The sequence below is a fragment of the Halobacillus trueperi genome (genome assembly GCF_003386945.1).
In the GTDB taxonomy this organism is placed as follows: Bacteria; Bacillota; Bacilli; order Bacillales; family Halobacillaceae; genus Halobacillus; species Halobacillus aidingensis.
On record NZ_QUAE01000004.1, the window covers coordinates 1 to 57,671 of the forward strand.

The 57,671-nt window shown below is 44.0% G+C and carries 56 protein-coding genes, 2 tRNA genes, 1 rRNA gene, 1 other RNA gene, 1 riboswitch and 1 other annotated feature (1 of these 62 running past the window's edge); of the genes, 20 read left to right on the forward strand and 40 right to left on the reverse strand.

Annotated elements, in window-relative coordinates:
* The 8 genes from DYE48_RS06530 to tadA form a co-directional block, all read right to left on the reverse strand.
* A 16S ribosomal RNA gene (locus tag DYE48_RS06530) occupies positions 1 to 78 on the reverse strand; the annotation flags it as partial.
* Between the two features lie 444 nt (positions 79 to 522).
* The gene (locus DYE48_RS06535; protein WP_089650776.1) at positions 523 to 786 is read right to left on the reverse strand and encodes a pro-sigmaK processing inhibitor BofA family protein; all 264 of its coding nucleotides are present in this window, start codon (positions 784 to 786) and stop codon (positions 523 to 525) included.
* A 71-nt stretch (positions 787 to 857) separates the two neighbouring features.
* On the reverse strand, positions 858 to 1,073 hold the full coding sequence (locus tag DYE48_RS06540) for a YaaL family protein (protein WP_089650775.1): 216 nt from the start codon (positions 1,071 to 1,073) through the stop codon (positions 858 to 860).
* Between the two features lie 15 nt (positions 1,074 to 1,088).
* Positions 1,089 to 1,685, reverse strand: a complete 597-nt coding sequence (gene recR / locus DYE48_RS06545; protein ID WP_089650774.1) for a recombination mediator RecR — start codon at positions 1,683 to 1,685, stop codon at positions 1,089 to 1,091.
* An 11-nt stretch (positions 1,686 to 1,696) separates the two neighbouring features.
* Positions 1,697 to 2,014, reverse strand: a complete 318-nt coding sequence (locus DYE48_RS06550; RefSeq protein WP_089650773.1) for a YbaB/EbfC family nucleoid-associated protein — start codon at positions 2,012 to 2,014, stop codon at positions 1,697 to 1,699.
* Positions 2,015 to 2,039: 25 nt separating this feature from the next.
* Positions 2,040 to 3,767, reverse strand: coding sequence for a DNA polymerase III subunit gamma/tau (gene dnaX, locus DYE48_RS06555; RefSeq protein ID WP_115822953.1), 1,728 nt, complete (start codon positions 3,765 to 3,767; stop codon positions 2,040 to 2,042).
* A 135-nt stretch (positions 3,768 to 3,902) separates the two neighbouring features.
* Positions 3,903 to 4,168, reverse strand: an RNA gene (gene ffs / locus DYE48_RS06560) — signal recognition particle sRNA large type.
* Between the two features lie 50 nt (positions 4,169 to 4,218).
* Positions 4,219 to 4,701 carry a tRNA adenosine(34) deaminase TadA gene (gene tadA, locus DYE48_RS06565; protein ID WP_089650771.1) on the reverse strand — a complete coding sequence of 161 codons (483 nt, stop codon included), beginning with the start codon at positions 4,699 to 4,701 and terminating at the stop codon, positions 4,219 to 4,221.
* 81 nt (positions 4,702 to 4,782) lie between these two features.
* Between tadA and DYE48_RS06570 the strand changes: the two genes are divergently transcribed.
* On the forward strand, positions 4,783 to 6,069 hold the full coding sequence (locus DYE48_RS06570; RefSeq protein WP_115822954.1) for a glycoside hydrolase family 18 protein: 1,287 nt from the start codon (positions 4,783 to 4,785) through the stop codon (positions 6,067 to 6,069).
* Between the two features lie 72 nt (positions 6,070 to 6,141).
* On the opposite strand, the gene DYE48_RS06575 is transcribed toward DYE48_RS06570, so the two are convergent.
* From DYE48_RS06575 to acsA, 5 genes are all read right to left on the reverse strand, one after another.
* Complete coding sequence (locus DYE48_RS06575; RefSeq protein WP_089650769.1) at positions 6,142 to 6,909, reverse strand: DUF3891 family protein; 768 nt, start codon at positions 6,907 to 6,909, stop codon at positions 6,142 to 6,144.
* Between the two features lie 686 nt (positions 6,910 to 7,595).
* Complete coding sequence (locus DYE48_RS06580) at positions 7,596 to 8,108, reverse strand: type 1 glutamine amidotransferase domain-containing protein (RefSeq protein WP_089650799.1); 513 nt, start codon at positions 8,106 to 8,108, stop codon at positions 7,596 to 7,598.
* Between the two features lie 94 nt (positions 8,109 to 8,202).
* On the reverse strand, positions 8,203 to 9,522 hold the full coding sequence (locus DYE48_RS06585; protein WP_115822955.1) for a lysine N(6)-hydroxylase/L-ornithine N(5)-oxygenase family protein: 1,320 nt from the start codon (positions 9,520 to 9,522) through the stop codon (positions 8,203 to 8,205).
* Between the two features lie 30 nt (positions 9,523 to 9,552).
* A complete protein-coding gene (locus DYE48_RS06590) occupies positions 9,553 to 10,860 on the reverse strand; it encodes a purine/pyrimidine permease (protein ID WP_115822956.1) in 1,308 nt (435 codons plus the stop codon).
* A gap of 158 nt (positions 10,861 to 11,018) precedes the next feature.
* Entirely contained in the window at positions 11,019 to 12,728 is a 1,710-nt protein-coding gene (acsA, locus tag DYE48_RS06595) for an acetate--CoA ligase (RefSeq protein ID WP_115822957.1), read from the reverse strand.
* A 245-nt stretch (positions 12,729 to 12,973) separates the two neighbouring features.
* Positions 12,974 to 13,020, forward strand: a riboswitch (PreQ1 riboswitch).
* Between the two features lie 76 nt (positions 13,021 to 13,096).
* Here acsA and queF point away from each other — a divergent pair.
* On the forward strand, positions 13,097 to 13,591 hold the full coding sequence (queF, locus tag DYE48_RS06600) for a preQ(1) synthase (RefSeq protein ID WP_089650765.1): 495 nt from the start codon (positions 13,097 to 13,099) through the stop codon (positions 13,589 to 13,591).
* Between the two features lie 38 nt (positions 13,592 to 13,629).
* On the opposite strand, the gene aldA is transcribed toward queF, so the two are convergent.
* The 4 genes from aldA to DYE48_RS06625 all read right to left on the reverse strand — a co-directional run bounded on the left by aldA (position 13,630) and on the right by DYE48_RS06625 (position 16,966).
* A complete protein-coding gene (aldA, locus tag DYE48_RS06605; RefSeq protein ID WP_115822958.1) occupies positions 13,630 to 15,081 on the reverse strand; it encodes an aldehyde dehydrogenase in 1,452 nt (483 codons plus the stop codon).
* A gap of 653 nt (positions 15,082 to 15,734) precedes the next feature.
* The gene (locus DYE48_RS06615) at positions 15,735 to 15,986 is read right to left on the reverse strand and encodes a hypothetical protein (RefSeq protein WP_115822960.1); all 252 of its coding nucleotides are present in this window, start codon (positions 15,984 to 15,986) and stop codon (positions 15,735 to 15,737) included.
* A gap of 108 nt (positions 15,987 to 16,094) precedes the next feature.
* Entirely contained in the window at positions 16,095 to 16,205 is a 111-nt protein-coding gene (locus tag DYE48_RS06620; protein WP_089650761.1) for a YjcZ family sporulation protein, read from the reverse strand.
* Positions 16,206 to 16,309: 104 nt separating this feature from the next.
* Positions 16,310 to 16,966, reverse strand: coding sequence for a M50 family metallopeptidase (locus DYE48_RS06625; protein ID WP_115822961.1), 657 nt, complete (start codon positions 16,964 to 16,966; stop codon positions 16,310 to 16,312).
* A 95-nt stretch (positions 16,967 to 17,061) separates the two neighbouring features.
* Between DYE48_RS06625 and modA the strand changes: the two genes are divergently transcribed.
* Both modA and modB read left to right on the forward strand, forming a co-directional pair.
* Entirely contained in the window at positions 17,062 to 17,847 is a 786-nt protein-coding gene (gene modA, locus DYE48_RS06630; protein ID WP_115822962.1) for a molybdate ABC transporter substrate-binding protein, read from the forward strand.
* On the forward strand, positions 17,844 to 18,518 hold the full coding sequence (gene modB, locus DYE48_RS06635; protein ID WP_115822963.1) for a molybdate ABC transporter permease subunit: 675 nt from the start codon (positions 17,844 to 17,846) through the stop codon (positions 18,516 to 18,518). Before modA ends, modB begins: the two co-directional genes overlap by 4 nt.
* A 31-nt stretch (positions 18,519 to 18,549) precedes the next feature.
* Here the strand turns inward: modB and DYE48_RS06640 are convergent.
* A tRNA-Arg gene (locus tag DYE48_RS06640) sits at positions 18,550 to 18,622 on the reverse strand.
* Positions 18,623 to 18,818: 196 nt separating this feature from the next.
* Between DYE48_RS06640 and DYE48_RS06645 the strand changes: the two genes are divergently transcribed.
* Both DYE48_RS06645 and DYE48_RS06650 read left to right on the forward strand, forming a co-directional pair.
* Positions 18,819 to 19,460, forward strand: a complete 642-nt coding sequence (locus DYE48_RS06645) for a deoxynucleoside kinase (RefSeq protein WP_115822964.1) — start codon at positions 18,819 to 18,821, stop codon at positions 19,458 to 19,460.
* Positions 19,457 to 20,140 carry a deoxynucleoside kinase gene (locus tag DYE48_RS06650; RefSeq protein WP_089650756.1) on the forward strand — a complete coding sequence of 228 codons (684 nt, stop codon included), beginning with the start codon at positions 19,457 to 19,459 and terminating at the stop codon, positions 20,138 to 20,140. Before DYE48_RS06645 ends, DYE48_RS06650 begins: the two co-directional genes overlap by 4 nt.
* A 27-nt stretch (positions 20,141 to 20,167) precedes the next feature.
* Here DYE48_RS06650 and DYE48_RS06655 read toward each other — a convergent pair whose 3' ends face one another.
* Entirely contained in the window at positions 20,168 to 20,632 is a 465-nt protein-coding gene (locus tag DYE48_RS06655) for an NUDIX hydrolase (protein ID WP_089650755.1), read from the reverse strand.
* 76 nt (positions 20,633 to 20,708) lie between these two features.
* The gene (locus DYE48_RS06660) at positions 20,709 to 21,917 is read right to left on the reverse strand and encodes an MFS transporter (protein WP_115822965.1); all 1,209 of its coding nucleotides are present in this window, start codon (positions 21,915 to 21,917) and stop codon (positions 20,709 to 20,711) included.
* Positions 21,918 to 22,190: 273 nt separating this feature from the next.
* Between DYE48_RS06660 and DYE48_RS06665 the strand changes: the two genes are divergently transcribed.
* A complete protein-coding gene (locus DYE48_RS06665; RefSeq protein WP_089650753.1) occupies positions 22,191 to 22,535 on the forward strand; it encodes a winged helix-turn-helix transcriptional regulator in 345 nt (114 codons plus the stop codon).
* Between the two features lie 162 nt (positions 22,536 to 22,697).
* On the opposite strand, the gene DYE48_RS06670 is transcribed toward DYE48_RS06665, so the two are convergent.
* From DYE48_RS06670 to guaB, 6 genes are all read right to left on the reverse strand, one after another.
* Positions 22,698 to 22,790 (reverse strand) — tRNA-Ser (locus DYE48_RS06670).
* 243 nt (positions 22,791 to 23,033) lie between these two features.
* A complete protein-coding gene (serS, locus tag DYE48_RS06675; protein WP_115822966.1) occupies positions 23,034 to 24,308 on the reverse strand; it encodes a serine--tRNA ligase in 1,275 nt (424 codons plus the stop codon).
* 67 nt (positions 24,309 to 24,375) lie between these two features.
* Positions 24,376 to 24,597: a binding site (T-box leader), on the reverse strand.
* A 37-nt stretch (positions 24,598 to 24,634) separates the two neighbouring features.
* Complete coding sequence (gene pdxT, locus DYE48_RS06680; RefSeq protein WP_089650751.1) at positions 24,635 to 25,225, reverse strand: pyridoxal 5'-phosphate synthase glutaminase subunit PdxT; 591 nt, start codon at positions 25,223 to 25,225, stop codon at positions 24,635 to 24,637.
* Between the two features lie 17 nt (positions 25,226 to 25,242).
* Positions 25,243 to 26,127 (reverse strand): pyridoxal 5'-phosphate synthase lyase subunit PdxS, encoded by an 885-nt coding sequence (gene pdxS, locus DYE48_RS06685; RefSeq protein ID WP_089650750.1) that lies wholly within the window; start codon positions 26,125 to 26,127, stop codon positions 25,243 to 25,245.
* Between the two features lie 119 nt (positions 26,128 to 26,246).
* Positions 26,247 to 27,578 (reverse strand): serine hydrolase, encoded by a 1,332-nt coding sequence (locus DYE48_RS06690; RefSeq protein WP_425269293.1) that lies wholly within the window; start codon positions 27,576 to 27,578, stop codon positions 26,247 to 26,249.
* Between the two features lie 104 nt (positions 27,579 to 27,682).
* Entirely contained in the window at positions 27,683 to 29,152 is a 1,470-nt protein-coding gene (gene guaB, locus DYE48_RS06695; protein WP_089650749.1) for an IMP dehydrogenase, read from the reverse strand.
* Between the two features lie 173 nt (positions 29,153 to 29,325).
* Here guaB and DYE48_RS06700 point away from each other — a divergent pair, with 173 nt between their 5' ends.
* Entirely contained in the window at positions 29,326 to 30,042 is a 717-nt protein-coding gene (locus tag DYE48_RS06700; RefSeq protein WP_089650748.1) for a YaaC family protein, read from the forward strand.
* A 17-nt stretch (positions 30,043 to 30,059) separates the two neighbouring features.
* On the opposite strand, the gene DYE48_RS06705 is transcribed toward DYE48_RS06700, so the two are convergent.
* From DYE48_RS06705 to dnaA, 8 genes are all read right to left on the reverse strand, one after another.
* Positions 30,060 to 31,157 carry an HD-GYP domain-containing protein gene (locus tag DYE48_RS06705; protein ID WP_115822967.1) on the reverse strand — a complete coding sequence of 366 codons (1,098 nt, stop codon included), beginning with the start codon at positions 31,155 to 31,157 and terminating at the stop codon, positions 30,060 to 30,062.
* 209 nt (positions 31,158 to 31,366) lie between these two features.
* On the reverse strand, positions 31,367 to 33,922 hold the full coding sequence (gene gyrA, locus DYE48_RS06710) for a DNA gyrase subunit A (RefSeq protein ID WP_089650746.1): 2,556 nt from the start codon (positions 33,920 to 33,922) through the stop codon (positions 31,367 to 31,369).
* A gap of 80 nt (positions 33,923 to 34,002) precedes the next feature.
* Positions 34,003 to 35,925 carry a DNA topoisomerase (ATP-hydrolyzing) subunit B gene (gene gyrB / locus DYE48_RS06715; protein WP_115822968.1) on the reverse strand — a complete coding sequence of 641 codons (1,923 nt, stop codon included), beginning with the start codon at positions 35,923 to 35,925 and terminating at the stop codon, positions 34,003 to 34,005.
* Positions 35,926 to 35,990: 65 nt separating this feature from the next.
* Positions 35,991 to 36,275, reverse strand: a complete 285-nt coding sequence (gene remB / locus DYE48_RS06720; protein ID WP_115822969.1) for an extracellular matrix regulator RemB — start codon at positions 36,273 to 36,275, stop codon at positions 35,991 to 35,993.
* Between the two features lie 9 nt (positions 36,276 to 36,284).
* A complete protein-coding gene (gene recF / locus DYE48_RS06725; RefSeq protein ID WP_115822970.1) occupies positions 36,285 to 37,403 on the reverse strand; it encodes a DNA replication/repair protein RecF in 1,119 nt (372 codons plus the stop codon).
* A 15-nt stretch (positions 37,404 to 37,418) separates the two neighbouring features.
* Positions 37,419 to 37,640, reverse strand: coding sequence for a S4 domain-containing protein YaaA (gene yaaA / locus DYE48_RS06730; protein ID WP_115822971.1), 222 nt, complete (start codon positions 37,638 to 37,640; stop codon positions 37,419 to 37,421).
* 354 nt (positions 37,641 to 37,994) lie between these two features.
* The gene (gene dnaN, locus DYE48_RS06735; protein ID WP_089650741.1) at positions 37,995 to 39,134 is read right to left on the reverse strand and encodes a DNA polymerase III subunit beta; all 1,140 of its coding nucleotides are present in this window, start codon (positions 39,132 to 39,134) and stop codon (positions 37,995 to 37,997) included.
* A gap of 174 nt (positions 39,135 to 39,308) precedes the next feature.
* On the reverse strand, positions 39,309 to 40,664 hold the full coding sequence (gene dnaA / locus DYE48_RS06740; protein ID WP_089650740.1) for a chromosomal replication initiator protein DnaA: 1,356 nt from the start codon (positions 40,662 to 40,664) through the stop codon (positions 39,309 to 39,311).
* A gap of 672 nt (positions 40,665 to 41,336) precedes the next feature.
* Here dnaA and rpmH point away from each other — a divergent pair.
* The 9 genes from rpmH (at position 41,337) to DYE48_RS06785 (ending at position 49,913) form a co-directional block, all read left to right on the forward strand.
* Positions 41,337 to 41,474: a 50S ribosomal protein L34 gene (gene rpmH, locus DYE48_RS06745; RefSeq protein WP_089650739.1), complete on the forward strand. Its 138-nt coding sequence runs from the start codon at positions 41,337 to 41,339 to the stop codon at positions 41,472 to 41,474.
* A 260-nt stretch (positions 41,475 to 41,734) separates the two neighbouring features.
* Positions 41,735 to 42,088, forward strand: a complete 354-nt coding sequence (gene rnpA / locus DYE48_RS06750; RefSeq protein ID WP_115822972.1) for a ribonuclease P protein component — start codon at positions 41,735 to 41,737, stop codon at positions 42,086 to 42,088.
* Positions 42,089 to 42,201: 113 nt separating this feature from the next.
* A complete protein-coding gene (gene spoIIIJ, locus DYE48_RS06755; protein WP_115822973.1) occupies positions 42,202 to 42,960 on the forward strand; it encodes a YidC family membrane integrase SpoIIIJ in 759 nt (252 codons plus the stop codon).
* Positions 42,960 to 43,574 (forward strand): RNA-binding cell elongation regulator Jag/EloR, encoded by a 615-nt coding sequence (gene jag / locus DYE48_RS06760; protein ID WP_115822974.1) that lies wholly within the window; start codon positions 42,960 to 42,962, stop codon positions 43,572 to 43,574. Before spoIIIJ ends, jag begins: the two co-directional genes overlap by 1 nt.
* A 752-nt stretch (positions 43,575 to 44,326) precedes the next feature.
* Positions 44,327 to 45,703, forward strand: a complete 1,377-nt coding sequence (gene mnmE, locus DYE48_RS06765) for a tRNA uridine-5-carboxymethylaminomethyl(34) synthesis GTPase MnmE (RefSeq protein ID WP_115822975.1) — start codon at positions 44,327 to 44,329, stop codon at positions 45,701 to 45,703.
* 51 nt (positions 45,704 to 45,754) lie between these two features.
* Positions 45,755 to 47,644 (forward strand): tRNA uridine-5-carboxymethylaminomethyl(34) synthesis enzyme MnmG, encoded by a 1,890-nt coding sequence (gene mnmG / locus DYE48_RS06770; RefSeq protein WP_089650734.1) that lies wholly within the window; start codon positions 45,755 to 45,757, stop codon positions 47,642 to 47,644.
* Positions 47,645 to 47,661: 17 nt separating this feature from the next.
* A complete protein-coding gene (gene rsmG / locus DYE48_RS06775) occupies positions 47,662 to 48,378 on the forward strand; it encodes a 16S rRNA (guanine(527)-N(7))-methyltransferase RsmG (RefSeq protein WP_115822976.1) in 717 nt (238 codons plus the stop codon).
* Positions 48,379 to 48,545: 167 nt separating this feature from the next.
* Positions 48,546 to 49,037 (forward strand): metallophosphoesterase family protein, encoded by a 492-nt coding sequence (locus DYE48_RS06780; RefSeq protein WP_115822977.1) that lies wholly within the window; start codon positions 48,546 to 48,548, stop codon positions 49,035 to 49,037.
* Positions 49,038 to 49,151: 114 nt separating this feature from the next.
* Complete coding sequence (locus DYE48_RS06785; protein ID WP_115822978.1) at positions 49,152 to 49,913, forward strand: SDR family oxidoreductase; 762 nt, start codon at positions 49,152 to 49,154, stop codon at positions 49,911 to 49,913.
* A 16-nt stretch (positions 49,914 to 49,929) separates the two neighbouring features.
* Here DYE48_RS06785 and nei read toward each other — a convergent pair whose 3' ends face one another.
* The 5 genes from nei to DYE48_RS06810 all read right to left on the reverse strand — a co-directional run bounded on the left by nei (position 49,930) and on the right by DYE48_RS06810 (position 53,425).
* Positions 49,930 to 50,763 (reverse strand): endonuclease VIII, encoded by an 834-nt coding sequence (nei, locus tag DYE48_RS06790; RefSeq protein ID WP_115822979.1) that lies wholly within the window; start codon positions 50,761 to 50,763, stop codon positions 49,930 to 49,932.
* A gap of 18 nt (positions 50,764 to 50,781) precedes the next feature.
* Positions 50,782 to 51,651, reverse strand: coding sequence for an SDR family oxidoreductase (locus DYE48_RS06795; protein WP_115822980.1), 870 nt, complete (start codon positions 51,649 to 51,651; stop codon positions 50,782 to 50,784).
* 94 nt (positions 51,652 to 51,745) lie between these two features.
* Positions 51,746 to 52,213 carry a hypothetical protein gene (locus DYE48_RS06800; protein ID WP_115822981.1) on the reverse strand — a complete coding sequence of 156 codons (468 nt, stop codon included), beginning with the start codon at positions 52,211 to 52,213 and terminating at the stop codon, positions 51,746 to 51,748.
* Positions 52,214 to 52,236: 23 nt separating this feature from the next.
* Entirely contained in the window at positions 52,237 to 53,223 is a 987-nt protein-coding gene (locus DYE48_RS06805; protein ID WP_115822982.1) for a DUF3231 family protein, read from the reverse strand.
* Complete coding sequence (locus DYE48_RS06810; RefSeq protein ID WP_089650726.1) at positions 53,195 to 53,425, reverse strand: hypothetical protein; 231 nt, start codon at positions 53,423 to 53,425, stop codon at positions 53,195 to 53,197. Before DYE48_RS06810 ends, DYE48_RS06805 begins: the two co-directional genes overlap by 29 nt.
* Positions 53,426 to 53,530: 105 nt before the next feature.
* Between DYE48_RS06810 and DYE48_RS06815 the strand changes: the two genes are divergently transcribed.
* The 3 genes from DYE48_RS06815 to DYE48_RS06825 are packed head-to-tail and all read left to right on the forward strand — an operon-like array spanning position 53,531 to position 57,223.
* Positions 53,531 to 55,042, forward strand: coding sequence for a spore germination protein (locus DYE48_RS06815; RefSeq protein WP_115822983.1), 1,512 nt, complete (start codon positions 53,531 to 53,533; stop codon positions 55,040 to 55,042).
* Positions 55,035 to 56,144 carry a GerAB/ArcD/ProY family transporter gene (locus DYE48_RS06820; protein ID WP_115822984.1) on the forward strand — a complete coding sequence of 370 codons (1,110 nt, stop codon included), beginning with the start codon at positions 55,035 to 55,037 and terminating at the stop codon, positions 56,142 to 56,144. Before DYE48_RS06815 ends, DYE48_RS06820 begins: the two co-directional genes overlap by 8 nt.
* Positions 56,141 to 57,223: a Ger(x)C family spore germination protein gene (locus tag DYE48_RS06825; RefSeq protein WP_115822985.1), complete on the forward strand. Its 1,083-nt coding sequence runs from the start codon at positions 56,141 to 56,143 to the stop codon at positions 57,221 to 57,223. Before DYE48_RS06820 ends, DYE48_RS06825 begins: the two co-directional genes overlap by 4 nt.
* Before the next feature lie 123 nt (positions 57,224 to 57,346).
* Here the strand turns inward: DYE48_RS06825 and DYE48_RS06830 are convergent, their stop codons facing one another.
* A protein-coding gene (locus DYE48_RS06830; RefSeq protein WP_244199388.1) for a hypothetical protein crosses the window boundary here: on the reverse strand, positions 57,347 to 57,671 show its 3' portion. 179 nt of this gene lie beyond the right edge of the window; only the last 325 of its 504 coding nucleotides appear in the window; its start codon lies off the right edge, out of view; it ends in the stop codon at positions 57,347 to 57,349.

Below are 57,671 nucleotides of genomic sequence, written 5' to 3' on the forward strand. Positions count from 1 at the left end.
TCGCTTCCCGCGCTCGACTTGCATGTATTAGGCACGCCGCCAGCGTTCGTCCTGAGCCAGGATCAAACTCTCCATAAAAGTTAAGTTTGACTTGCTCATTTGCACACCGAATGTGCTTGTTTCAAATTTCTTCTATAAAGAAGAAATGTTTTGACGTACTGGTTGGTTCGTTCAGTTTTCAAAGATCAAATGTTTTGTGTGCCGCTTCAAAACAGCGACTTAATCAATATATCATGTGTAGTTGTTTTCGTCAACAACTTTTTATGATTTATTTTGTTAAGCCGTTTACGGCTGGCCGCTCTGTTAACGCGACAAGTAATAATATATCATGGCATTTCGAATGACGCAATAGATTTATTAAAAAAATATACATATTTTCAAAGAATGTTTCTTCTATAGAAGTTGTTCCATTCATAGAGGTTCTCCTTAAGCTCCAAAAAGGTAAATTATACAATAAGGAAAGTTCTAATCAAAAGGGCTTTTTCCGCAAAATAAAAAGGCGAAGCATAAAACTTCCCCCTTTTAAATAATCCAAAAATGAATAGCTGTTAAAGATAATACTCCAGGAACCCCCAGGATAGCTGATACGATTGCCGTAAAGCCATTGATCGGAACATGTAACCCAAATTGGGCACCGAACAGGTTTACAAAAAACAACAGAATGACAGCTACAATCAGCCTGGTCATGACCTGACCCACCACCTTCAACGGTTTGGTCGGCATGCCTATAATGAGTAATAATGGGATAGCTAGTCCTAGTAAGAGAATGACGAGTACCGGATCCATAAAAAACCCCCCTTGTCCAAGAACTGTTCTATCAACAGCTTATGCTCGTAAACAAGAGGGTAGTACATCGATTAAGACAAAGCATTGATTCCTCTGAATCTCGCTTCTCTTAATAAGTAGAAATATTTCGCTTTGACGACCGCTAAATCATTCAAACCGTCTTCGCTCGGTTCGATGCTCTGTTCAATGATCGTGTTTAAATTTTCCCACTCCCGCTTCAATTCTTTAATGTGAATGAGGAGTTCTCGATCCATTTCTTTTTTCACTGTTTTTTTCCTGCCAAACAAATCTTCTCCCCCCTCCTAAAGTTCTCTTCGTCCTTCAAGAGCTTTGGAAAGGGTCACTTCGTCTGCATATTCAAGGTCGCCCCCAACCGGCAGACCATGAGCAATCCTCGTCATGCGAATACCAGAAGGCTTCACGAGACGGGAAATGTACATCGCTGTCGCTTCCCCTTCAATGTTCGGGTTCGTTGCGAGAATCAATTCTTCAATTCCCTCATCTTTCAACCGGTTGATCAGGCTTTCTACATTGATATCTTCCGGGCCGATGCCATCCATAGGCGAAATCGCTCCGTGAAGCACGTGATACTTCCCACTGAATTCTTTCATTTTTTCCATTGCAATGACATCTTTTGGATCCTGAACGACACAAATCAATGTTTGGTCTCTCGTTTCATCCTGACAGATGGAGCAAGGGTCCTGGTCTGTTATGTGCCCACAAACGGAACAATGGGTAAGTTCCCTTTTCGCATTTACAAGTGATTTGGCAAAATCGAGGACATCATCCTCTTCCATTTCTAAAACGAAAAAAGCCAGGCGAACAGCCGTCTTCGGTCCGATTCCTGGCAGTTTCGTAAAACTGTCGATCAGTTTTGATATAGGTTCCGGGTAATACATGAAAATTCCTCCTAGAACATTCCACCAGGCATACCTTTCGTGAATTCTCCCATAGTGTCGTTCGTCTTATCGTCTACTTGCTTCAGTACATCGTTTGTTGCTGTAATGATTAAATCCTGAAGCATTTCTACATCATCAGGGTCTACAACCTCTTCATCAATTGCAACGTCCGTAATCTCTTTCTTCCCGTTAGCTGTTACTTTCACCATACCGCCACCAGCAGAAGATTCGAAGGTCATTTCATAAAGCTCTTCTTGAGCCTTCATCATTTTCTTCTGCATTTTTTGCATTTGTTTCATCATGTTATTCATGTTTCCTCCACCACGCATGGAGCATTCCTCCTTTAAATAGCTGTTAATCTTGGACTTCTATTAAATCATCTCCGACTAGTTTACGGGCTTCTGAAACTAAGGGGTCCTCTTCACCCGCTTGGGATGGAGACGTTTCACTTTCTTCCCCATCTACTCCAGGCTCTTCGTCAGATGATTGTTTCTGTTTCCGGACGTATTCTTCCCTGATTTCCTGCCAGTTCTGTTCAGGAATCGGAATGATCGTCATCGGTTTCCCAATGAATTCCGTCAGCAATGGCTCAATTGTCTTCTGGTGTTCCGATGCCAATGAACAATGGATATCGTACCGGAAGGCAAGCACAAGCGCCTTCGAAGAGGCAGCTCTCGGCTTACTGTTCAAAAGCGTTGCATGAGCCGGAGCGTTCGTCCGCTTCAAAGCTTCCATAAAGTCCGCCCAGCGTCCCTGAACGTTCTTGATGTCTTCTTTAGACGCTTCGTTCAGCACTTGACGAATACGTTCATAAGGAACATTATACCCTTTTTTCCCGGATTTTGCAGGGGCCCGCTTTTTCGCCGGTGTCTGTGGCTGTGTTGCTGCACTGACCCCTTTTTCTTTCAGACTTGCCAGCTCCTTTTCAAGGCCTTCAATCTTTCTTGCCAGCTGATCTACAGCTTCTGATTGGACCGGTTGTCCTTGGGGAGGTCCCACCTGGACTTCCACCATATTCAGCATAGCGATTTCTATGAAAACTTTCGGGCTCGTCGTCCATTTCATTTCCTGTTGGCAGCGATTCAGCTCACGAATGGCTTGCTGAATCCAAACCGGAGACAATTCGCCTGCTAAGCTTTTGAAAGCTTCATCAGGAATCGCTCTTTCCAAATTATGCTCAAGGTCTGGTGCACTTTGGAATAATAGCAGATCCCTTAAGTAATAAATCAGATCGAAAACAAAGCGGCCAGGGTCTTTTCCTTGTTGAATCAAGTCATCCACCGCTTCAAGAGCTGCTCTTGCATCCTGGTTGTGAAGCGACTGCAAAACCGCTGTTAACTTACTTTGAGAAACGGAACCTGTCACTGCAAGAACGTCTTCAATCGTCACTTCATCATCACTGTAGGAAATCGCCTGATCGAGAAGACTCAAGGCATCACGCATTCCACCTTCTGCTGTGAGCGCTACAATCTCCAGCGCTTCTCTTGCAATAGCGATTCCTTCAATCGATGTGATTTTTTCCATCCGTTCAACCATCGCTTTTTGCGAAATCCGCTTGAAATCGAATCGTTGACATCTGGATATAATCGTTAATGGAATTTTATGAGGCTCCGTTGTTGCAAGTATGAATATGACGTGCTTCGGAGGTTCTTCTAATGTTTTTAATAAGGCGTTAAAAGCCCCCATGGAAAGCATATGAACCTCATCGATGATGTACACTTTGTAAGGCACCGCACTAGGAGCATATTTCACCTTGTCCCGGATTTCCCTGATTTGCTCAACACCATTGTTTGAAGCGGCATCAATTTCTATGACATCTGAAATCGATCCATCCTGAATACCAAGGCAAGCATCACACTCGTTACATGGTTCCTTCACAGGGGAACGCTCGCAGTTGACGGCTTTGGCGAAAATTTTGGCAGCACTCGTTTTCCCTGTCCCCCTCGGTCCAGAGAATAGATACGCATGCGAAAATTTATTCTGCTCAATCGCATTCTGCAGTGTCCGTGTAATATGCGTTTGTCCGACGACTCCTTCAAAATTTCGCGGGCGCCATACGCGATATAAAGCCTGATAGCTCATAAAACCGTTCTCCCTTAATAGTCTCTTCCTCATTATACCTGATTCAAGGTTGTGATGTGAACCTTGGAAAATAGGTATAAAAAAAGAGCTGCTATGAACGGATCATAACAGCTCCTTGTGTTTGCATATGTAATGCCGTGCACCCATCTTCGATGATGTGGCCCCAAGCGTTACTTATGGTTGTGGCTCGACCCAGGCACTCCCACGGCACACGGGAGAGACAGCTTACTGCTGCTTCCTTCCGGACCTGACAGGATTCACTGGTTCCCGTTGCGCAGGACCTGGGTGTCAACACCACTCACATAAGGCAGACCTTGAGGCCGCACCACCTCGGATGGGGATTCGGCCTCGCTATAGCGGATTGCGAGTACAGGGCACCGCTACCTCCCCGCTTAGCACGGCATTAACAAGTATAGCGAGTTTTCGAGAAAAATGCAATGATAAAACACTGTTAATTATTAGTCGATGGCTTATTTTTCTTACGATCACGCAGGTTGCGGAAGAAATCCGTCAGTATTTTTCCGCATGTTTCTTCCATAACTCCCGGTAGAACTTCTGATTTATGATTGAAGCGATCGTCGTTTAATAGATTAAGAAGCGTACCTGCACAACCTGCTTTCGGATCCTTGGCACCATAAACAACCCTTGGAATTCTCGATTGCAAGATTGCACCCGCACACATTGGACAAGGCTCTAAAGTGACAAACAACGTACATTCTTCAAGCCTCCAGCTTCCTACTTGCTGGTTAGCCCTTTCAATCGCAATGAATTCAGCGTGGGACGAGGCCAATTGGGATGTTTCCCTCTGATTGTACCCTGTCGCAATCACTTTTCCATCTTTTACGATGACAGCACCAATCGGAACTTCTCCATCCACCTCTGCTTTTTCTGCTTCTTCTAAAGCAAGTTTCATATAATATTCATCGTCAAGCATGATGTTCCTCCTGTGATTTTCAAGAATAATTCCGTTTTCCTCTTTCATACATTATTAAAGATGAGAAAGGAGCGAATCCATATGCAAATCCACGTCGTTCAAGAAGGAGATTCGGTATTCTCCATTGCTGGTCTCTACGATAGTACGCCAAATGCCATTATCGAAGCAAATGAATTGGAGACCCCGGGGGACCTTGTCATCGGTCAGGCTCTTGTCATACCGATTGTCGGTCAATTTTATTTTGTCCAGCAAGGGGACAGCTTATATTCCATTGCTCAAAAGTTCAACACCACGGCTGAAAAACTTGCTCAAGTCAATGGCCTTCAAGTCGGGGGCCCTCTTCCTGTCGGTTTACGTCTCTACATTCCAGATGAGCCACCAAGACCGATTACGGCCAATGCTTATATAGAGCCCTATGGTGGGGAAGTCTCCGACACGCTTCGTGCTTCTGCTGAAAACAGGGCGGGGTCACTGACCTACCTGGCTCCGTTCAGTTATGAAATTCAGGAAGATGCTTCGTTAAAAGCACCGCCGCTTGATAATTTCAAAGAGATTGCTCAACAAAACGATACGGCTCTTATGATGGTCGTCACAAACCTGGCGGAAGATGGATTCAATGCTGAATTAGGCAGGAAAATTCTTTCCGATGAAGCCCTGCAGGATAAACTGCTCGACAACATCATTCAAACCACCAAGCAAGTAGGTTTTAAGGACGTCCACTTTGATATGGAGTTTCTCCCTCCTGAAATGAAAGAGAACTATAACCAGTTTCTGAGAAAAGCAAAGCAGCGATTATCGGCTGAAGGCTTACTCATTTTCACCGCCCTTGCTCCTAAAACGAGTGCCGATCAAAAAGGAGCTTGGTACGAAGCCCATGACTACAAAGCGCACGGAGAAATTGTAGACTTCGTCGTTTTAATGACGTATGAATGGGGATACAGCGGCGGCCCTCCACGTGCCGTATCTCCTATTGGTCCGGTCACAGAAGTAGTCGATTATGCGTTGTCAGAAATGCCGGCAGAAAAAATTCTACTCGGCCAAAATTTATATGGATATGACTGGACCCTTCCATACGAGCCAGGTGGAGAGTTTGCAAAGGCGATCAGTCCACAGCAGGCCATTCAAATTGCGAGAGAGAACAATGTGCCGATTTCCTATGATCAGGAAGAGCAGGCCCCTTACTTCACTTATACAGATAACGCCGGAAAAAAACACGAAGTATGGTTTGAAGATGCACGCTCGATTCAAAAGAAATTTGACTTAATCAAAAATCGCGGCCTTCTCGGAATCAGCTATTGGAAACTGGGACTTTCCTTTCCCCAAAACTGGGTGTTGCTCGATGGACAATTCAGTATTGATAAGAAATAAAGAGATACTTTTGCCGGAGAAATATCAGGCAGAACATAAAACAGTCGCTTACACCATTGGAAATGTAAGTGACTATTCTTTTTTCACAAAAGTAATGACGTGCTTTTGAACCTCTGTATCGTGAAACGCTTGAGACAGACCTTTTTCATCAATCTCCTTTTTTGAAACAGGACGGTAAGGAACCTCTATGCTGAATGGCTTTTCAAATGGAAAAGGGTAAACGGAAACTTTCTTTTTATCTTCCCAATGGGCGATCATGCCAGCCGGGGCGAAATCAAAGGACTGTCTGAAGCCGTTTTTGAACCAAGGAACTTCTTTTTCCTTCGGTATTCCAGGCTCCTGCATACATACATAAAGGGAGAGATCATCACAAAATTGCAACCGACGAAAATGAAGGTCATAGATATCATAGGGAATGTCCATTTCCATCGATTCGAACAGATCCTGCTGCCGTGTTTTTTCTTCAGCTAAAAACGTCTGTACAACCGGATCCTTGTCATCCTTAGAAAAGAATGACGCATAGTGCATACTGCAGAGCATACCGGCATACAAGGAGCGGTCAGCTACCTCTTTAATCCCGCGTTGATAGGCCTGCAATTTTTTCTCTAAAGGATAATCAACGAACGTATAAGGGCGCTGCTTTTCTTCATTCCATTCAGGATAATCATCCAGTGGGATCCAGGCTCTGTCGTGCTGCTGAATCGCCCAATCCGCTTCTTCTCTCAATTTTGAGCGCAATAAAAAATTGTTCTTCCAATGGGCGACGATTTGTGCTGATATTTTGGCGTGCTCATGCTGAGGAATCATGTGAAAATGGTGTTCTTTTTCAATGACAATCATCGTTTGGTCCTCCTCCTTCTATACGTATGCATGTATGTAATATAGAACGATCTATGGTCTTCCTTTCATTATATAGGAAGTTTCTTCTCCTCTCTACAATAGCAGGTTACAAAATTGGTACTGTTATGGTAATCTTTCTTCAACAATATGGCAGGATTGTGTAAGACCAGATTTCGAGACTTTTGTGAGAGTTTAGGGGCTCCGGGAAAAGGTTCGCTTTGCCATAGGAGTGTCTCGAAACCATTGATCGAATAAACATCTTTTATGCTTAAGGAAAGTGGAGGAATGTAAACCCTCCAAAGCAAGCATTCCCATTATGAGATCCTGATGTATAGCGCTTTATACTTATAACAAAAGCGACAGTGGAAGACATTCCTTCTAGGCCAAGTAAAGGGTTCGTTTCTCTCCTATATGGAATGGGGTGGTTGAGAAGCTGGGAGACTCCCGCGGGAATGGATTGGCCGGAGAGATCCCGCAGTGCGCAGCACGAGGAGGCTCTCCGTCATCCCCGCAGGAAAGCGAACTGCTTCCCAACCACCCCTGACTCTCAATATGGCAAACGAACCCCGGGGTTACCTCAAAACCGAGTCTTCCACAATCGGGAGCTTATGTGACACAAGGCAGTTGATTTATTGAGACGATGAAAAAGGCCATGAGGGAGAATTCCCTCATGGCCTTTCTGTTTATTATTTCAAGAGTTTTAGAGCCTCACGGTTGAAGGCTGGAATATCATCGGGCTGGCGGCTTGTGACCAGCTGGTCCTGACAAACGACAACTTCTTTATCCTGATAGTTGACGCCTGCATATTCCATATCGACGGAAATGGATTTGAACCCGGTTGCTGTGCGGCCTTCGAGAGTTTTAGCCGTGATCAATAGCTGGGGACCATGGCAGATCGCGAAGACTGGTTTCTTTTCATCCATAAAATGTTTCGCGAAGGAAACGAATTTGTCATCTCCGCGCAGAATATCAGGTGAAAAACCACCAGGGATGAACAACGCATCAAAGTCTTCAGGTTTCACATCATCGATGGATGTATCAATTTTAACGGAAGCTTCTCCCTGTTTTCCTTCCACTTCTTTGCCAGCTTCCCATTCAATGGTCGTTACTTCATGACCTTCGTTTGAGAACGCTTCTGCTGGTTGTGTATATTCTACATCTTCAAACATGGACGTCATGACACAAGCAATCTTACTCATATCTAAATCATCTCCTTGAATGTATGGGTTGTATTTGAACACATAGCATATCTTCCCCTATGAAATGATTTTAAACCTATTTTCCACTTAATGGTTATTGGAACTCTTTCATGGAAAACTGCTGGAAGGTTGTATCCGATTGGTTCCGGTACACTTCTCTTCCTGCAATCGTATTGATGATATGCACATTCCGGTGTACGGATAATCCTAAATTCGTAGCTCCTGCTCCGTGTGAGTGGACGAGGTTGGTCAACGTAAAGAAGTGATGGTCACGATGATCGTTGAAGAGAAGCTGATAATCGCGCGATACTTTATACATCCCTTCCTCTTCCCATTCGATTTTTTCTTTGAAACGGTTCATGAACCAGCCAGGAAAATGAGGTTTATATCCTGTGGCCAGCACAACTTTTTCCGTAGGATACGTGTACTCGACTTCTTCCTGCCACTGTTTACATTGAAGGTGATACCCGTCTTCGTTCGCTTCAATCCCTGTAATTTCAGTCATCGGTTGAATAAGAACACGACTATCCTTCATGCCGGCTGTTCGATGATATAGCTTCGTGTACAGTCGTGTGAGTGTATCAGGATCGATCCCTTTCCGAAGCGGGCCGAGAGTATCCAGTGCATCTTTCCGTTGATGGAGACTCAAGGCATGAAAATAATCGACGAATTCCGGTGTAAACATTTCTTGAGCAAACTTAGCCGTATCCAATTGAAAAAGCCCCCCGGATCTCGTAAAGAGGCTCAATTTCATATCCGACTGTCTGTCTTGCTCTTCTAGTAAATCAAGGAAAACCTCTAAAGCGCTCTGACCCGAGCCGACGATAGTCACATGTTTTGCTTTCAGTAAATGATCTTTTTCAAAAAGGTAGCGACTCGTATGCATCACGTCTTCGTTAGGTAGCCGATCCATACCATCCAAAATCAACGGTTCGCTGCCAGTCCCCATGACAATGTGCTTGGCTTGGTAATATTTTTCCTCACCCGTCGCTGTTTCTTTGACCACCACTTCATAATGGGGGGCATCGGCGTCTTTATGGTCCATCACGTCAACGACAGTATGGCCGAAAAACAGACCACCCAGCTGCTTGACCACCCACTGCATGTAATGATTGTATTCCTGACGCGGGATTTCAAAATGACGATGGAAGAAGAAAGGGAACATCCGGTCATGCTCGTGCAAATAATTCATAAAGGTATAAGGGCTTTTAGGGTCCGCGAACGAGACCAGGTCCGCCAAAAAAGGGACCTGTAGATCCATCGTTTCAATAAGCATGCCTGGATGCCAGACAAACTCAGGGCTCTTGTCAAAAAAGACAGCATCCAAATCTTCGGTCTGATCAAGCAATGCGGCCATTCCTAAATTATAAGGACCAATTCCGATCCCGATGACATCATATATTTTATTTTCCATTCCATCACTTCCTTGTACCATCAATTTTCCCTATGATGACGTGTTTGATTCTTTCCAGATCCGGTCCAAAACAATGACGAGTACTGTCCCGACCAGCAATCCATTACTCAGTAAGTTTTGTAAAATCGCCGGAACACCACTGAAAGCTTCTGGCGGGAGGAACATGAGTCCAATACCCAGTAAGAAAGACAGTCCTAATATGGTGAGTCTCCGTTCATCCAGCGTTTCACTCGTCATGTTAGATAATCCAAGTCCCATTAATTGGACAAAAGTTGCGAGCAAAGCTGCGTTAGCTACCGGTGCGGGAATGCCAGAAATAAACGCCACCACCGGGGGGAAGAACGAAAACAACACCAATAATAAAGTAGCATATAAAAAAGGACGTTTCTTTTTTTGCCCAGTCAATTGCATGAAACCCGAAGATGATGCAAGCGAAACGTTAGCCACTGCAGAAAAAATGGCTGTAATTCCATGGTTAATCCCTAGAAAACTGCTTCCTTTGTTGACCTGATCATATGTATACTGTGGTTTTCCATAGACGGTATGGCTGACCGCAATAATGGATGCCACAAGATTCGACAATAAGATCACAGCGGTAATAAATCCTAAAGGGAGCGTTCCCCACGTCAGTTGGGGTGGGCCCCATGCAAAGATATCGGGTAAGGAAAAAGGTGAGGTCCCCCCTGTATCATTGGCATTACTATTGAAAGTTATGGCATACAATACCCATCCCACGCCAATTCCAATCAGAACAGCAAAACTTTTCAACCAGCCTTTTCCCATTACTGATAAACCAATGACAAGCGCAAGCGTCACAAAAGCGACAAGCGCCTGTTTTCCATCCACCGCTTCTGTCGACTGCTGGATGCCTAACATTCCTTGAAGAAATGTCCCGCTCAATTGAACGGTCAGTAAAAATAAAAAAGCACCCGTAACGAGTGGTGTGAACACAAAAAGCACCCGGTGCGACAAGCGGAATACGCCAAACAGGAACAGAAAAATTCCAGTCCATATCATCGTCCCCTGGAGAACTTGTAATGTTTCCATATAGCTGTCGCCGGACTGTGCCCCACTATAGGCCATGACAGCAAAAATACTGATCCAGAGGCCGGCGGGTCCTTCCATAATCGGAAGCCGGTGTCCGAAAACCCCTTGTAGGAAGGAAGCGATGCCGACGACAAAGAATGTCCGTTGCATCAAGCCTGCTACTTCATTGAAATTCAATTCAAAAATAGAACCGATAACAATGGGCAGGGCAACTGCACTCGCCAACAGAAATACGAACCATTGAATGGTCTCTAATGAGCCATCCAAAAACCGTGTAGATTCTTCTTTCATCATTGTGCCACCTGCAATCTATGTAATATCTCTCCATATCTTACCATAGGATACATGAAAATTATGTCCCCGCGCTTGGTCGTTCCACGTGAAACAAACTCCCAAACGAGCACTAAAAAAGAAAAGCACAACCCTAAAGCGGGCTGTGCTTTCGTCTATTACTCTTCAAGAGTAGAAGTATCGCCAGTCGGTAATCCAAGCTCCCAGGACTTCAGGAGACGTCTCATGATTTTACCACTACGTGTTTTAGGAATCGTGTCCTTAATTTCGATTTCCCTTGGAGCGGCGTGAGCGCTCAACCCTTTTTTAACGAACTGACGGATGTCCTCCAGCAGTTCATCGGATTGTTCATGCCCTTCTCTGAGGGTGATGAACGCCTTAATGATTTCCCCACGTTCAGGGTCCGGTTTACCGATGACTCCCGCTTCCGCTACCGCTTCGTGTTCGATCAGCTTACTCTCTACTTCAAATGGTCCCACACGTTCACCGGAAGTGTTGATGACATCATCAAGACGGCCCTGGAACCAGAAATAACCGTCTTCGTCTTGGTAAGCACTATCGCCGGAAACGTACCAGCCATTCAAGAAATAGCTTTCATATTTCCCTGGGTTCTTCCATACCGCACGCATCATGGACGGCCATCCCTGTTTGATCGCAAGGTTCCCCATTTGGTTGGCAGGGAGTTCATTTCCTTCATTATCGACAATGGCCGCTTCGATGCCAGGGAACGGTTTACCCATGGATCCAGGACGCATATCCATCGCAGGGTAGTTACAAATCAACATGCCCCCTGTTTCCGTCATCCACCATGTATCGTGGATACGCAAGTCGAAGGCTGAAAGCCCCCATGTTACAACTTCAGGGTTCAATGGCTCTCCTACACTCAACACGTGGCGAAGGGAGGACAGGTCATGCTTTTTCGCCACTTCCTCTCCAGCGCTCAACAGTTTACGGAAAGCAGTCGGAGCGGAATACCAGACGGAAACATTTTTCTCGGCAATCGTTCCATACCAATCATCAGGACTGAATCGTCCACCTCGAATGACGTTTGTCACCCCGTTTAACCATGGAGCAAAGATACCGTAACTTGTGCCTGTTACCCAACCTGGGTCTGCTGTACACCAGTACACATCATCCTCTTTAAGGTCCAAAACCCATTTACCTGTCTGGTAATGTTGAAGCATAGCATTATGGACGTGATAAACTCCTTTCGGCTTGCCTGTTGAACCAGACGTATAGTGAAGGAGCATGCCGTCTTCAAGATCCACCCACTCGATTTCAAATTCATGCGAAGCTTTCTCCATTTCTTCTTCATAAGAAATGTAGTTACCCGGTGCATCACCGCCTACAAGCACGACTTGCTTCAAGTTCGGAAGCTCATCTGCAGGTACACGCTCAAGCAATTCAGGCGTCGTAATGAGCATCGTCGCTTCACTGTCCTCCAAGCGATCTCGTACGGCTTGTTCCATGAATGCCTCAAAAAGAGGACCGGCAATCGCTCCTACCTTAAGAATACCAAGGAAGGTTGCATAAAACTCAGGACTTCTCGGCATGAAAAGAAAGACACGATCTCCTTTTTCTATATTGTGTTTTTTAAGTACATTCGCGAATTGATTACTTTTCAGCTTCAAATCTTCAAAAGTAAGGGTCTCTTCTCTATCCGGTGCAGAGTAGATCAGAGCTGCCTGATCTTTCTTATCAGGATTTTCTGCATGGCGGTCGACAGCTTCATATGCAATGTTTACTTTACCTGTCTCGTTCCATGAGAACTGTTCCTTCACTTCTTCCCACTGGAAATTCTCATACGCTTCTTTGTAGTTTTCCATGTTGTGATTGCCTGATCGAGCTGGAATTGGTTTCATGTCCATATTCATCATCACCTCATAAGAATGTTTTGTAAACGTTTTCCCTTTGTGGCTGAAGAAAGCTCTGATCCTTTCAGAGCCACGAACTGCATACTTTTCTGAAAATTTTATGAATTACTTCTATTGTAGGGGATTTCTACTCATATTTAAAGTGTTATCTCCAAAGATTTACAGAATTAGGACAAGGGAACGAGGTAAATTGACAGCATTCTCCTCTGTTTATATAATGAAACGAGCATGAAAGATTCATAGAAGAGGTTTCTTAGCCCACCCCTCTATAAAAAACTAAGGACCACGTCTTATGATAAGCCGCAGCCCTTAGCCGCTGCGGCTTTTTTTATTGAAAATACATTCAAAAAGGAGCATGACCCATGCCAGGACGCAACGATCAAGACCTTGATTTATCTCTCCTTGGTAACCAAGGAAATTCCTATTCTTTTGAGTATGACCCGGATGTCCTCGAAACGTTTGATAACCAACACCCGAACCGTGACTATTTCGTAAAGTTCAATTGTCCGGAATTCACAACCCTTTGCCCAAAGACACGCCAACCTGATTTTGCAACGATCTACATCAGCTACATTCCGGATGTTAAGATGGTGGAAAGTAAATCACTTAAACTCTATCTATTCAGCTTCCGGAACCACGGCGATTTTCATGAAGACAGTGTGAATACGATTATGAACGATTTGATTGACTTGATGGACCCCCGTTACATCGAAGTTTGGGGCAAGTTCACCCCTCGTGGGGGGATTTCTATTGATCCTTACTGCAATTACGGGAAACCTGGCACAAAGTTTGAGCAAATGGCTGACCATCGCTTGATGAATCACGATCTTTATCCCGAAAAAATCGATAACCGGTAAAAAAAGAGCTGCGACAAGTATCGCAGCTCTTTTGCTTCTTATTTTTTATCATCTTTATATTGCATATAAACAACTTGTGTGACAAGGAAATCTTCCATTCCGTGTTTTCCGTCCGCTCCACCAAGTCCTGACTTTCTCATTCCTGCATGATAGCCCTGAACAGCTTCGAAGTTTTCACGATTAACGAATGTTTCACCGAACTTCAGTTCATTCACGACAAGCATCGCTTCATTCATGTCTTCGGTATAAACAGAAGAGGATAATCCATAATCTGTATCATTACCTTTTTCAATCGCCTCATCCAATGTTTTGAATGTCGTCACAGGAATCACAGGGCCGAAAATCTCTTCCTGCATAATCTGCATATCATGGTCTACATTTGTGAGAATCGTCGGCTTATAAAAATACCCTTTGTCTAAGTCGCCTCGTTCTCCGCCAATTTCAACCTTCGCCCCTGCATCAATCGCTTCTTTTACCATGCTCTCCACTTCTTCAAGACGATCTTTACTTACGAGAGGACCGACATCGGCTTCCTTATTTTCACGGGGGTCTCCCATAGTCAGTGATTCAAACTTATGACGTAATTTAGCAAAAAGCTCATCCGCCACACTTTCATGAACATAGACACGCTCAGCGTTCGTACAGGCTTGTCCGTTGTTAGCGAGACGGGAAGTCGTAATGCTTTCAGCTGCAACATCAAGGTCAGCATTAGCGGTGACAATGGCAGGCGCTTTACCTCCAAGCTCTAAGTTCACTTTCGTAATATTTTGCGCCGCCGCTTCCATCACTTTCGTACCTGCAGGCACACTTCCTGTCATGGTTACCATGTGTACGTTCGGGTGAGAGGCAAGCCTGTTTCCGATTTCTGAACCTGTACCAGTTACCACGTTATAAACACCTTTTGGAATTTCGTCCATCGAATCAATGATTTTTGTAAATTCCATCGCTGTATTCGGTGTTTGCTGACTTGGTTTCAATACTAATGTATTACCTGTCACAAGTGCTGTGGCTACTTTGCGGGCTAAAATGAACACAGGAAAGTTCCAAGGAACGATACCAGCGACTACCCCGATTGGCTTTTTATAAATAAAGATGTTCTCATTCTTACGATCACTTGGTACAATTTCTCCTTCAATTCTACGTGCCCACTCGGACATATAACGGAAGTAATCGATCGCAAGGTCCACTTCTCCACTGGCAAGCTCATAATCTTTCCCTTGCTCTTCTTGTAATAGATCAATAAAAGTGGCTCGGTTTTCTTCTATTCGGTCACCAAGCTTTCTTACGATTTTTCCGCGTTCAATATTGGGTGTAAGCTCCCAGCCTTTTTGAGCTTCAAATGCTGCTTTCACCGCACGATTCACATCGTCTTCGGTGCCTTTAGGTATTTGAGAAACGACCTCCTCGGTCGCCGGGTTCAGGATATCAATCCATTCTGATCCGTTTGACTCTGTATATTCTCCGTTAATGTAAAGTTTATGTTGTTGCATGCAAAATGACCTCCTGTTGGGATTTACCATTTTCATTCCCCTTGTGATTCAAAATAAACAAACCAGTGTTCAACAATATGGCAGGATTGTGGAAGACTCAGTTTCGAGATAACAGGGATTCGTTTGCCGTATTCAGAGTCAGGGGGGCTGGGAAGCTACTCGCTTTCCTGTGGGGGAGCGCCGAGCTTCCTCGGACTGCGTCCTGCGGGATCTCGCCTATCTCCTTCTCCCACGGGAGTCTCGCAGCTTCCCAACCACCCCATTCCATGAAGATGAGAAACGAACCCCTTTACTATGGGAAGGTGCCTTCCATTATTCTGGTGTTATAAGCATAAAGCGCACTATATCAAGCTTTTCGCATGTAATTACCATATGCATAAAAGCAGCTTATTCCGGATATGGTTTCGAGATACTTATATGGCAAAGGGGCGGAGGGGAATGGCGAGACTCCTGCGGGACAAAAGTGCATGGTGAGACCCCACAGGACGCAGTCCGAGGAGGCTCACCGCACTCCCGCGGAAAGCGAGCCATTCCCCGCAGCCCCGATCCACACAACAAACATCTCGAAACCGAGTCTTCCACAATCGGGAGCTTATCTGTAATTGGTATATTTTGATTTGGGCATTAAAAAAAGCCCTGTGAGGACAGGACTTTTACCATTCGAGGATGAAACCTTTGATTTTCTTGCCATCGCCAGACTCTGATTGCTGCTCTGCTTCGAAATAAGGATCCTCTTCCTTAAAGTGATAAGAAATACTTTCAGGCTTGAGATAAAGCTTGTACTCTAAATCCGTTACCTTTGGCAGGGAAATGTCGGCAACTGTTGATTGGTCGCCCTCTTCATCAATGAGAAGAATATCAATGTGGTCATACCCATGTGCAATTAAGTGTTCTTTTAAATCCATAAACGACTCCTCCGTCCAATTATTCTAGTTACATGATACCCTTTTCCAAACTTCGAGAAACGTTTGATTTTATGTATCAGCGGGAAAATATTCCCGCCTTCTTATTTATTAGTATCCATAACCGTATCCACGGCCACCCATATAAGATGCACCGATGATGATCAAAAGGATGAACAAAACAACCAATAGCGCGAAACCGCCACCGTATCCTCCGCTCATTCCATTCCCCCCTCTCTTACTTACTTTACTACCTTATTCAGGAGGACTTAAGAGGGCAGGGCATGAGCGGATTTTATTCTTTTTTCTTCTTTTCATTCACACTGTCAGAAAGGAAAGACACGCTTAATGGAGAGGAGAGCAAAGTATAAGGCCTGAACGAAAAAGGCCAATCCCCATAAAGGGGCGGGGATGAATGCCGTCGCTCTTGCCAAGTTTGCCGCGTCACCGGCTTGTCCTGGAGATACAAAGCTGATCCACATCACCTCAAACGCACTGGTCACAGACTCAACAAGTACGAGTGAAGCTAGAAACAATAAGACATATTGGACGACCTGTTCATGACCGGTTCTCAAAAGCCATAGAAACCCTGCTCCAAAGGTGAGGATCCAGAATAGTCCATACACATTCCTCACCCAGAAAAGGAGATTGATCGCAAGGAACGCCATTAAAATATAAATCATCCATTTATATTGACCACGACTGATTAGGAAAAAGAATACGAAGGCGAAAAAAGAAGCAAATACATAGCCGGCCATGCTTGTTAATACTTGCCCGATCCAAGATGTATGTCCGGTCAAAGCAAAACCGGATGTGTTGGGAAGCAGGGAGATTCTCCTTACTTCTCCCCCTGTAATCAGCGCCATCAAGGAATGACCACTCTCATGGATCATTGTGTTCAAGATAGCGAAGTATTTCCCTACGACAGGGAGTTGTGTGAGCAGTAAAGCAAGGATAAGAGCTGAAAGAACCTGTAATTTCATAGAGAGTACTCCTTTCTTCGTGACCTTTTAATCGCTTTCGACTTACATATGACGTATCTTTAGAATAGAACCAATGGGAACAAAGGAGAATCGACATGCGAAAGTTGATATGGATATGGAGTTCGATGACCTTACTATTTTTATGCAGTTGTGCTTCTCCATCGGATTCAAGTGAAACGAGTATAAGAATTGCGGCTGCTGCAAGTTTGAAAGATGTGATGGAAGAGCTAACCCCTCTTTTTGAGGAACAATACAATATAGAAATAGAAACCATATACGGAGGCTCAGGTAAACTGGCAAGACAGATCGAACAAGGAGCCCCTGTAGACGTATTCTTGTCTGCGGATCTTCGTTGGATCGAACTTCTCAAGGAGCAGAACCTTGTCGAAAAGGATACGTACATAGAATATGCCACCAACCGGATTGTCCTTATTGGTGATGATTCCACGAGGCGCTTGGATACCATCCAGGAACTGAATCTTAAGGAAAACGAACAGCTTGCTGTTGGCAATCCAGAGAGCGTGCCTGCTGGTACTTATACGAAACAAGCATTGGAAAGGATTCAACTTTGGAGCAGGTTAGAAGATCAGATAGTATTCGGAAGCGATGTTAGACAAGTCCTTGCATATGTTGAATCTGGACAGGTGGACTATGGTTTTGTCTATGCCAGTGATGCCATGATTTCAGACAAGGTAATCACTCTTACAAAAGTTGACCATAACCTCCATGATTCGATTGTCTATCCAGGAATCGTTATTTCAAAAAGCCGGTCTAAGGAACAAGGACAGAAATTTCTCACCTTTTTAACCAGTGATCGAGCGACAGAAATTTACAATGCTTATGGATTCAATCCTATGAGAGGTGGAAAGATAGAACAATGAACGTCGAACCTCTTCTTTTGTCTCTGAAAGTAGCAGGGATTGCTACTTTCATCGTATTTATAATCGGAATCATCAGCGCACGAATCATTTCCAGAAAATTATTTCCCGGGAAAAGTATCTTAGAATCGATTCTTTTACTCCCTCTCGTCCTTCCTCCTACAGTGATTGGATTCGGTCTGCTTTACTTATTTGGCAAAAATGGCTGGCTCGGACAATGGCTCATGGAATGGTTCGGTATTCAAGTGGTTTTTTCCTGGACCGGGGCAGTCATTGCCTCTGCCGTCGTTTCTTTTCCTCTTATGTTTCAGAGTGCATCAGCAGCTTTTGAAAATTATGATCAAAACCTGGAGAATGCCGCTTTAACAATGGGGGCTTCGAAAGTAAAGGTATTCTTCACTATATCGCTTCCGTTAGCCTGGCCCGGATTGCTGGCCGGGTTAGTCATGAGTTTCGCCCGTTCCCTCGGCGAGTTCGGAGCTACATTAATGATCGCAGGCTATATTCCTGGTAAAACAGACACCATTCCGCTCGCCATCTATTTTGCTGTCGAATCAGGTCGAATGGAGGAAGCTCTCATGTGGGTGATTGTGATTCTCTGCCTCGGGTTCAGTGCTGTATTATGGCTCAATACGTGGAGCCGCAGGAAAATCAATTTTGTAAGGAAAGTATAAAAAAAGCTGAAGCTTCGATCAGCTTCAGCAGCGCCCCCGGCAGGATTCGAACCTGCGGCACACGGTTTAGGAAACCGATGCTCTATCCCCTGAGCTACGGGGGCAGATGGACGTACGAGTAATATTATACAAAACAAACCAAAGATTGAAAAGCAAATACACCTTAAAAATATCGTTCGCCTGTTACTTCCAACGTATGTATATGATAAAATACTATTTGTCTGTCAAAAAGTATCGTATTTTGTAAGTGAGTGATGAGCACTCACGTTTTTTTGAATTGAGTTTGAAGGAGGAAAAGAGATGGGAGATTTACCTTTCATATCCGTTGAAGGGCCCATTGGGGTTGGGAAAACGTCTCTGTCTAAAAAGCTCGCCTCCCAGTTTGATTTTCATTTGCTGAAGGAAATCGTTGAGGAGAATCCATTTTTAGGCAAGTTTTACGACAATATTGAAGAATGGAGCTTCCAAACGGAGATGTTCTTCTTGTGCAATCGATTTAAGCAGCTCGAAGACATCGACCACAAATATTTGCAAGCAGGGAAGCCGGTGGTCGCCGATTACCATATATCGAAGAATATGATTTTCGCTCGACGCACGTTAAGAGAAGATCAATTTGACAAGTATGCGCAGATTTTTGATATATTGACACACGATATGCCTAAACCGAATATGGTCGTCTATTTACATGCGAGTTTAGATACACTGCTCGAACGCATCCGCATGCGTAACCGTGATGTAGAGGCAAATATTCAACCTTCTTATCTTGAACAACTCTCTCAAGACTACGAAGACTTCATGAGACATTTTGAAGCCACTCATCCAGAGATTCCTGTGATCCGTCTGAATGGGGATCATATAGACTTCGTAAAACATCAAGATGATTTAAATTATATTGTTGATCAAGTAGAGCAGCATTTAAATAAAGGAGAAGTTATCAAATGAATGCACGTGAACGTTATGGAATTCCACATGACAGCGTCATAACGATTGCAGGTACAGTTGGTGTCGGCAAGTCAACGATGACCAACGCTCTCGCTGATGCCCTCAACTTCCGTACCTCTTTTGAAAAAGTCGACACAAATCCTTATCTCGACAAATTCTATCAGGATTTTGAACGTTGGAGCTTCCATTTACAGATTTACTTCTTGGCGGAACGCTTCAAAGAACAAAAGAAAATCTTTGAATATGGCGGAGGGTTCATCCAGGACCGCTCAATTTATGAGGATACCGGCATTTTTGCACGGATGCACTACGAAAAAGGGACGATGTCTGCTACGGATTACGAAACGTATCGAAACCTGTTTGATGCGATGGTGATGACACCATACTTTCCTCATCCCGATCTTTTAATTTATTTAGAAGGTTCGTTTGATGACATCCTTTCCCGAATCAAAGAACGTGGGCGTCCGATGGAACAAGAAACTCCGATTGAATATTGGGAAGAAATGTTCACGCGTTATGACAATTGGATTGATAATTTCAATTCCTGCCCTGTCCTGCGCCTCAATATTGCTGACTATGACGTATTGAATGATAAAACAAGCATCGAACCCGTGCTTGAAAAAATCGGCCACTTCATCCAACAATCTCGTAAATGGCGCTCCAGTCATTTATTAACGTAATAACAAGCGAAAAAAACTCCTGAACGCTTAGCTGGCGTCAGGAGTTTTTTGTATATAATCCTCTATCATCATCCGGTGACTGCCAATCATTTTCTCAGGTAAATCATGAAACTCGAAAAACTTAACCTGCACAGTTTCTTCGGGATCAAAAACATAGTCCCCACTAAAATGACTGGTGAAATAAGCCGTTGTCACCACGTAAAACTCATCTCCATTCGGAGCTCGACTAAACTGATCCTCTCCAGAGTAAACATTCAATAATTGTAGGTCCTCGATTTCTAATCCAGTCTCTTCGAAAGCTTCACGCTTCGCGACTTGTTCGGTGCTTTCTCCAAGCTCCATCAAACCCCCCGGCAATCCCCATACACCTTCAGGAGATGTTCGTTCCTGCAGCAAGATACGTCCCTCTTCATCAAGGATCATCACAACAGATCCAACTAATATAATGGGCCGATGACCGATGATTGCACGTAAGTCCTCGACATAACCCATGCCATCCCTCCTTTCTCTCCCATACTATTATAACAAGATAAAAGGACCCCTTTGAAAAAGGAGTCCTTCTCGGAGATTATCTTTCCATCGTATTCAGCAGCTTTGTTAAGATAACAGCGCCACCCACCATCACTGTACCGATCCATGGTGTGTGAACAAGACCAATCGTATCAACGATCACACCACCAACAGTAGATCCAATAGCGATCCCCACATTGAAAGCGGCTATATTCAAAGCTGAAGCTACATTAACCGCAGATGGAACATATTTCTCAGCTAATTGAACGACCAAAATCTGCAAAGCAGGTACGTTCATAAAAGCAAACAATCCCATGAAAAACAATACAACTAAACTCAACACTTTAAATGGAATGACGAAAGCCAAAAGGAGCAATACGATTGCCTGCAGTACAAACATCCAAAACAACGCTTTGATCGGCTTTTTATTGGAAACTTTTCCACCAATCGTATTTCCGATCGCCACCGCAACTCCATAGATGAGCAAAATCACGCTGACAAACTTCGGATCGAAACCTGTCTCTTCTTCTAGTAAAGGAGCAAGATACGTGAAGGCCACGAACGTTCCGCCATATCCTAATCCTGTAATGGCGAAGGAGAGCAGAATTCTTTTTTCAGTTAGTATTTTTAATTGATCCCGAAAGCTTGCGGGTGCTGCTTCTTCCAGGTTTTTCGGAACAAGCAGAGCACTTGCGATGATTCCAATTACGCCGAGCAAAGCTACACCTGCAAATGTCGCCCGCCAACCAAAGGTTTGTCCAATAAATGTTCCTAAGGGCACGCCTGTCACTGTCGCCACCGTCAATCCGGTAAACATAAAGGCAATGGCACTTGCCCGCTTATGCTCAGGTACTAAACTTGCAGCAATGGTCGAACCGATAGAAAAGAATATACCATGAGAAAAAGCCGTGATGATCCTCGCGATTAACAGCAAGGTAAAGCTTGTCGAAACCGAAGCCACTAAATTACCAAGAATGAAAACAACCATCAGAGCCAGCAATAAACTTTTTCGGCTCATCTTATTGGTAAGAGCCGTCAAAACAGGTGCCCCCACAGCAACACCGACAGCATAACCGGATATCAAGAGCCCCGCAAGTGTAATGGATATGGAAAGGTCATCGGCCATCGTTGATAATAAACCTACGGGGACGAATTCTGTCGTTCCTATACCGAACGCACTAATAGCAAGGGCCAACAAAGCAAACGGAAAACTTTTCGCCTTATGATCAAGAGAATTTTCTTTAATATTCTCTGCATGTGAACTCATCATTTTCCTCCTCATATATAAATAAGAATGATAACTGAAACTCATGTATCCAGGGCGCCTCTGAATGACAAATCTTATTATGAGGGCTGATCGAACACTTGAGAAGTACGCACTTCTGTGTGCTATAGGCACCTGGAAGTAACAATTGTATAAAATAGAGAGTTTGAGGCTGTTCAGGCAAAACCTTTTTAACTCATATATCTTTCGTGTATAGTGAATCATCGGATATACATGCTAAAAGGAAACATAGGGGATCTAAAGGAGGTAAATGTCATGCCGAAATATAATATACCAGTGGAAGCCGCTCTGGAAGTAATCGGAGGCAAATGGAAGGTCGTCATCCTTTGTCATTTGATCGAAAATAAACGACGGACAAGTGAATTGAAACGATTAATGCCAGGAATCACACAGAAAATGTTGACCCAGCAGCTGAGAGAATTGGAAAGGGATGGAGTCATTAAGCGGATCGTCTATAACCAGGTACCGCCTAAAGTGGAGTATGAACTGACGGAATACGGATGGACATTAAAAGGGGCATTAGACATGCTGTGTGCCTGGGGGGAGCAGCATATTGAAAAGACCTATCCCAATAAAGGAGAGGTATTATTGGATTCCTAAAAAAAGTATAAAAAAGAGCCCTCACCGATCCTGTCGCGTGAGGGCTTTTCTTTGTTTTCATTCTACGAAAATAAATCAAACAAAATAAAAAATCGTTACACGAAGTAACGATTTCTGTTCTATAAAATCTCCAATATTTATGCGCTATTGTTGATAATAATATGGCGGAGGAGGAGGGATTCGAACCCCCGCGGGGCGTAAACCCCCTGGCGGTTTTCAAGACCGCTCCCTTCAGCCGGACTTGGGTACTCCTCCGTGTGACCGACAATAAATATAATATCATGGTTGTCCGAGTCCGTCAACAAAATCCTTTAATTTTTTTAAAAAGAAGTTGTTGTCGAACAATCACGAAAAAATGTCACCTCGTAATTATACAAATTCCCTTCAACAGAGTCAAGAGCGACCCTAAAGCTTTGTCTCCAAAAAACGAAATCAAAAAAACGTCTGGAATCATCAATAGGATCCAGACGTTTTTCCTTTTTTCTCTATTTGTTTTAGTTACTTGATGACTTCTTTTCCGCCCATGTATGGACGAAGAACTTCTGGTACGATGACCGTCCCGTCTTCCTGCTGGTAATTTTCAAGAATGGCTGCAACGGTACGACCGATGGCCAGTCCAGAACCATTCAACGTGTGTACAAATTCAGGCTTTCCTTTTTCTTCTCTACGGAAGCGGATGCCTGCACGGCGCGCCTGGAAATCTTCGAAATTAGAGCAAGAGCTGATTTCACGGTAGGTCTCCTGGCTCGGGATCCACACTTCAATGTCGTATTTCTTCGCTGCTGTAAATCCTAGATCTCCAGTGCACATGCTCATCACACGATAAGGAAGTTTCAACAGCTGAAGGACTTTTTCTGCATGTCCGGTCAGTTCTTCCAGAACATCATAAGACTCTTCCGGCTTTGCCAGCTGGACAAGCTCGACTTTATTGAATTGGTGCTGACGGATCAATCCTCTTGTATCACGACCGGCAGACCCTGCTTCAGAACGGAAATTCGTGCTGAAGGCTACGAACTTTTGTGGAAGGTCTTCAACAGATAGAATTTCTTCTCTGTGGAAGTTCGTTACAGGTACCTCAGCTGTTGGTACAAGGAAATAATCCCAGTCTTCAATTTTAAAAGCGTCTTCTTCGAATTTCGGTAATTGACCTGTTCCTGTCATCGCTGTGCGGTTAACCATTTGTGGTGGCAGCATTTCCTGATAGCCGTGTTCATCTGCATGCAGGTCCATCATGAAATTAAGTAACGCACGCTCTAAACGAGCACCTAGTCCTTTGTAGAAAACGAAGCGGCTTCCAGTAACCTTGGACGCTCTTTCGAAATCAAGGATGCCTAAATCTGTCGCTACATCCCAGTGAGGTTTAGCTTCGAAACCAAAGGTCGGAATCTCTCCGTCTTTTCGTGCTTCGATATTGTCTTCTTCATCCCCACCGACAGGTACACTTTCGTGAGGGATGTTCGGGATGGATAATAGAAGTGTTTCGAGTTTCTCTTCTACTTCTTTCAGCTCTGTATCAAGCGTTTTTATGTGATCGCCGACTTCACGCATTTCTTTAATTTTATCATCCGCGTCTTCCTTCGCTTTTTTCAGCTGGGAGATTTCCTTGGAAACTTCATTACGCTTTGCTTTCAATTCTTCCGTTTCCTGAATCAGCTCACGGCGCTTGCTATCCAAATCGCCGAAGGCATCCAAGTCAGAAAGGTCTTCTCCCCGGTTTTGCAGTTTTCCTTTTACTTCATCAAAGTTCTGGCGTAAGTATTTCATGTCCAACATGTTTACTTCCTCCTTTATATACTCATTTCAATTGATTTGAAGCTAAACAAAAAGCTCCCGTCCCTAAATAAGGGACGAGAGCTTTGGTTTATGCTTCCCGCGATACCACCCAAGTTGAAGGTACATATGACCTTCCGGCTTCACTCATAACGGTGAGTACCGGTCTGACCTACTTCATTCAGTCAGACACTCGAGGATGGATTCACATGGCTTCTCCGTCAGTTCACACCAGCCACTGACTCTCTTTGAGAAGAAGGGACATGTTACTATTTCCTGTCATCGCGTTCAATTATGGTTTGTGTTACATAAGATTAGCGGATTCAGAATTATAATGCAAGTGTTTTTTTAGCTTCTTCTACCATTTTCACAAAATGGTCCGTTAAACGATGGTCGTCCGTCAATTCCGGATGGAAGGAACAAGCTAAATAGTGACCTTCTTGAGCGGCTACTATATGACCGTCATAGCGTGCCAACACTTTCGTATTTTCTCCTACCCCTTCAATGTAAGGAGCACGGATGAATACGGCATTAAATCCTTCTGCCACACCTTCGATATCAAGATCGGCTTCAAAACTTTCTCGCTGGCGCCCGAATGCATTACGACGGACTTTGATATCCATGACCCCTAGATGGACGTCATAAGAACCATCGATTTCTGAAGCGAGTAGGATGAGCCCCGCACACGTACCGAAAATCGGGTTGCCACTTTTTCCGAATTGGCGGATTGGCTCTAGAAACTCGTATTTATCGATCAGTCTGCGGATGGTCGTACTTTCTCCACCAGGGATAATCAAGCCATCGATCTCTTTCAGCTGTTCTGTTCTTTTGACGACGACGGCTTTGGCACCTGTCGCTTCGACAGAACGCACATGCTCACGGAAAGCGCCTTGCAGGCCTAATACACCGATTGTAGTCATGCTGCATTCTCCTTTATTTACTGGCTGCGATCCTGCATACGCTGTTCAGGAGTAAGGGTGGACATTTCCATCCCTTTCATGGCTGTTCCAAGACCTTTGGACAATTCACCAATCAACTTGTAATCGTCATAGTGAGTCGTTGCTTCAACAATTGCACGTGCAAACTTTTCAGGATTGTTGGATTTGAAAATACCAGATCCAACGAATACTCCGTCTGCTCCAAGCTGCATCATCAAGGATGCATCAGCAGGAGTTGCAATACCACCGGCAGCAAAGTTGACGACAGGCAGACGTCCTTCTTCACGGATCTCCATCAATAGATCGAATGGAGCGCCATTATCTTTTGCATAGACCATCACTTCATCTTCGGAAAGTCCGCGCAAATGACGGATTTGAGACTGAACCTGACGCATATGGCTGACAGCCTCTACAATGTTTCCTGTTCCTGGTTCGCCCTTCGTACGAAGCATGGATGCACCTTCACGGATGCGGCGTGTCGCTTCACCAAGGTTACGGCAGCCACATACGAATGGAACTGTGTACTCATCTTTTTTGATGTGATAGATTTCATCAGCTGGAGTAAGAACTTCACTCTCATCGATATAGTCAACGCCCATCGCTTCAAGGACGCGCGCTTCTGTAATATGCCCGATACGAGCTTTTGCCATAACTGGAATAGAAACGGCATTCATCACTTCTTCAACGATCGTAGGATCAGCCATACGAGCGACCCCGCCTGCTGCGCGGATATCTGCTGGAACTCGTTCAAGAGCCATTACGGCTACTGCTCCTGCTTCTTCAGCGATTTTTGCTTGTTCTGCGTTTACGACGTCCATGATGACGCCACCTTTTTGCATTTCTGCCATGCCGCGTTTTACGCGATCCGTACCTGTTTGTGCCATGTTGATTCCTCCCTAACAGCTCTATAGTTTAAGCATTTTATTTCGAATCATAGATTCTTATCCTCTATTGTAACGCATTACTATATTAAATCCCACTGGTTATATAGGGATTTTTTCACCTAAAACCAGCCTTTAACCATATCGACCGCGCCTGTGAAGATATCACTGAAAAATTCACCGATGGCCCCGAGGGTAAGCATGAACCAGTTTGCTTTTTCCACGCTGGAAGAAGTGACGATCTCGACGGTTTGTCCACCTTCAGAAAGGATATTTCCATAGTCTTCTTCCCCGTTGTGTACAAGTTTCGCTGTCCCGACTTTCTGGCCTTTTTCTACAGGCGCAACAAGGTTACCTTCGTCATCCAACTGATCCTCAGAAATGTTGAACTGAATCTCATATTGATCTTCTTCTCCGCTTTTCAACAGTGTGCTTAAGGCTGCACTCGTTTCAATCGCTACTTCCTCTTCTTTTCCTTTTGCGACAGGAAGCGTCGACTTTTCTTCAGGAGTGGCTCCTGCTGCGAAAAGTTCCTGTCGTGAGAATTGATTGAAACCGTAGTCCAGCAGCTTCTCTGTTTGGTCGAAACGGGAGGCCCTGGATTCGGATTTCATGACGACTGAAATGAAGCGTTGTCCGTCTCGTTCTGCCGTCCCTGTAAATGTGTTTTGAGCAAGTTCTGTGTATCCTGTTTTCAATCCGTCCATACCTTCGTACTCGAACTGCTTCAAGTTCTGACCCGGCATGCCTGGAAGCATCCAGTTCCAGTTCGTCACGGTTTCTCCAGCAAATTCAAGTGTCGGTTTGCTTGAGATTTCAAGCGCTTCCGGATAGTCGTTCGTCAAATGGTAAGCGAGAAGCGCTGCAGATTTTGCAGAAAGCATGTTTGTTGCATCCGGATCTGTTCCTTCAGGATAGTTGTCTCCTAAATGAGAGTTATTCAATCCAGTAGAGTTTACGAAATCGTAATCAGGAAGACCCATTTCCGCTCCCTTTTCGTTCATCATTTGAACAAATTCAGCTTCACTGCCAGCAATCAATTCCGTAAGCGCAATAGTTGTTGCATTATCTGAATTAATTGCCATTGCTTCATAAAGTTCACGTACCGTATATTCTTCATCCAATCTCAGGCCAACTCCTGAAAATTCAGGATTCGCCGATATATCAAAAGCGTATTGACTAATTTGTGTTGTCGTATCCCAGCTGATTTGACCTTCCTCAATCGCTTCCATGACAAGATATTCAGTCATCATCTTCGTCATACTGGCAGGAGGTAATGTCAAATCTGCCTCTTTTTCAAATAAAATCTTCCCTGTTTCCGCGTCCACGAGTATTGCCGATTCTGCGCCAACATCTACGCTTGCGTATGTATGTCCAGGATTCATGGACACAGCAAAGAACCCCATAAGCAATGCCACCATCAAGGCCATAGATGTTTTTATTCTTTGTGTCACTTTCTCAACCTCCACCCTTAAAATATGCATCTTTGTTATTTTATCACATGCGTATATAAAAGAATAGACAGGGAAAAGTCCCTGTCTATCACTTTTTATACGGGTCAAACGGAGTAGTTTGGCGCTTCTTTTGTAATTTGAACATCATGTGGATGGCTCTCTCTTAAACCAGCCCCTGTAATTCTTGTGAATTGTGCGTCTGTACGTAAAGCACTGATGGTTGGTGTTCCACAATACCCCATACCCGAGCGGATACCTCCGAGAAGCTGATGTATGGAGTCTGCCAATGGTCCTTTATATGGCATGCGTCCTTCAATCCCTTCAGGCACAAGTTTCTTCGCTTCTTGGTCATTTTGGAAGTAACGATCTTTGGATCCGGATTCCATGGCACCGACAGATCCCATCCCCCGGTAGACTTTGAACCGGCGGCCTTGGAAGATTTCCGTTTCGCCAGGGCTTTCTGAAACACCGGCCAGTAAACTTCCGAGCATAACGGCATGTCCACCTGCAGCAAGAGCTTTCACGATGTCACCTGAATATTTGATTCCTCCGTCGGCAATGACCGGCTTATTGTATTTCTCCGCTTCCTTCGCACAGTCATAGACGGCAGTGATTTGAGGAACACCGACACCTGCAACGACACGGGTCGTACAAATCGATCCTGGTCCAATACCTACTTTTACAACGTCCGCCCCTGCTTCGATCAATTCGCGTGTCGCTTCTGCTGTCCCTACGTTTCCTGCAATGATATTCACTTTTGGATGACGGTCACGGATCCGCTTCACCTGATCAATCACACCCTGAGAGTGACCATGGGCGGTATCGACGACAAGAGCATCGACCCCTGCTTCCACTAATTTATCAATACGCGTCATCGCATCTGCCGTGACACCGACAGCTGCCGCACAGAGGAGACGACCTTGTTCATCTTTTGCTGATAATGGGAATTCGATCACTTTCTCTATATCTTTGATGGTGATCAATCCTTTGAGGATCCCATTGTTATCTACCATCGGTAGCTTTTCAATCTTATATTGCTGCAAGATTTTTTCTGCTTCATCCAGTGTCGTTCCTACAGGTGCTGTGACAAGGTTCTCACGGGTCATGACGTCACTTATTTTAATCGAATAATCTTCGATGAAACGGAGGTCACGGTTGGTGATGATTCCGACAAGTTTCTGTTCTTCCACAGTATTAACGATCGGCACACCGGAAATACGGAATTTCCCCATTAAATGTTCAGCATCAAATACTTGGTGTTCCGGAGTCAGAAAGAACGGGTTCGTAATGACGCCGCTTTCGGAGCGTTTCACTCGGTCGACATGTTCTGCTTGCTCTTCAATCGACATATTCTTATGAATGACGCCAAGTCCTCCTTGACGTGCCATACCGATCGCCATTTTAGCTTCCGTCACCGTATCCATTCCGGCACTGATGATCGGCATATTCAGACGTAATGTCGGAGATAATTCTGTTGCCAGCGAAACATCACGCGGCAAAACATCGGACTTAGCAGGCAAAAGTAGTACATCGTCAAACGTTAAACCTTCTTTTGTAAACTTGTCTTCACGCATGCTTGACCTCTCCTTTTCTTCTTAAAATAGTTTGGGTGAAAGTGGGTAAAATAAGTGGTATATTCTCGTAACACCATTTCTTATTGTTATTTACAATACGACAATGGTCGGGCTTTTTCAACCATAAAAAAATGGGGGAGAATTCCTTTTATGTTAGAAAGGAGGAACTTTCTTTGCACTCCACGGATCCGATTCTCACTTATCTTCAAGTGACCGCACATACAAGACCTTTTTTGTTTGCTTGTTATGAAAAGATCAATCATTCAAGAGCCGAACATCATGCTTACAATAATGCAGAACGGTTCATTCACGGTCTCAGCCTCGGTCAAGATTATTGGTCGACCGCTTTACATACACCCTTGAGTGTAAAGCCTCTTCTTTTTTATTATGGAATGAACCATTTCATCAAAAGCTGCCTGTTGACGGTTGATCCTGGATATCCTGCCACCGCAAAGGTTCTCGCCCATGGGCTGTCGACACGTAAAAGAAAAAAACAGCATTACCGTTTTTTAGAAGACGATATCCGTATTCAGCCGCACGGGTTATTCCCGCACGCAGCTGAGCATTTGTTTCAATTTTCTTCAGAAAAAACCAAGATATCCATGGATGAATTGCTCCGCCCCCTCCCTGGGATGGAAGAGCTGTTTCAACTGAAGAACCCGAGTCCTATCACCATTGAAGAAGAATGGCCTGAGCTGTTGGCGTATTTTGCTGTCCTTTATAACTTGAGTATGCTCGTGCGTTATGAAGGGGAATGGTGGGGAGAGATGGAGCAGATGAAAGATCGTGAGGATTATGTATTCATTGTACATTTTTTAAATTCAGCTGCGGAACGTATCCCGAAAATTTTCGCTTCCTGGCTCAAAGACCAGTTTGCATCCATTTCATGACGCAAACTGGTCTCTTTTTATTCATATACTTCTTCAATATGAAGGTCCAGCTGCTCTTTCAACGGGAGAATCTGTCCATCTTCCATGATTCGCACAAGCGGTCTTGTCGGGTTGGTTTTTTCAACGAAAATCACTTCTGCTTCGCGATGATCAGACAAACGGATTTGGGTCCCCGTAGAATAATTGGTCATTTCTTTAACTAAAGCGCTGATCACTTTATGATCATAGCGGCCGAACTGCTCCTGGAGGATTTCTTCGAGCACTTTATAAGGCGACTGTTTCCTCCGGTACATCCTCTCAGACGTCATGGCGTGGTACATATCACAGACAGCGATAATCTGGCTGAACGGATGGATTTTATTCTGACTGACTCCTAATGGATAACCTGTCCCATCCAATCGTTCATGATGCTGTAAAATAGCGACCTTTGCGTGGTTACTCAACGTAGATATTTTTTCTACGTTTCGGTAACTGTAGGTCGGATGGTTTTTCACCATCTCATACTCTCTCTCTGTTAAAGGGGCCTCTTTCCACGTAATTCGTTCACTGACTTTCGCCATCCCGCTATCAGCAAGAAGCCCGGCTAAACCGACTTGAATCCATTCACCGTAATTGTAGCCCATTTTCGACGCCACATAACTAGATAACAGCCCCATCGCTACACTGTGATGATAGATGTAATCTTTACTGGAGGTATAATGATGGAGCGAGAAAACTTCCCGCCCTGCAGAATCGACAGCTCTCTCAAGGAGGGGAACCATCACTTTGCGGATCGCACTGATGTTTAAAGGCGATCCACCTTGCCATGAAATGAACCATTTTTTATACTCCTGCACAGCAGCTAGGTAGGATTCAAAGAAAGGAAGATCAGGTTCCTCAGAACGCATCTCCTGATATAGATCTTCTTCTTGGTCTGTCGGCTTGGAAGCTATGAAAAGCGAACCGTCCGACCGACGATTGGAAACTTCAACAATATCAATTTTAAATTTCTTCAGTACATCAATATGGACGGGCTGAATGGTCGTATTTTTAGGCACGATCGGTCGATTCGTCCGACCCATGACGTCTTTCGTCAAGAGACAGCCCGGTTCCAATTGTGATGTAGCTACCCTCATGGCAACGAACCACCTTCCACTAGTTTCTTTTATGTAAAGATCTCTTGAATCTCAAATGATATTTATAGTTCTATATTACCATGAATATTTCAACAAAATAGCAAATATTGAAAAATTTAATGGATAAGTATGAATCTGTTCCTCCGCCCTATAAAAAAGTCGCCTGCCGAAATGAATCGACAGGCGACGGATCATGGAAGTTTGCTTACTTATGATTCATCTGACTCTTCTTCTGTTGGTTCGTCTGATGTTTCTGCACTTTCTTCAGAAATCTCATCTTGAGATTCAGCTTCTTTTTCCAGCGCTTCTTCCACCAGTTCTTCTTCCTCTTTTTCAGACTCGACACGAGCAACGGTAGCGACTTCTTCACCTTCTCCAAGACGAATCAAGCGTACGCCCTGTGTGTTCCGTCCTGTTTCAGAAATACTTTCCATTGGCATACGGATTAAGACACCACTGGCAGTGATAATCATGATATCCTCTTCGCCATTGACGGCTTTCGTAGCGACGACTTTACCATTCTTATCTGTCAGATTACACGTAATGATTCCTTTACCACCACGGTTGGTAATCCGGTACTCGTCAGCTGGTGTGCGCTTTCCATAGCCTTTGCTCGTAACGGTGAGCACTTGCAGGGAATCGTCGAGGATTTCCATGGATACGACTTTGTCGTCTTCACGAAGGGAAATCCCTTTGACACCTGCGGCTGTACGTCCCATCGCACGGATTTGATCTTCATTGAAACGGATCAAGTAACCGTTCTGTGTGCCAATCATGATATCTTTCGTTCCATCTGTCAGTCGGACCGAAATCAGCTCATCATCTTCACGCAGTCCGAGAGCGATCAGACCGCCTTTTCGGATATTCGCGAATTGGGAGAGCGTTGTCCGCTTCGTGATTCCGTTCTTCGTTGTAAAGACGAGGTACCAGTCATCAACGAAATCTTCAACGGAGATCACAGCATTGATCCACTCATCACGTTCAACGTTCAACATGTTGATGATCGGAATCCCTTTAGCCGTTCGGCTGAATTCTGGTACTTCATAGCCTTTAGCTTTGTATACTTTCCCTTTGTTTGAGAAGAAAAGCAGGGTATTGTGAGTCGACGTAGATAATAGGTGTTCGACGAAGTCTTCTTCGTGTGTTCCCATGCCCTGCACGCCTCGTCCACCTCTTCGCTGTGAACGGTAAGTGGATGCAGGAAGACGTTTGACATAGCCCTGGTGAGTGACCGTGACGATGACCGTTTCTTCAGGGATCAAGTCCTCATCCTCGATGAAGTCTGTTCCGCCAAGGACGATTTCTGTACGGCGCTTATCATTATAGCGCTCCTTCACATCAAGCAGTTCTTCACGGATGATTTCAAGAACTTTTTCATCGTCAGCAAGGATCGCTTTCAATTCTTGAATTAATTTCATGACTTCTTGATATTCATCCTCTATTTTTTCACGCTCTAAACCGGTCAGTCGCTGCAGACGCATATCAAGAATCGCTTGTGCCTGCTTTTCAGAAAGACCGAAACGCTCCATCAAACCGGTACGTGCGATTTCAGTCGTTTGCGATTCACGAATAAGTGAAATCACTTCATCCAGGTGATCAAGGGCAATACGCAGACCAGCAAGGATGTGAGCGCGCGCTTCTGCTTTTCTAAGTTCGTATTCTGTACGGCGGCGAATGACGACTTTCTGGTGTTCCAAATAGTGCTCGAGGCACTGTTTTAAGTTGAGCACTTTCGGGTGCCCGTTGACGAGTGCGAGCATATTGATGCCGAACGTTGATTGCAGGGCCGTCATTTTGTAAAGGTTGTTGAGAAGGACGTTCGGATTGACGTCACGGCGCAATTCTATGACGATACGCATGCCGTTACGGTCCGATTCATCGCGGAGATCTGTGATGCCATCGATTTTCTTATCGCGGGCAAGATCGGCGATTTTTTCAACGAGACGGGCTTTGTTCACCTGATAAGGAAGCTCGTGCACGATTAAACGGCCTTTGCCGTTGGCTTGTTCTTCAATTTCTACATCCGCACGGACTGTGATCGAGCCTTTGCCTGTTTCATAGGCTTTGCGAATTCCACTTAAGCCGAGAATTTTACCAGCTGTCGGGAAATCCGGGCCATAGATATGGTTTTCCATCAGTTCCTGGATGGTAATCTCCGGGTCCTTACTAAGAGCGAGGACTGCATCAATAACCTCACCAAGCTGATGTGGAGGGATGTTCGTCGCCATTCCTACCGCAATTCCTGAACCGCCATTGACGAGCAAGTTAGGAAATTTGGCTGGAAGCACTGCAGGCTCCCGCTCTGTTCCATCGTAGTTATCATTGTAATCGATCGTATCTTTGTTGATGTCCCTTAGGATCTCCATAGAAATTTTGGACATACGTGCTTCCGTATAACGCATGGCGGCTGCGGCATCTCCGTCCACCGAACCAAAGTTTCCGTGTCCATCGACGAGCATGTATCGATAGTTGAAGTCCTGTGCCATACGCACCATCGTGTCATAGACAGCAGAGTCCCCGTGAGGGTGGTATTTACCGATGACTTCTCCTACAATACGTGCCGACTTTTTGTAAGCTTTGTCCGAATGCATACCAAGGTCATGCATCGCATATAATATCCTTCTGTGTACAGGTTTCAGGCCGTCTCTGACATCAGGAAGGGCACGGGCTACGATGACACTCATCGCATAATCCAGGAATGAGGTGCGCATTTCGTGACTGATGTTGACTTCCTGTACGCGCGGACGTTCGGGTTGATCCACCATTCTTTTACCTCCTAGTTACCTAAAAGGGGAAAGGATATGTTCGCCTCCCTTTCCCACTCTTTCATGACATTCGTTTTATATTAAACATCAAGGTTTTGTACATATTGGGCGTTCTCTTGAATGAAGTTACGACGCGGTTCGACTTTGTCTCCCATAAGAATATCAAAGGTTTCATCCGCCCCCATCGCATCCTCTAAGCTGACCTGAAGCATCGTTCTCGTTTCAGGGTCCATCGTCGTTTCCCAAAGCTGTTCCGGGTTCATCTCTCCAAGACCCTTGTAACGCTGAACGCCAGGCTTCGGTGAATTGGACAGCTCTGCAAGCTTCGCATCCAGCTGCTTATCACTGTACGTGTAGTAAATCGTTTTTCCTTGCTGGATTTTATAAAGCGGCGGCTGAGCGATATAGATATAGCCATGTTCAATCAATGGACGCATATAACGATAGAAGAACGTCAATAGTAAAGTACGAATGTGTGCACCATCGACGTCGGCATCGGTCATGATTACGATCTTATGATAACGTGCCTTTGAAATATCGAACTCTTCACCGATTCCTGTACCAAGGGCTGTAATGATAGCACGGACTTCGTTGTTGGAAAGGATTTTATCCAAGCGTGCTTTTTCAACGTTGATGATTTTACCGCGCAATGGCAGAATCGCCTGGAAATGACGATCCCGTCCCTGCTTAGCAGATCCTCCGGCAGAGTCACCCTCAACAATGTAAAGTTCAGAGATGTTGGCATCTTTGGAAGAACAGTCCGCTAATTTACCTGGCAGGTTGGAAACCTCAAGCGCATTTTTACGGCGCGTCAGTTCACGTGCTTTCTTCGCGGCCATTCTTGCTCTTGAAGCCATCAATCCTTTTTCAACAATCGTTTTAGCCATGTTCGGATTTTCAAAAAGGAACTTTGTGAAACTTTCCGAGAACAGAGAGTCCGTAACGGTACGTGCTTCACTGTTGCCGAGTTTCGTCTTTGTCTGACCTTCAAACTGCGGGTCCGGATGTTTGATTGAGATGATCGCTGTCAAACCTTCCCTGACATCGTCTCCTGTCAAATTCGGATCCGTCTCTTTGAACATGTTGTTTTTACGTGCATAGTCGTTGATCACACGTGTCAAACCGGTCTTGAAACCAGATTCGTGCGTTCCGCCTTCGTACGTATGGATGTTGTTAGCATAGGAATAAATATTACTCGCGAATCCATCGTTATACTGCATGGCGATTTCAATAGATATCTCATCTTGTTCATCCTCGATGAAGAAGGCATCATGCAGGGTTTCACGCGTGCGGTTCATGTGTTCGACATAGGAAAGGATTCCGCCTTCGAAATAGTAATTCACAGGCTCTTCATCCGTACGTTTATCTTCAATCGTGATGGTAAGACCCTTGTTTAGAAAAGCGAGCTCACGCAAACGATTAGCAAGAATCTCAAACTTATATTCCTCTGTCTCTGAGAAAATTTCAGGGTCTGGTTTGAATTGGATGCGTGTTCCTGTCTGATCAGTTTCTCCGATCACCTTCAAGTCTTCTTCTGGAACACCGCGGTGATAAGCCTGGTAATGGATGTTTCCATCACGGTGGACGAACACTTCTAGTTTCGTAGATAAGGCGTTTACGACGGATGCCCCTACACCATGGAGACCTCCGGATACTTTATATCCGCCCCCGCCGAACTTACCTCCGGCGTGAAGAACGGTCAGAATGACTTCAACAGCGGGACGTCCCGTTTTCTCCTGGATCCCGACAGGAATACCACGGCCGTTATCGGTAACGGTAATGCTGTTGTCTTTTTCGATCGCGACTTGAATATGATCGCAAAAACCGGCCATCGCTTCATCGATACTGTTATCGACGATTTCCCATACGAGGTGGTGAAGGCCTTTTTCGTTCGTAGAACCAATATACATTCCTGGACGTTTTCTTACCGCTTCTAATCCTTCCAGTACCTGTATTTGACTCTCATCATATGCCTGCTGCTCTTCGATAATATCTTCCTTCATGGTACTCACCTACATTTCTCAAGTGGTTTATCTCTAATCCCTTACGTCTCTCATCTATCGGTATATTAAAAATCGGACTCTTCCGAGAAATCTTCCAGTTTATTCAGTGTTGTCATCATGTTCGCCCGCTTCTTCAATGTATAGACAGATAGTGGGCTGAAATAGATGATATCATTCGTAATTACAATTGCTTTCGCCTGGTGGTCTTCCGTTTCAATGACCTGCTTTTCCTTACGTTGGTTATGAATCATTTCTTCGATGATAGAAGAAGATGAAATCAAACTATGATCAATGATCGCCACGACATCCTTCGACTGGATGACGTGATCATCCCCGATATGAATGAACAATTCGCCACCTCATTTCTCTACGTCTATCGTTCCTTCTTTCACACGGAAAATCTCCGCTTGTTCCAGTGCTTCATGTTCAATTCCGTCGATACTCGTTGTAGAAACGAACGTTTGGACTTTTCCTTGAATCGTATGAAGCAAATGCGATTGTCTAAAGTCATCCAGTTCACTAAGTACGTCATCAAGAAGCAAAATGGGGTATTCGCCTACTTCACTATGAATCAGTTCAATTTCAGCGAGTTTCAAAGACAATGCCGTCGTCCGCTGCTGGCCCTGTGACCCATACGTTTGTACGTCTTTTCCGTTCACGTAAAAAACCAGATCATCCCTGTGTGGTCCTGCCAACGTCGTCCCGCGTTCCACTTCTTTTGATTCAATTTCTGCAAACTTTTCAGAGAATGTATCTTTTATTGTTTCCAAATTCATATCCTCTGATACTCGCACACTCGCATCATAAGCAATTTCCAGCTTCTCCAACTGCCGACTGATTCCTTCGTGGATCGGTGTCGCCCATGACCTTAGAAGCTGCAGGAATTTGAACCGGCGTTCGACAATCGTCGTTGCATGTTCAATCAGCTGCTCTGTCAAAACACCGAGCATCGTCCGGTCCGCTCCCGGCTTTCGCTGCAAATCTTTCAACAGATGATTTCGTTGTCTGAGAATCTTCTGATATTGACCTAAATGATAAATGTATGTGGGTTGTATTTGGCCGATTTCCATGTCAATAAACCGACGACGCACCTGAGGGCTCCCCTTCACAAGATTGAGATCCTCAGGTGCAAACATCACCACGTTCAAAGCGCCGATGTAGTCGCTCAGACGCTTTTGCTCAATATGATTCAATTTCGCTTTTTTCCCCTTTTTAGAAACGATGATTTCAAGAGGAAAACGACGATTCCGTTTAAAGATACTCCCTTTTATTTTACCATACTCTGCATCCCACTGTATCAGTTCTTTATCTCTGGGCGTACGATGGGACCTAGTAAAAGCGAGTACATAGATCGCTTCCATCAGATTGGTTTTTCCCTGGGCATTTTCACCAATGATGACATTGATCTTATGGTCGAACGTCAATGAGAGCTCATCATAGTTCCTGAAAGAACGTAATGATAACTCATGGATATACATAGAGGAACGCCTGACCTAAGCTTCTTTGACGACAGTGAAGCTGCCGAATTCTTCAACTTCTACTGTATCGCCCACATACAGTTTGCGGCCACGACGATTGTCAGGTTCTCCGTTTACGTAAACTTCAAATTCCGACAAGAAAATTTTCACCATTCCACCAGATTCGACAATATTGGCTAATTTCAAAAACTTCCCTAATGGAATATATTCTGTACTGATACCGATCTCTTCGTTCATAATCATTTCACCCTATTTCATGAATTCACCTATCTTTCATTTTACTAAAGATAGATGTGTAAGGAAAGTGTGAGACAACGAAACAGGTCTGTATGCCTCTTTCATCTCTTGTTTAGTGACATTTCAACCTTCTTATTGCCCCATTCTTCCATCATTCGCTCATTTTCGTTTTTCCCCTGTCTTCACCAATAAACTTAGGCACCTAAGTATCTAGTGCTGTGAAAACGAACAGTTATTAACAAAGTCATCGCTTCCTTGAATTTCCACCGGATAATACATAAAAATCTGACCAATAAGAAAAGGTGCTCTATGCAAAACATAAAGCACCTTTTTACCTTTACCTTTTTCGGAGATTTAATAAGTTCTTACTGGAAGAATCAACTGTAAAATCTGGTCGTCATCGACAGGGCGAATCAAGAATGGGCGCATCGCTCCTGTAAATTCGACTTTCACCTGGTCATAATCGACCGCTTTCAGTGCATCCATCATGTATTTGGCACTGAAAGATATTTTCAGATCTTCTCCATCGACATCAGTCGCCATCACTTCTTCGACAACATTCCCTACTTCCGGGGAATTCCCTGTGATTTCAAGATGATTGTCTTCTTTTGTAATTAAACGAACAACATTGTTGCGATTCTCTTTCGCGAGAAGAGATGCGCGATCTACTGATTGCAGCAATTCCTTCGTGTCAATTTTGACGATCGTTTTGCTTTGTTCAGGAATCAGACGAGAAGTTTCCGGATAATTCCCCTCAAGCAAGCGGGAAAGGAAGTACAGGTGTTTCGTACGGAATAAGACTTGATTTTCTGTCACACTGACTTCAATCGTATCTTCGGAATCATCAAGAATTTTGTTTAATTCCGTCAAACTTTTACCAGGAATGACTACAGCCGGTAAAGATTTTCCTTCTGGTTGTTCCAATGGAATTTTACGTGAAGCTAACCTATGGCTGTCGGTCGCAATGAATTCCAGTCTTCCGTCATCAAGTTTTACATGAACACCCGTCAGGATTGGTCTTGTTTCAGAAGTCGATACCGCAAAAACGGTCTGGCGGATTAAATTTTTTAAAAGGTCAATCGGCAGTTCAAAGCTATCTTCTGTATGAAGTTGCGGAAGTTGTGGGTATTCTTCTGGATCTTGGCCATTCAAATGAAATTCTGCATTTCCAGAACGTATCGTGACATTACGAGTATGGTCACTTTCTATTTCTACAGTATTTTGAGGAAGTTTACGGACAATATCAGGGAAATACTTGGCCTGGAGAACGATGCTTCCCGGTTCAATATTTTCTACATAAACAATACCGTCTTCTTCACTAGGAATGAAAGATTCAATAGAGATATCTGAATCACTACCTGTTAATTTGATTCCTTCTTCACTCGCTTCGAGTTTCATTCCTGTAAGAATTGGAATCGTGGTTCTGGAAGAGATGGCTTTCATGACGTTTTGGACACTATTGATCAATTGATCCCTTTGGATAACGAATTTCATTTTGAATACACTCCTCCTACTTGAGCATATATTAATTATTTTTATATAAAATGTAGTAATAGTACTAGTATGGGCTGTGGAAATGTGGATAACAAGGTTAAACGTTTATTTCATAAGGTTATCCACATGTGGATAGGGTGTTGACGAACGTGCAATCACTATTCACATTATCCACTAGTGAGATTTTAACTGTTCTCTGATTTCATCCAATTCTTTTTGCAGCTGTTGATCATCGGCAACCATTTTTGAAATTTTTTCGTGAGCATGAATGACCGTTGTATGATCACGTCCTCCAAACTCTTCCCCAATCTTCGGCAATGAGAAATCTGTCAGTTCCCTGGATAGATACATGGCAATCTGTCTTGGAAAGGCGACGGATTTTGTCCGTTTCTTCGCTGGGAAATCTTCCAGTCTCACATTATATTTTTCGCCGACCATTTCCTGAATGGCTTCAATTGTAATGACCTTAGGTTTTGAGCTAGGAATGATATCTTTCAAAGCTTCTGCCGCAAGTGATGCGTTGATATCACTATTAATTAAAGAAGAATAGGCAACGACACGGATCAGCGCACCTTCAAGTTCGCGGATGTTTGTATCGATTTGATTGGCGATATAAAGCATCACCTCGTTCGGGATATCGAGTCCTTCCGCTTTTGCCTTTTTACGAAGGATCGCGATTCTTGTTTCTAAATCAGGCGGTGTGATGTCCGTGATCAGTCCCCATTCAAATCGTGAACGCAGACGGTCTTCCAGTGTCGGAATTTCTTTTGGCGGACGGTCACTGGAAATGACAATCTGCTTGCTTTCTTCATGAAGTGTATTGAACGTGTGGAAGAACTCTTCCTGTGTTTGTTCTTTTCCTGCAAGGAACTGTATATCATCTATTAAAAGCACGTCGACACTACGGTATTTATTTCGGAAATTGACGGCCTTGTTGTCTCTAATGGAATTAATGAATTCGTTCGTAAACTTTTCCGATGATAGATACACCACTTTGGCATTCGGATTATGATCGAGTACATAGTGTCCGATCGCATGCATCAGGTGCGTTTTACCAAGACCGACGCCACCATAGATAAACAATGGGTTATAGGCTTTGGCTGGTGCTTCTGCCACAGCTAAAGAAGCAGCATGAGCGAAACGGTTGCCCGAACCGATAACAAAGGTATCGAATGTATATTTGGAGTTCAGCATGCTTTGTGGTGATTCTTCGTTTCCATTGTTTTTTACATTCGGTACTTTCTTAGAGGATAGTTTCACATCTTCTAGTGAGTCGTCTTTAGATTCCGGAATTATGAACTTTGTATCAAGTTTCGCCCCTGTCACTTCATATAAAGTTTCCGTAATCAAGCTCTCATATTGATTTTCAAGCCAATCTCTGGCGAATTCATTCGGAGCAACGATTGTCAGCGTATTTTCATTCAAAGAATCTGCTTTGGTTGCTTTCAGCCATGTTTCAAAGCTCGGTTTGCTGATTTTTTCTTTAATCTGCTCGAGCGTATTGTTCCATAATTCATTGATGTTCTCCAAATTGTTTCACCCCTCTCTGTTTCAGTGGAAAACAAAAAAACCTTTCGTTCTCTTTTTCGAACGTAGCAAAAGGATCGAAAGGCATTCGTATAAGGTTTGTATAATAGATGTCGTTAAAAAACCTCTGATCGGATGTGGATGTCCGGAAGTTGATTTTACTAGAGTTCTAGAAAGTTATTTTCAATATCCACACTCTTGTGCATAACTACATAAACAGCCGTGTTAATAACTGTCCACATGTTATCCACAATCTGTGGAAAAGATTTATGGTCTTCAGAAGTCATTCACGGTTAAACACAAATATAATACCAGATAAAAACGGCAGTTGCAATGGTTCACGATAACTTATCCACAATTTCAACGCCTTGTAGACAAAACTCATCCACAACACTATATTTTGTGATTTTCTTGTCGATATTTGTTGTGGACAGTAGAAAACGCAGGTTTAAATTATACACAGATCCTGTGAATGTTCGCCAGGGGGAGATTTTGTTCGCTTATTTTAGACAGCTGTTTTCACTTGTTATAGTACAGGTCTGTTATATAACGGGTGTGATCTTCACGGGTCTAGTCGTAAAATAAAAGTTGACAAAAAGTAAGGGGATTTATTATACTAATCGGGACTGCCTTTTAGATGTATTATTGGAATTTTCCTCAGGAGGTGTATATATAATGAGTAAACGCACGTTTCAACCAAATAACCGTAAGCGCAAAAAAGTACACGGCTTCCGTGCACGCATGAGCACTAAGAACGGTCGTCATGTTCTTGCACGCCGTCGTCGTAAAGGAAGAAAAGTTCTATCAGCATAGGCCACTGAAAACAATCAGTGGTCTTTTTTTCAGTATAATGGTCAAAAGAGGGGGCGGATCTTCGTCCCTCTTTTGTTTTTTAGAGAAAAGATGAGCGTAGAATTCTCTGTTCATTCTTTTATAGATTTTTGATCGCCTAAAAAGGTGAGAGCAGGATAAAAAGAGATGTTTTTCTACATAATGTAAAAGATCTCTTACTGGGAGTGGAAGGCAAAACGGTCTGCCCAAGCCACCTTGTTTGTGATTTTGGAGGGTGTTCGATGAAAAAAGCTTATCGTATTAAAAAAAATGAAGACTTTCAAAAGGTTTTTCGTCGCGGGCAGTCGTTCGCCAATCGCCAGTTGGTCCTTTATTATATGAAAAAGGAAGATCAATCCCATTTCCGAATCGGTTTATCGGTCAGCAAGAAAATTGGTCATGCGGTCATGCGGAACCAGATCAAGCGGTATCTCAGGCAAGCCTTTCATGAACTCGAGAAAGAGATCCACCCGAATTACGACCTTGTCATCATTGCACGGAAACCGACGAACCAAATGGAATTTCATGAGATAAAGAAAAGCCTGACCCATGTATTATCACGGTCAAAGCTATTAAATAAAAAAATTCGCACGTAATCATATAGAATTATGGTGTCAACTAATGCTAAACTTATGATTGTCGTATAGTCATTCATCGGTTTGTATTTAAAAAAAGATAGAAGAGCGATTTCAGTAAGGAGGAAGGAACGTTGCGGAATAAATTACTCATCCTGGTCGCGATGACAGGTATGCTTACGTTCCTATCCGGGTGTATGGACGTCAACAAAGAGATTACCTCGGATAGTACAGGATTTTGGAATGAATATATTGTTTATCCATTGTCACAAACATTGTTGTTTTTCGCTGATGCAACAAATGGAAGTTACGGGTTAGCGATCATTATCGTTACGATCATTATCCGTGTCTTGCTTTTGCCGTTGAACGTCAAACAATTGAAAAGTTCAAAAGCGATGCAGGATATTCAACCGGAATTGAAAGAATTGAGAGAAAAATACTCTTCAAAAGATGCTCAGACACAACAGAAGCTACAACAAGAAACGATGCAGCTATTCCAGAAAAACGGCGTCAATCCACTCGCGGGTTGTTTGCCAATCATCGTTCAAATGCCGATTTTGATTGGTTTCTATCATGCAATTATGAGAACAGAAGCTGTTCAAACTCATAACTTCTTATGGTTAGAGCTTGGACAAGCGGATCCGTTCTTAGCGATTCTGACTGCAGCAACAACTTTCCTGCAGCAAAAATTGATGATGGCTGGAGGAGCGGCTGCACAGAACCCGCAAATGCAAATGATGCTTTATATCATGCCGTTAATGATCGGTACATTCGCATTCTTCTTCCCATCTGCCCTTGCGTTGTACTGGATTGTCGGTAACATTGTCATGATTCTTCAAACCATTTTCATTCGTAAACCAATGATGAAAGATGAGACAGGAGGAGCAAACTAGTGAAGCAATGGACTGCTACGGGGACCACAGTTGATGAGGCGATCCAAACAGCACTAGAGCAATTACACACATCAAGAGATCAAGTCGATGTCGAGATCATTGATGAAGGTAAAAAAGGATTTCTCGGTTTTGGTACGAAACCAGCGATTGTAAAAGTAACGATCAAGAAAAATCCAGTGCAGGACGTCGAAACATTCATCTATGAAGTAGCAGAACAAATGGGCGCTCCTGTCCAGGTGAAAACAGAGCTCCGTCAGCGCGACATTTATATGGAGCTTGAAGGTGACAAGATTGCGATGCTGATTGGTAAACGCGGCCAAACATTGAATTCACTTCAATACTTGGCTCAGCTCGTTGTGAATCGCGAGTCCGATGTCTTCTATACCGTCATGTTAGACGCAGAAGGCTATCGTGGTCGAAGGAAAGAAACCTTAGAAAATCTCGCCAATCGATTAGCTGAAAAAGCGGTACGGACCAATCAGGAAGTGAAGCTTGAGCCGATGCCGTCGTATGAAAGAAAAATCATACACAGTGCGCTGCAAAACCATAAAAAAGTCGAAACGGATTCTGACGGAAATGACCCCCGCAGACACGTCGTCATTCGACCTCAATAATGTTTTACTTATGCTTCTGTTCATCACCCATGAACAGAAGCATTTTTTATGGATCTCTAAATCAACAAACGCTCCCTTCTTGGAGACTTAGTTTCGAGACTTTTGTGTGCGTTTGGGGGCTCCTGGTAACAGTTCGCTTTCCCTCCGTCCCTTGGCCAAATAAGTGTCTCGAAACACCCCGGAATAGGTAACTTTCTAGTGTAATGGAACACCGTGAATCCAACTTTAATACTTGCAGTCGTTCGTACTAAAGCTTGCTCTAGAGCTATATTCAACTAGAAAGTGGTAGGTGTGCAAGATGCTTCATCTATGCGGGTTCGTTTCTCACCTATATCGAATGGGGTGGTTGGGAAGCTGCGAGACTCCCGTGGGAGAAGGAGATAGGCGAGATCCCGCAGGACGTAGTCCGAGGAAGCTCGGCGCTCCCCCACAGGAAAGCGAGTAGCTTCCCAGACACCCCTGACGCTCAACACGGCAAACGAAGCCCAAAACATATCGAAACTAAGTATTCAAGAATCCTGCTATATTGTTTAATAAATATCTGCTGGTCGTATTGTTCCCTGTTATGGTGGGGAAAATGATAGGAAGAGTTATACACATGTGGACAACTAGAAGGTGCGGAAATAGGGAATATACGTGTTGATATCTTTTCAAAACACGTGGCGGTGTGGTAAGGTAGTATGTTAGTGACAACAAAAATATTCCTGTTGTGGATAAATATAAATCAAACATTTTTCAGGAGGTGAGTGCGTGTGGAAACAGATACAATAACCGCAATTTCGACCCCAATGGGAGAAGGGGCGATCGCCATTGTCCGTTTGAGTGGACCTGAAGCAGTGGCGATTGCTGCCAACCTTTTTAAAGGGAAGGATTTGAACGAGGTCGATTCCCACACCATGCATTACGGAAAGATTATTGACCCAGAATCGGGCGAAATGGCGGAAGAAGTGATGGTATCTGTCATGCGTGCCCCGAAAACTTTTACACGAGAAGATATTGTAGAGATCAACTGCCACGGAGGGCTTGTTTCTGTCAATCGCCTCTTAGAGATTGTGTTGGCGAGCGGTGCCAGATTAGCGGAACCCGGAGAATTCACGAAGCGTGCCTTCTTGAATGGCCGTATCGATCTTTCTCAAGCGGAAGCGGTCATGGACTTGATCCGCGCCAAAACGGACCGGGCGATGGATGTCGCTTTGAAGCAGATGGATGGCCGGCTATCGAAACTGATTCAGGAATTGAGACAAAAGCTTCTCGAGACGCTCGCTCATGTCGAAGTGAACATCGACTATCCAGAATATGATGATGTCGAAGAGATGTCTCATGAAATGATGGAAGAGAAGACGAAAGAAGTGCACGAGGAAGTCACCCGTATTCTTCAAACCGCTAAGCAAGGAAAAATTTTGAGAGAGGGACTGGGTACGGCAATTATCGGTCGTCCGAATGTCGGGAAATCCTCCTTGATGAATGCCCTTGTCCATGAAAATAAAGCGATTGTGACAGAGGTCCCAGGTACGACCCGTGATGTGATCGAAGAATACGTCAACGTCCGTGGCGTTCCGCTTCGTCTTATTGATACGGCGGGAATTAGGGAAACGGAAGACATCGTAGAAAAAATCGGGGTCGAACGTTCAAGGCAAGTACTGAAAGAAGCTGATCTGATTCTGTTTGTGTTAAACTATGGGGATGAGCTGAGCGAAGAGGATAAGAAACTTTTCGAAGCGATCCGGGATATGAATATTATCGTAATCGTCAATAAAATGGATCTAGAACAGCGGTTGGACCTTGATCAAATGAAGGAATTGGCTGGGGATCACCCAGTGATTACGACCTCCCTGATCCGTGAAGAAGGCATCGACCAATTGGAAACAGCGATTGGAGATACGTTCTTTGAAGGGGATCTGGACGCTGGTGATATGACATATGTTTCGAATGTCCGCCATGTTCAGTTATTAAAACAAGCGAAACAAGCCCTTGAAGATGCCCAAAATGGTATGGAAATGGGGGTTCCGCTTGATGTCGTACAGATCGATGTTACAAGAACGTGGGAGATTCTCGGGGAAATCGTCGGGGATACGGTTCACGAAAGCTTGATCGATCAGTTATTCTCGCAATTCTGCTTAGGAAAATAAACGTTCTGTTTAAATGATATTCATTATGATAAAAAAAGGAGAGTCATCCGAATGACATATGATGCAGGGCATTATGATGTAATTGTTATTGGTGCTGGTCATGCCGGAGTAGAAGCAGGTCTTGCTGCCGCGCGCCGCGGGGCGAAGACGTTGATGCTGACCTTGAACCTCGACCTCGTTGCCTTTATGCCATGTAACCCGTCCATTGGTGGTCCCGCGAAAGGGATTGTTGTACGTGAAGTGGATGCATTAGGTGGAGCGATGGGGCGCGTTATTGATAAAACGCACATCCAGATGCGTCTTTTAAATACAAGAAAAGGGCCGGCGGTACGAGCGTTGAGGGCACAAGCTGACAAACCGCTTTATATCAAAGAAATGAAGCGGGTGCTTGAAAATCAGGAGAACCTGACGCTTCGTCAGGCCATGGTTGAAAAAGTACTGGTGGAAGATAATCAGGTCAAAGGTGTCGTCACAGAAACGAAAGCGGCCTACTATGCTCCGACTGTGATCGTTACGACCGGTACATTCATGCGAGGACGCGTCATCATCGGCGACTTGTCGTATGAAAGTGGCCCGAACAACCAGCGATCCACTGTTTCTCTTTCTGAACAGTTGGAGGAAATGGGCATTGAAATGGTTCGTTTCAAAACCGGAACGCCGATGCGTGTCAATAGTCACACCATCGACTATTCCAAAACTGAAATTCAGCCAGGAGAAGAAGAGCCACGCTCCTTTTCTTATGAAACGACAGAGTTCATCACCGACCAAATTCCGTGCTGGCTGACGTACACGAACGAAGACACCCACAAAATCATTAACGATAACTTAGGGCTATCTGCGATGTATTCAGGGGCGATCAAAGGTACAGGACCGCGTTACTGTCCGTCCATTGAAGATAAAATCGTTCGTTTCAATGATAAACCGCGTCACCAGATTTTCCTTGAACCGGAAGGAAGAGATACGGAGGAAGTCTATGTCCAAGGCCTTTCCACCTCACTTCCAGAGTACGTGCAGAATGAAATGATGCGTACCGTACCAGGTCTTGAAAAAGCGGAAATTATGCGTGCCGGTTATGCTATTGAATATGATTCTGTTGTGCCGACACAGTTGTGGCCGACACTTGAAACGAAGCAGATTGAAGGCCTGTTTACAGCTGGACAGCTTAACGGAACGTCCGGGTACGAAGAAGCGGCCGGGCAAGGCTTGATGGCAGGGATTAACGCGGCTGCGAAAGCGCTCGATCTTGAACCATTGATTCTTGACCGTTCTCAAGGTTACATTGGCGTCATGATTGATGATCTTGTGACCAAAGGAACAGGCGAACCGTACCGTCTGCTTACGTCCCGTGCAGAATTCCGTTTGATGCTTCGTCACGATAATGCGGATCTCCGTCTGACAGAAATCGGCTATCAACTCGGTTTAATTCCTGAAGACCGTTATGAGCGCTTCCGGGAGAAGAAACGTTTGATTGAAGAAGAGAAAAAACGGCTCGACAAAGTCATTTTGAAAGAGACGGATGAGGTTCAATCTGTCATCGAAGAAGCGGGTGGATCGAAGCTGAAAGATGCCATCCGTGCGACTGACTTACTGAAGCGTCCAGAAATGAATTACAGTCACTTGGAACGTTTGACTCCAAGCGATGTTCCCCTGCCCGACGATGTTAAAGAACAGGTAGAAATCCAGGTGAAATACAGCGGCTATATTAAAAAAGCTCTGGAGCAAATCGATCGCATGAAGAAGATGGAGACGAAGAAAATTCCTGAAGACATTGATTATGATGCGATTCACGGCCTTGCGACAGAAGCCCGTGACCGCCTGAAATCAGTCCGACCTCTATCTGTCGGACAGGCCTCCCGTGTATCAGGAGTGAATCCAGCAGACGTTTCCATTCTGCTTGTGTATATCGAACAAGGGAAAATCGCCCGCGTATCCGGGGAATAATTTGAAAGGATGGGCTTATGAATATCAACACCTTTCTTAAAGCACTACAGGAACATGGCATAGAACTCGACAATCACCAGCAGCGCCAGTTCGAAAAGTATTTTGACATTCTTGTTGAGTGGAATGAAAAAATGAATCTCACGGCAATTACCGATCAGGAAGGCGTCTATTTGAAACACTTTTATGATTCATTGACGGCTGCCTTCTACTATGACTTCAATCAACCGCTCCGTATTTGTGATGTCGGAGCGGGCGCCGGTTTCCCGAGCTTACCTTTGAAAATCGTCTTTCCGCAGTTGAAAGTGACGATTGTCGATTCTTTGAAAAAACGAATCACATTTTTGAATCACTTAGCCCACGAATTGGAGCTGGATGATGTCGCTTTTTATCATGATCGTGCCGAAAACTTCGGGAAAAATGCGAATTTCCGCGAAAGTTATGACCTTGTGATGGCGCGCGCCGTTGCGCGAATGTCCGTCCTTAGTGAATTATGTCTGCCTTTGGCTGTCAAAGGAGGAAAGTTCATGGCGATGAAAGGTCCGAACTTGAAGGATGAAATGGAAGACGCGAAGATTGCAATCCAAACCGTCGGTGGTGAGGTGCTTGATGTTCACACGTTTGAATTGCCTGAAGAGGGTAGCGAGCGGAACATCGCCATCATTGAAAAGAGAAGAAAAACACCTAAGAAATACCCGAGAAAAGCGGGAACACCAAATAAAACACCGATTCAATAACATCAATTACCTCTCTGCCTCTGGTAGAGAGGTAATTTTTTTAGGGAATAGGAGAACGAGGACATTAACTGCTAGTTACAGGACTTTGAACTAGAGAAACAGGACATTGCCCGGAAGATAGGGGATATTGAATTTGAATTGCAGGAAGTTGAAGGAGATGATCAAAAGTGGAAATCATTGTGCTTTCGGATACACATATGCCTAAAAAAGCGAAACAGCTTCCGGAACGTTTTTTAAAAGAATTGAAGAACGTGGATGCCATTATTCATGCTGGAGATTGGCAAACGTTAGAGCTTTATGAAACGTTGAAAGACTATGCTCCCGTGTACGGGGTGTATGGAAATGTAGACGGGGAAGAGGTCCAAAACAAATTTCCGGCAAAACAACTGCTCGAATGGGAAGGATACCGGATCGGAATCGTCCATGGCCACGGAGAGAAAAAGACGACGGAAAAACGTGCGCTGGAATCTTTCGAAGATGGTGCCGTGGATGTGTTGATTTACGGACACTCTCATATCCCAGTCCTCCGATATTTTAAGAGAACGCTCTTGTTCAATCCTGGCTCTCTCACTGATAAAAGGCGGTTGCCCATGTATTCGTTCGGGAAACTTTCCTTAACAAAGGCTGGAATCCATACGGAACATATTTTCTTTTCTTGATTATGAAAATATATTTCATAAAAAATATTTAAACGATGAAAGGAATTTCATCACCGCCTATCGAAAGGTATATAAGAGAATGTAAACGCTATCGTAGCGTGAAAGGGGATTGAAATGACAGAGAGTTTATTTCGTTTAGATGGAAAAATAGCAGCCGTCACTGGCGGAACAAGAGGAATCGGGCGTGCTGTAGCTATCGGTCTTGCCGAGGCTGGTGCTGATGTTGCCTTGTTACAGCGGAACACATCACAAGTAGACGTAAAAAAAGAAATCGAAGGCCATGGTCGAACATGCCACATCATTCCATGTGATTTGAGTGATAAAGATCAAGTGAAAGAGGCGATTCCATCGGTTGTGGAAGCGTTCGGTCGTGTTGATATTCTAGTGAATGCAGCAGGAATTCAGAGGCGTTCCGATGCTGTTGATTTTTCTGAAGAGGACTGGGATGATGTTCTGAATATCAATCTCAAAACGACGTGGATCCTCTGTCAGCAAGCGGGGCGCTATATGGTGCCGAACAAGAGCGGGAAAATCATCAACTTCGCTTCCTTGTTGTCCTACCAGGGAGGCATTCGTGTACCCGCGTATGCGGCTTCCAAAGGTGGCGTTTCCCAGTTGACGAAAGCCTTATCCAATGAATGGGCGAAAGAAGGTGTCAATGTCAACAGTGTCGTACCTGGCTACATCGCGACTGATATGAATACGGCGCTTATCCAAGACGAAGAAAGGAACAAGCAGATCCTTGATCGAATCCCAGCAGGTGACTGGGGAAAACCGGAAGACTTCATCGGTGCCGCGGTCTTTCTTGCTTCTGATGCCTCCCGTTATGTACACGGACATCAGTTGGCCATTGATGGTGGTTGGTTAGGAAGATAAAAAAATCCCGCTCCTTTTATGAGGGAGCGGGATTTTTTTGGCATGTCGGACAGTAGTAACAGCGCCGAGAAGCGGCACGGAACTTGATGATTTCTGTTCCATCGATCCGGCACGGTCGGTCTTCCCGATTGAAGACCCAGTGCCTGTACTCATAGCGCTTTTTGCCTTTCTTTTTCAACTCTTCTGCAAGGGCTGGATCGTTTGTGATGCCTTTATTTTCATAGGAACGCCACATCAGGTCGATGCACGCTTTTGCTGCACGGTAAAGCTGTTCCTCTGTGCAATCGATGGGTCTTGAAAATGGAGATATCCCAGCAACGAATAGAATCTCACTGCGCAAGTAATTTCCGATTCCTCCGATGAATGCTTGATCCAGGAGGAGAGAGGTCCATTTTCTTCGTTGAAATCTTTTTTCCTGAAAACGTGCAAAAAGATCATCTGGCGTCACATCTTCACTTAATAGATCGGGTCCTACTTTTGAAAGAAAAGGGTGCTCGTCCTCTTCTCCATTTTTCAGCACTTCAATATCTGAAGCACTATAAAGGAGGGCGGATTTCTTTTCATTATGAAGGGCGAGCCGCAATTGACGGTTTGTTTTCGGGTAGTTATAGGCGTTTCTAATGTACCATTTTCCGTATAATTGGTTATGCGAATAAATCACCTGGTCATTATCGAAGCGGATGAGCATCGCTTTTCCTTTTGTATCAACCCTGGTGACTTTTGAGCCGCGTAGGATTTCTTCATATCCTTGTAAATGGTCAAAGGCAAAACTGATATCCATGATGGGTCTGTTTTTTAATGCTTTTTCTACGGAATCTGCTGCCCGTCTGATTTCTGGTCCTTCTGGCATTTGTGTCGTTCCTTTCGGTCAGCTTGATGTAAACATTCCTCCGTTGATATGGATGAACTGTCCCGTCATGTAGGTGGAATCGTCTGATGCGAGTAGAACATAACTCCCTACATGTTCCACAGGCTGACCGGGACGACCCATCGGTGTGTTCGTACCGAATTCCTCCACTTTGTCTTCTGAGAATGTAGCCGGAATGAGTGGTGTCCAAATCGGCCCTGGAGCAATGCCGTTGACACGAATCCCCTTCTCGACTAATTGCTTGGCCATCGAACGGGTAAATCCAACAACCGCTCCTTTTGTTGCCGTATAATCCACAAGGTGAGGGTTCCCGATATATGGGTTTACGGAAGCGGTATTAATGATGGAGCTTCCTTTTCTCAAATGGGGAATCGCTGCTTTTGTTAAATGGAACATGGAGTAAATGTTCGTCCGGAATGTGCTTTCCAATTGTTCTGTAGTAATGTCTAACAGATCGTCCGTCGGGTGTTGTTCGGCAGCGTTATTGACGAGAATATCCAATTGACCAAGCTCGTTCACCGTGCGTTCGACCGCTGTTTTGCAAATTTCCTCATCACCGACGTCCCCAGGAATCAAGATGGCACGGCGTCCTTCCTCTTCGACTTTTTTCTTCGTATATTCGGCATCTTCATGCTCCTCTAAATAAGAAATAGCAACGTCGGCGCCTTCCTTCGCGTAGCCGATGGCCACAGATCGTCCAATACCGCTGTCACCACCTGTAATCAAGGCTACTTTTCCAACTAATTTATTGCCACTTTTATAATCCTCTTCCGCCTGCAAGGGCAGGGGGTTCATTTCATTTTCCACCCCTGGCTGAATCGACTGTTCTTGTCCTGGTTGACCGTTTGTTTGGCGTTGTTCTCTATTCATACGTGAACTCCTCCTCAAATGTTGTTTGTTTGATGTCATTCCACCATATGGGAAAAATCAAACAAACATAGCAAAAAACCCCTCATCGTGAGATTTATGAGGGGCGGATGGAAGAGCGTAATAATAAAGATCTTATGAATAATCCAATGACTATCCCTGGAAGCAAGAACAGGATGGGCAGCCAGACGGGTCCAATTAAAACACCTCCCACCTTGAATAGAGGTGAATAGATCAAACCTATGGTAACGGAGTAAGCACAAAAGGCAAAAGGAACAAAGGCATAAGGAGCGCATTCCCCATCCGCCTCACGGTACGCATCCCAAACGGCGAACATGTACACACAAGGATAAAACATCAGCCATTGATAGTCCGTCACTTCAATGGCTTTTTCTATATTTCCGTGAAAGCTATGGACAATCGCCATGTTGAAAGAGCTGTTCACGTTGAGGATCACTTCTAAAAGGATGAAGGCGAGTCCCTTGATGAGATGTCCATTCAACAGCTGGCCGAATCCCGGAAAAGCAATGCTCCATAATAAAATTTCCAGTCGTTTTTCTTTCATATCGATTCCTCTTCCGCTAAAAATTATTGGATGAGTTTCTGTCTGTCTGGAGCTTGCGGGGGTTCTTCAAACCATCCATTATGAATCATGATATCCAGACCGTCTTTGGCATAGATCGCGGCTTCTAAAATGAACTTATGATAAATGAAGACAATATCGTACCGGAGCCCCACGGCTGAACCAGTGGCATAATTCACTTGTCCAGATGAAGCAAGAACGCTTATTAAATACATCATGAGTCGGTCAGAGAAGACAGGATCTGTGTTTGTGGTCAAATAATTGGCAGATACCATCGGCGTCAAAATTCCGGACTGATCTAAAAGAGTGGAGAACGACTTCCGATGTTTAATCGACATCTTTTTCCCTTGTTTCATATACTCTTTGACTGTTTTGTTCTTACTAGTCTGCGCAAATCCCTGACACAATACCTCTCCGAGGGTGTTAGTTTTTATGTTTTCATACAAATGTGTGATTTCCATTGTATTCAAGGATCTTTTACTAAATGGATGATAGTATTTTTTAGTTTCAATGTATTCTGTTTCTTTGGATACTGCGATTTGCGGAGGTCTTATATAAACCTCTTTTTCCATTCCGATGTTCACACAGCGGTTGTAAAGTTGATCTTGTTTGTTTATCCGTTCCGATAAAAATTCACGGACATCTTCTCTTGATGAGGTCCCTAAAGAGAACCCATCAGAAGTAAGACCTACCTTTCCCATGTGTCCCAGGAAGGTCAACATAAAGGCATCTGTAAACAGCTTTGGAGCATTGGGGTTCAAGTCATCCAAGCTGTAACCGTTGGGAACAGGGAGACCCGCTTCCTCAAAAAATCGCCCGCAATCTTCGATCCCTCTATCTGCTAATTCTCTTGCCAATCCTATTAACGGTTGAATTTCTTCATCCCTATGCGTCAATTGGAAATGTTCCAATATGGGGATGGCCATACTGTTCTGCACATATTGTGTCCATAAAAGGCCGGTTTCATTGGCTGTCAGTGTTTTTTTGGACATATTGGTTACCCTCCTGTGATGATGGTGGCGGCTCTAACTTACTCTCTTTCACTTCTTCCTTATACAACAAATAACCAGGCAAACAGACCAGGTTTACAAGGAAAATGTAGATCAATAATTTAGCTAACCAGTCGATGACGAACACAGTAGAGATAAAAACTAATGCAACGATGATCAGTGGAGAAAGATAAGCGTAAATCATGGTTCGTCCTCCTTGTCTCTTTTATACTTTCCGTCCAGGTATAAATTATTACGAAAAGAGGATGATAGGAGAAAGAAGTCAGACTGTGGAATAAAGGAGTTCGTCATGTGGAAATGGAAGCGGAAAGAAAAACAGCAGCCAGAAAAGCAACAGCAGACAAAGAAGCAGAACGGCTCTCTTTCTGAATTTATTCAAGCGATGCAGCAATCGGAGGATTTTGTCCATTACAAGTTAAGCGGCAGTACGAGGTGCACGATTTCTTATTTAAAAACGATGAGTGACTCGAAAATATTAAATCGCAGTGTTTTATCAATATTAAATAGCGAATCCTTACACACATTACATGACATGCGGGAAAGAATTCCTGTGGAAAACATCCGAGTGACTTCAAAACTGGAATTAATTGAAGAAAAAGTTATGTTCGGTTACATCATGATCCAGATTCATGAAAAGGATGAAGAAGTACTTCTGGTTCCTGCGGTCTCCTTAGAATCAAGAGATGTCGGGATACCAGAAGTGGAATTCAGTGTCGTAGGGCCGAAAGAAGCGTTTGTGGAGACGTTGAATACGAATATCAACCTTATTCGCAAACGGCTGCCTCTCCCACAGCTGACCGTCAAAGAGACAAATATCGGCAAAGTGACAAAAACTCGTGTCGCTGTCGTTTATATTGACGGGATAGTGAACAAGGATAATGTTGAAACGGTCGAACAGCGGTTGAAAGGGATAGAAATTGATCAACTGACGGATAGTTCCTTCGTCACACAAGTCATTGCTGATAACTCTAATTCCCCTTTTCCTCAGCTACTGGATACGGAAAGACCCGACCGTGTAGTTTCGAATCTGGTTGAAGGAAAAGTAGCCATTCTCGTTGAAGGGTCGCCCCATGCGTTGACATGTCCGACAACGGTCGTGGAATTTTTTGGAGCGTCTGATGACTATTTCCTCCCCTGGCACTTAGCGACCGCTTTTCGTTTGATTCGGCTGTTTGCCGTTATCTTTTCCGTTTTAAGTACACCGTTATATGTGGCTGTTCTTACCTATCATCACGAAATGATTCCGGGAGCATTGATGGCAACCATCGTTTCGTCCCGTTCGGATATCCCGTTTCCACCGATATTGGAAGTGATTGTCCTGGAATTGACGATCGAATTGTTACGTGAAGCTGGGGCGAGACTTCCGACGAAGATCGGCCAAACGATCGGTATCGTTGGAGGTATCGTCATAGGGACCGCTGCAGTAGACGCGGGACTTACGAGTAATGTGTTATTGATCATCGTAGCTCTTAGTGCCCTGGCTTCGTTTACGACACCTGTCTATCAAATCGGTAATACGATTCGTTTGATTCGCTTTCCTTTTATAATAGGGGCACAACTCTGGGGGCTTGTAGGGATATCGATGTGTATGGTCTTTTTCATTGGGCATCTCATTAAATTACAGTCCATCGGACGTCCTTTTTTCGAACCGCTTTATCCGCTTAGAATCAAAGATTTGAAGGATGCTTTTATTCGTCTGCCATTCAACAAGCAGACGGAACGACCTATTCTTACGAGGTCAGAAGATACACAACGGATGAATCCATCACGTGTGAAAGCAAAGAGGGATATCGATGAATAAGATGAACAACAGCCAGGGGTTGAATATTCCTGAGAATTACTTAGTTACACCCGCGTATGTCTTCTTTTTAATCCACAGCATGCAGGTAGGGGTCGGGATCCTCGGTTTTGAAAAATATCTGGTGGAAAAAGCCGGATTTGATGCGTGGATTTCAATATTGATTGCGGGCGGTATTTTGCATGTGATCCTATGGATGATTTATCGTCTCCTTCAAAATGGGGGAGGCGATATTGTGGAAATTCATAAAAGTATCTTTGGCAAATATCTAGGGGGGTTCTTAAGCCTCCTCTTTTGTGCTTATTTTACTCTGCTTGCCTTTACCGTTTTGATTACGTTTATAGAGGTCATTAAAGTATGGGTGTTTCCGGGTATGCATGTATGGGTATTTGCCTTTGTCCTCCTGTTTCTCGTGTACTATCTGGTGAGTGGAGGATTCCGTGTCATTACGGGGATATGTCTGATCAGCGTCATTATCGGACTGCCCATTTTGCTGCTGAAATACTTTCCCGTGGAGGCTGGTCACACAATGAACATCTATCCAGTGATCAGTCATAGTGTTCCAGACATATTAGGCGCCACCAAGCAAAGTATTCTCAGCTTCTTAGGGTTAGAATTCCTGTTGATATACTATCCATTCATCAAAAATCCTCAAAAATCCAAGAAATGGGCCCATTACGGTGTGTTCTACACGACGATGATTTATTTAATCAGTGTCCTGGTGACGTTCGTTTATTATAGTGAAGAGCAATTAAAACAGGTCGTATGGGGGACAATATCTGCATGGAAAATTGTCGAATTTCCTTTTATTGAACGTTTTGAGTTTGTAGGGATCGCCATGTGGTTGTATGTCGTTCTTCCGAATATATGTTTAGGGTTATGGGGGGCGACAAGGATTCCGAAACGAGTGTTTAATGTAAAACAAAAATATATGGTTATCATTTTCTGTATCGCTATCTACTTCCCAACGGTTTTGATAGACGGCAGGCCGATGATTGATGCTGTAAATAACTTGTCAGGACAACTTGGTATGTATGTTTTGATGTATATCCCCGTTTTATTAGTGTTGAAGACGATCTCAGATAAAGTGAGGAAGCGGACATGAAAAAACATTGGAGTCTTCTTATAATGGTGTCTGTTGTCTTTTTGGCCGGATGTATGGCGGATAAAAGTGTTGAAGAGAACGCGATTGTTCAAATTGTCGGATATGATGTAGGAGAGGAAGAACACATTCGGGGAACGGTATCTATTCCTCAATATGGGAAAAGCGAAGATAAACAGGCAGCATCGGAACTTTATTTGACGGTCGATGCCGACTCGACCAAAGATGTCGAAGTGGAAATTCAAAAACAATCGTCAAAGCCAATTTCCATTGGAAAGCTTGCCGTAACCATATACAGCAAAGAACTTGCTGAAAAGGGTTTGGATGATATTGTTGATGTCCTTAGCCGAGATCCCCGGCTTAGTAGAAACATGTTTTTAGGCGTAGTGGACGGTTCTGCCAAAGATTTAATAGAGAGTGGATACACACAGGATGAAACGACCTCAAAACATTTGCAAGGGCTCATTGAAAATAACACGCTTTATAACTTCCCATCCACAAGCTTACACGATTTTTTATATGCGTATTATGCACAGGGAATGGATCCGTTCCTGCCTATGCTGAAGAAACGAGAATCCTTTGTCGAACTATCTGGTCTCGCTTTTTTTAATAAAGGTCTGCTTGTAGCTGAAGTGCCGGATTCAAAAATATTTACATTTAAAATGTTAAAAGAAAATTTTATTAAAGGAATGCAGGATCTCCCGTTTGAAGGGGGCACCCTCATGTTGGAAAACATCGGGTCAAACGTCGATTATAGTCTATCAGGAACACTTGATGATCCTAAGTTCACAATCAAAGTGAAATTAAAAGCTGAAGTCAATGAAATGGCAGGCGTTGATCGCAAAGCAACTCCTAAATTAGCGAGAGAAATGGAAGAGAAATTCGTTGAATACTTCAACAAAGAAGCAGACGAACTCATTTCATTATTCAAAGAGAAAAATGTCGACCCGCTCGGTCTTGGTAACTTTACAAAAACGCGTAAAGGCAATTTTGATCTTACTCAATGGCAGGACAATTACTCTGAACTAGACGTCGATGTTCAGTTTGATGTGAAAATTACCGAATACGGCATCTTCTCCTAGCATGTTAAGAACTTCATCAGGAAAAAGCGGAAGGTCACCCATTTTAAGGGTGACCTTTTGCGCGCCAAAGGAATAGATAAACCCGAGGGAGAGGGTCTGCATTCCATGGAGGTTATTTTTGTTTTAGATATTCTTCAGTACCCGGAAGCGTGATCGAATGAGTTCAAAATAGAGAGCCGTAAACGTCTGCGTAATTAAGAAGACAGCAAAAGAATAAGAAATTTCATAGCCGTTTTGAAATTCAACAATCCCTAGTTTTGTAAACACCCACTGCATAATGACTCCAACGATGACCCATAAAAGGATATAGAAATTGAATGTTTTTTTATTGACGTTGAATGTGTCATAAAAGTATATGAAAAAGTAACTGAAGGGAGCGAAAATCAAGTAATAGCAAAAATCGAATAACTCATAATGGTCCGTATCATTAAGTTTAAAAAAGTCAAAA

Coding starts and splice junctions, on each gene's coding strand:
- DYE48_RS06535 (WP_089650776.1), bottom strand. CDS start 786: ATGGATCCGGTACTCGTCATTCTCTTACTAGGACTAGCTATCCCATTA.
- recR (WP_089650774.1), bottom strand. CDS start 1,685: ATGTATTACCCGGAACCTATATCAAAACTGATCGACAGTTTTACGAAA.
- DYE48_RS06550 (WP_089650773.1), bottom strand. CDS start 2,014: ATGCGTGGTGGAGGAAACATGAATAACATGATGAAACAAATGCAAAAA.
- dnaX (WP_115822953.1), bottom strand. CDS start 3,767: ATGAGCTATCAGGCTTTATATCGCGTATGGCGCCCGCGAAATTTTGAA.
- tadA (WP_089650771.1), bottom strand. CDS start 4,701: ATGCTTGACGATGAATATTATATGAAACTTGCTTTAGAAGAAGCAGAA.
- DYE48_RS06570 (WP_115822954.1), top strand. CDS start 4,783: ATGCAAATCCACGTCGTTCAAGAAGGAGATTCGGTATTCTCCATTGCT.
- DYE48_RS06575 (WP_089650769.1), bottom strand. CDS start 6,909: ATGATTGTCATTGAAAAAGAACACCATTTTCACATGATTCCTCAGCAT.
- DYE48_RS06580 (WP_089650799.1), bottom strand. CDS start 8,108: ATGAGTAAGATTGCTTGTGTCATGACGTCCATGTTTGAAGATGTAGAA.
- DYE48_RS06585 (WP_115822955.1), bottom strand. CDS start 9,522: ATGGAAAATAAAATATATGATGTCATCGGGATCGGAATTGGTCCTTAT.
- DYE48_RS06590 (WP_115822956.1), bottom strand. CDS start 10,860: ATGAAAGAAGAATCTACACGGTTTTTGGATGGCTCATTAGAGACCATT.
- acsA (WP_115822957.1), bottom strand. CDS start 12,728: ATGGACATGAAACCAATTCCAGCTCGATCAGGCAATCACAACATGGAA.
- queF (WP_089650765.1), top strand. CDS start 13,097: ATGCCAGGACGCAACGATCAAGACCTTGATTTATCTCTCCTTGGTAAC.
- aldA (WP_115822958.1), bottom strand. CDS start 15,081: ATGCAACAACATAAACTTTACATTAACGGAGAATATACAGAGTCAAAC.
- DYE48_RS06615 (WP_115822960.1), bottom strand. CDS start 15,986: ATGGATTTAAAAGAACACTTAATTGCACATGGGTATGACCACATTGAT.
- DYE48_RS06620 (WP_089650761.1), bottom strand. CDS start 16,205: ATGAGCGGAGGATACGGTGGCGGTTTCGCGCTATTGGTTGTTTTGTTC.
- DYE48_RS06625 (WP_115822961.1), bottom strand. CDS start 16,966: ATGAAATTACAGGTTCTTTCAGCTCTTATCCTTGCTTTACTGCTCACA.
- modA (WP_115822962.1), top strand. CDS start 17,062: ATGCGAAAGTTGATATGGATATGGAGTTCGATGACCTTACTATTTTTA.
- modB (WP_115822963.1), top strand. CDS start 17,844: ATGAACGTCGAACCTCTTCTTTTGTCTCTGAAAGTAGCAGGGATTGCT.
- DYE48_RS06645 (WP_115822964.1), top strand. CDS start 18,819: ATGGGAGATTTACCTTTCATATCCGTTGAAGGGCCCATTGGGGTTGGG.
- DYE48_RS06650 (WP_089650756.1), top strand. CDS start 19,457: ATGAATGCACGTGAACGTTATGGAATTCCACATGACAGCGTCATAACG.
- DYE48_RS06655 (WP_089650755.1), bottom strand. CDS start 20,632: ATGGGTTATGTCGAGGACTTACGTGCAATCATCGGTCATCGGCCCATT.
- DYE48_RS06660 (WP_115822965.1), bottom strand. CDS start 21,917: ATGAGTTCACATGCAGAGAATATTAAAGAAAATTCTCTTGATCATAAG.
- DYE48_RS06665 (WP_089650753.1), top strand. CDS start 22,191: ATGCCGAAATATAATATACCAGTGGAAGCCGCTCTGGAAGTAATCGGA.
- serS (WP_115822966.1), bottom strand. CDS start 24,308: ATGTTGGACATGAAATACTTACGCCAGAACTTTGATGAAGTAAAAGGA.
- pdxT (WP_089650751.1), bottom strand. CDS start 25,225: ATGACTACAATCGGTGTATTAGGCCTGCAAGGCGCTTTCCGTGAGCAT.
- pdxS (WP_089650750.1), bottom strand. CDS start 26,127: ATGGCACAAACAGGTACGGATCGCGTAAAACGCGGCATGGCAGAAATG.
- guaB (WP_089650749.1), bottom strand. CDS start 29,152: ATGCGTGAAGACAAGTTTACAAAAGAAGGTTTAACGTTTGACGATGTA.
- DYE48_RS06705 (WP_115822967.1), bottom strand. CDS start 31,157: ATGAGGGTAGCTACATCACAATTGGAACCGGGCTGTCTCTTGACGAAA.
- gyrA (WP_089650746.1), bottom strand. CDS start 33,922: ATGGTGGATCAACCCGAACGTCCGCGCGTACAGGAAGTCAACATCAGT.
- gyrB (WP_115822968.1), bottom strand. CDS start 35,925: ATGAAGGAAGATATTATCGAAGAGCAGCAGGCATATGATGAGAGTCAA.
- recF (WP_115822970.1), bottom strand. CDS start 37,403: ATGTATATCCATGAGTTATCATTACGTTCTTTCAGGAACTATGATGAG.
- yaaA (WP_115822971.1), bottom strand. CDS start 37,640: ATGAACGAAGAGATCGGTATCAGTACAGAATATATTCCATTAGGGAAG.
- dnaN (WP_089650741.1), bottom strand. CDS start 39,134: ATGAAATTCGTTATCCAAAGGGATCAATTGATCAATAGTGTCCAAAAC.
- rpmH (WP_089650739.1), top strand. CDS start 41,337: ATGAGTAAACGCACGTTTCAACCAAATAACCGTAAGCGCAAAAAAGTA.
- rnpA (WP_115822972.1), top strand. CDS start 41,735: ATGAAAAAAGCTTATCGTATTAAAAAAAATGAAGACTTTCAAAAGGTT.
- mnmG (WP_089650734.1), top strand. CDS start 45,755: ATGACATATGATGCAGGGCATTATGATGTAATTGTTATTGGTGCTGGT.
- rsmG (WP_115822976.1), top strand. CDS start 47,662: ATGAATATCAACACCTTTCTTAAAGCACTACAGGAACATGGCATAGAA.
- DYE48_RS06785 (WP_115822978.1), top strand. CDS start 49,152: ATGACAGAGAGTTTATTTCGTTTAGATGGAAAAATAGCAGCCGTCACT.
- nei (WP_115822979.1), bottom strand. CDS start 50,763: ATGCCAGAAGGACCAGAAATCAGACGGGCAGCAGATTCCGTAGAAAAA.
- DYE48_RS06795 (WP_115822980.1), bottom strand. CDS start 51,651: ATGAATAGAGAACAACGCCAAACAAACGGTCAACCAGGACAAGAACAG.
- DYE48_RS06800 (WP_115822981.1), bottom strand. CDS start 52,213: ATGAAAGAAAAACGACTGGAAATTTTATTATGGAGCATTGCTTTTCCG.
- DYE48_RS06805 (WP_115822982.1), bottom strand. CDS start 53,223: ATGTCCAAAAAAACACTGACAGCCAATGAAACCGGCCTTTTATGGACA.
- DYE48_RS06810 (WP_089650726.1), bottom strand. CDS start 53,425: ATGATTTACGCTTATCTTTCTCCACTGATCATCGTTGCATTAGTTTTT.
- DYE48_RS06815 (WP_115822983.1), top strand. CDS start 53,531: ATGTGGAAATGGAAGCGGAAAGAAAAACAGCAGCCAGAAAAGCAACAG.
- DYE48_RS06820 (WP_115822984.1), top strand. CDS start 55,035: ATGAATAAGATGAACAACAGCCAGGGGTTGAATATTCCTGAGAATTAC.
- DYE48_RS06825 (WP_115822985.1), top strand. CDS start 56,141: ATGAAAAAACATTGGAGTCTTCTTATAATGGTGTCTGTTGTCTTTTTG.